Annotated in this window: 53 protein-coding genes (1 of these 53 running past the window's edge); 31 read left to right on the forward strand and 22 right to left on the reverse strand. The window is 57.9% G+C overall.

Features of this window, described 5'->3' with window-relative positions; translation table 11 throughout:
* The first annotated feature begins 428 nt into the window (after positions 1–428).
* Positions 429–1,112 carry a gamma-glutamylcyclotransferase gene (locus tag VSX58_RS02325; RefSeq protein ID WP_327616632.1) on the forward strand — a complete coding sequence of 228 codons (684 nt, stop codon included), beginning with the start codon at positions 429–431 and terminating at the stop codon, positions 1,110–1,112.
* A gap of 87 nt (positions 1,113–1,199) precedes the next feature.
* Here VSX58_RS02325 and VSX58_RS02330 read toward each other — a convergent pair whose 3' ends face one another.
* The gene (locus tag VSX58_RS02330; RefSeq protein ID WP_327616633.1) at positions 1,200–2,249 is read right to left on the reverse strand and encodes a DUF481 domain-containing protein; all 1,050 of its coding nucleotides are present in this window, start codon (positions 2,247–2,249) and stop codon (positions 1,200–1,202) included.
* Positions 2,250–2,498: 249 nt separating this feature from the next.
* Positions 2,499–3,785: an acyltransferase family protein gene (locus VSX58_RS02335; protein ID WP_327616635.1), complete on the reverse strand. Its 1,287-nt coding sequence runs from the start codon at positions 3,783–3,785 to the stop codon at positions 2,499–2,501.
* Positions 3,786–4,178: 393 nt separating this feature from the next.
* Here VSX58_RS02335 and VSX58_RS02340 point away from each other — a divergent pair, with 393 nt between their 5' ends.
* The gene (locus VSX58_RS02340; protein ID WP_327615000.1) at positions 4,179–4,427 is read left to right on the forward strand and encodes a GlsB/YeaQ/YmgE family stress response membrane protein; all 249 of its coding nucleotides are present in this window, start codon (positions 4,179–4,181) and stop codon (positions 4,425–4,427) included.
* A gap of 138 nt (positions 4,428–4,565) precedes the next feature.
* On the opposite strand, the gene VSX58_RS02345 is transcribed toward VSX58_RS02340, so the two are convergent.
* Both VSX58_RS02345 and pdxR read right to left on the reverse strand, forming a co-directional pair.
* Entirely contained in the window at positions 4,566–5,660 is a 1,095-nt protein-coding gene (locus tag VSX58_RS02345) for an ABC transporter ATP-binding protein (RefSeq protein ID WP_327616636.1), read from the reverse strand.
* A 211-nt stretch (positions 5,661–5,871) separates the two neighbouring features.
* Entirely contained in the window at positions 5,872–7,347 is a 1,476-nt protein-coding gene (gene pdxR, locus VSX58_RS02350; RefSeq protein WP_327616637.1) for a MocR-like pyridoxine biosynthesis transcription factor PdxR, read from the reverse strand.
* 150 nt (positions 7,348–7,497) lie between these two features.
* Between pdxR and VSX58_RS02355 the strand changes: the two genes are divergently transcribed.
* From VSX58_RS02355 to VSX58_RS02375, 5 genes are all read left to right on the forward strand, one after another.
* A complete protein-coding gene (locus VSX58_RS02355) occupies positions 7,498–8,763 on the forward strand; it encodes a 4-aminobutyrate--2-oxoglutarate transaminase (protein WP_327616638.1) in 1,266 nt (421 codons plus the stop codon).
* A gap of 10 nt (positions 8,764–8,773) precedes the next feature.
* Positions 8,774–10,228 carry an NAD-dependent succinate-semialdehyde dehydrogenase gene (locus VSX58_RS02360; RefSeq protein ID WP_327616639.1) on the forward strand — a complete coding sequence of 485 codons (1,455 nt, stop codon included), beginning with the start codon at positions 8,774–8,776 and terminating at the stop codon, positions 10,226–10,228.
* A 322-nt stretch (positions 10,229–10,550) separates the two neighbouring features.
* Entirely contained in the window at positions 10,551–11,579 is a 1,029-nt protein-coding gene (locus tag VSX58_RS02365) for an ABC transporter substrate-binding protein (protein WP_327616640.1), read from the forward strand.
* 172 nt (positions 11,580–11,751) lie between these two features.
* A complete protein-coding gene (locus VSX58_RS02370) occupies positions 11,752–13,029 on the forward strand; it encodes an ABC transporter permease (protein WP_327616641.1) in 1,278 nt (425 codons plus the stop codon).
* 92 nt (positions 13,030–13,121) lie between these two features.
* The gene (locus tag VSX58_RS02375) at positions 13,122–13,940 is read left to right on the forward strand and encodes an ABC transporter permease (protein ID WP_327614993.1); all 819 of its coding nucleotides are present in this window, start codon (positions 13,122–13,124) and stop codon (positions 13,938–13,940) included.
* Between the two features lie 47 nt (positions 13,941–13,987).
* Here VSX58_RS02375 and VSX58_RS02380 read toward each other — a convergent pair whose 3' ends face one another.
* Positions 13,988–15,265 (reverse strand): acid phosphatase, encoded by a 1,278-nt coding sequence (locus tag VSX58_RS02380; RefSeq protein ID WP_407654828.1) that lies wholly within the window; start codon positions 15,263–15,265, stop codon positions 13,988–13,990.
* A gap of 222 nt (positions 15,266–15,487) precedes the next feature.
* Complete coding sequence (locus VSX58_RS02385) at positions 15,488–16,666, reverse strand: serine hydrolase domain-containing protein (protein ID WP_327616642.1); 1,179 nt, start codon at positions 16,664–16,666, stop codon at positions 15,488–15,490.
* A 323-nt stretch (positions 16,667–16,989) separates the two neighbouring features.
* Here VSX58_RS02385 and menC point away from each other — a divergent pair, with 323 nt between their 5' ends.
* Together menC and VSX58_RS02395 are read left to right on the forward strand one after the other, a co-directional pair.
* Entirely contained in the window at positions 16,990–18,102 is a 1,113-nt protein-coding gene (gene menC, locus VSX58_RS02390; protein ID WP_327616644.1) for an o-succinylbenzoate synthase, read from the forward strand.
* A gap of 126 nt (positions 18,103–18,228) precedes the next feature.
* On the forward strand, positions 18,229–19,050 hold the full coding sequence (locus tag VSX58_RS02395; protein ID WP_327616645.1) for a MetQ/NlpA family ABC transporter substrate-binding protein: 822 nt from the start codon (positions 18,229–18,231) through the stop codon (positions 19,048–19,050).
* Between the two features lie 45 nt (positions 19,051–19,095).
* Here VSX58_RS02395 and VSX58_RS02400 read toward each other — a convergent pair whose 3' ends face one another.
* Complete coding sequence (locus tag VSX58_RS02400; protein WP_327616646.1) at positions 19,096–20,475, reverse strand: M20 family metallopeptidase; 1,380 nt, start codon at positions 20,473–20,475, stop codon at positions 19,096–19,098.
* 140 nt (positions 20,476–20,615) lie between these two features.
* On the opposite strand from VSX58_RS02400, the gene VSX58_RS02405 reads away from it, so the two are divergent.
* Positions 20,616–21,536 carry a LysR family transcriptional regulator gene (locus VSX58_RS02405; RefSeq protein ID WP_327617045.1) on the forward strand — a complete coding sequence of 307 codons (921 nt, stop codon included), beginning with the start codon at positions 20,616–20,618 and terminating at the stop codon, positions 21,534–21,536.
* On the opposite strand, the gene VSX58_RS02410 is transcribed toward VSX58_RS02405, so the two are convergent.
* Positions 21,533–21,712: a hypothetical protein gene (locus tag VSX58_RS02410; protein ID WP_327615029.1), complete on the reverse strand. Its 180-nt coding sequence runs from the start codon at positions 21,710–21,712 to the stop codon at positions 21,533–21,535. The genes VSX58_RS02405 and VSX58_RS02410 overlap by 4 nt on opposite strands.
* 314 nt (positions 21,713–22,026) lie before the next feature.
* Here VSX58_RS02410 and nifH point away from each other — a divergent pair, with 314 nt between their 5' ends.
* The 5 genes from nifH to VSX58_RS02435 are packed head-to-tail and all read left to right on the forward strand — an operon-like array spanning position 22,027 to position 26,973.
* Positions 22,027–22,911 (forward strand): nitrogenase iron protein, encoded by an 885-nt coding sequence (gene nifH / locus VSX58_RS02415; RefSeq protein ID WP_327616647.1) that lies wholly within the window; start codon positions 22,027–22,029, stop codon positions 22,909–22,911.
* A 10-nt stretch (positions 22,912–22,921) separates the two neighbouring features.
* Positions 22,922–24,370: a nitrogenase molybdenum-iron protein alpha chain gene (gene nifD / locus VSX58_RS02420; protein ID WP_327616648.1), complete on the forward strand. Its 1,449-nt coding sequence runs from the start codon at positions 22,922–22,924 to the stop codon at positions 24,368–24,370.
* A 60-nt stretch (positions 24,371–24,430) separates the two neighbouring features.
* Positions 24,431–25,996, forward strand: coding sequence for a nitrogenase molybdenum-iron protein subunit beta (gene nifK / locus VSX58_RS02425; protein WP_327616649.1), 1,566 nt, complete (start codon positions 24,431–24,433; stop codon positions 25,994–25,996).
* Positions 25,997–26,054: 58 nt separating this feature from the next.
* Positions 26,055–26,270: a putative nitrogen fixation protein NifT gene (nifT, locus tag VSX58_RS02430; RefSeq protein ID WP_327616650.1), complete on the forward strand. Its 216-nt coding sequence runs from the start codon at positions 26,055–26,057 to the stop codon at positions 26,268–26,270.
* Between the two features lie 37 nt (positions 26,271–26,307).
* Entirely contained in the window at positions 26,308–26,973 is a 666-nt protein-coding gene (locus VSX58_RS02435; protein ID WP_327617046.1) for a NifB/NifX family molybdenum-iron cluster-binding protein, read from the forward strand.
* 82 nt (positions 26,974–27,055) lie between these two features.
* Here VSX58_RS02435 and VSX58_RS02440 read toward each other — a convergent pair whose 3' ends face one another.
* The 5 genes from VSX58_RS02440 to dld form a co-directional block, all read right to left on the reverse strand.
* A complete protein-coding gene (locus tag VSX58_RS02440; RefSeq protein ID WP_327616651.1) occupies positions 27,056–27,607 on the reverse strand; it encodes a CD3072 family TudS-related putative desulfidase in 552 nt (183 codons plus the stop codon).
* A gap of 63 nt (positions 27,608–27,670) precedes the next feature.
* Positions 27,671–28,342: an amino acid ABC transporter permease gene (locus tag VSX58_RS02445; RefSeq protein WP_327616652.1), complete on the reverse strand. Its 672-nt coding sequence runs from the start codon at positions 28,340–28,342 to the stop codon at positions 27,671–27,673.
* On the reverse strand, positions 28,323–29,114 hold the full coding sequence (locus VSX58_RS02450) for an ABC transporter substrate-binding protein (RefSeq protein ID WP_327616654.1): 792 nt from the start codon (positions 29,112–29,114) through the stop codon (positions 28,323–28,325). Before VSX58_RS02450 ends, VSX58_RS02445 begins: the two co-directional genes overlap by 20 nt.
* Before the next feature lie 14 nt (positions 29,115–29,128).
* Entirely contained in the window at positions 29,129–29,875 is a 747-nt protein-coding gene (locus VSX58_RS02455) for an amino acid ABC transporter ATP-binding protein (RefSeq protein WP_327616656.1), read from the reverse strand.
* 498 nt (positions 29,876–30,373) lie between these two features.
* Positions 30,374–32,134 carry a D-lactate dehydrogenase gene (dld, locus tag VSX58_RS02460; RefSeq protein WP_327616657.1) on the reverse strand — a complete coding sequence of 587 codons (1,761 nt, stop codon included), beginning with the start codon at positions 32,132–32,134 and terminating at the stop codon, positions 30,374–30,376.
* Positions 32,135–32,399: 265 nt separating this feature from the next.
* On the opposite strand from dld, the gene nifE reads away from it, so the two are divergent.
* From nifE to nifM, 10 genes are all read left to right on the forward strand, one after another.
* On the forward strand, positions 32,400–33,776 hold the full coding sequence (gene nifE / locus VSX58_RS02465; RefSeq protein WP_327616658.1) for a nitrogenase iron-molybdenum cofactor biosynthesis protein NifE: 1,377 nt from the start codon (positions 32,400–32,402) through the stop codon (positions 33,774–33,776).
* 15 nt (positions 33,777–33,791) lie between these two features.
* A complete protein-coding gene (gene nifN / locus VSX58_RS02470; protein WP_327614977.1) occupies positions 33,792–35,192 on the forward strand; it encodes a nitrogenase iron-molybdenum cofactor biosynthesis protein NifN in 1,401 nt (466 codons plus the stop codon).
* Positions 35,180–35,638, forward strand: a complete 459-nt coding sequence (locus VSX58_RS02475) for a NifB/NifX family molybdenum-iron cluster-binding protein (RefSeq protein WP_327616659.1) — start codon at positions 35,180–35,182, stop codon at positions 35,636–35,638. Before nifN ends, VSX58_RS02475 begins: the two co-directional genes overlap by 13 nt.
* A 150-nt stretch (positions 35,639–35,788) precedes the next feature.
* Positions 35,789–36,094, forward strand: a complete 306-nt coding sequence (locus VSX58_RS02480) for a hypothetical protein (protein WP_327616660.1) — start codon at positions 35,789–35,791, stop codon at positions 36,092–36,094.
* Positions 36,095–36,120: 26 nt separating this feature from the next.
* Positions 36,121–36,990 carry a Fe-S cluster assembly protein NifU gene (gene nifU / locus VSX58_RS02485; RefSeq protein WP_327616661.1) on the forward strand — a complete coding sequence of 290 codons (870 nt, stop codon included), beginning with the start codon at positions 36,121–36,123 and terminating at the stop codon, positions 36,988–36,990.
* 11 nt (positions 36,991–37,001) lie between these two features.
* Positions 37,002–38,192 (forward strand): cysteine desulfurase NifS, encoded by a 1,191-nt coding sequence (nifS, locus tag VSX58_RS02490; protein ID WP_327616662.1) that lies wholly within the window; start codon positions 37,002–37,004, stop codon positions 38,190–38,192.
* A 17-nt stretch (positions 38,193–38,209) separates the two neighbouring features.
* Positions 38,210–39,355 carry a homocitrate synthase gene (nifV, locus tag VSX58_RS02495; RefSeq protein ID WP_327616663.1) on the forward strand — a complete coding sequence of 382 codons (1,146 nt, stop codon included), beginning with the start codon at positions 38,210–38,212 and terminating at the stop codon, positions 39,353–39,355.
* Between the two features lie 11 nt (positions 39,356–39,366).
* On the forward strand, positions 39,367–39,714 hold the full coding sequence (locus VSX58_RS02500; protein WP_327616664.1) for a nitrogenase-stabilizing/protective protein NifW: 348 nt from the start codon (positions 39,367–39,369) through the stop codon (positions 39,712–39,714).
* On the forward strand, positions 39,711–40,160 hold the full coding sequence (locus VSX58_RS02505) for a nitrogen fixation protein NifZ (protein WP_327616665.1): 450 nt from the start codon (positions 39,711–39,713) through the stop codon (positions 40,158–40,160). Before VSX58_RS02500 ends, VSX58_RS02505 begins: the two co-directional genes overlap by 4 nt.
* The gene (nifM, locus tag VSX58_RS02510) at positions 40,144–41,001 is read left to right on the forward strand and encodes a nitrogen fixation protein NifM (protein WP_327616666.1); all 858 of its coding nucleotides are present in this window, start codon (positions 40,144–40,146) and stop codon (positions 40,999–41,001) included. The genes VSX58_RS02505 and nifM overlap by 17 nt, the downstream gene beginning before the upstream one ends.
* Positions 41,002–41,316: 315 nt before the next feature.
* On the opposite strand, the gene VSX58_RS02515 is transcribed toward nifM, so the two are convergent.
* From VSX58_RS02515 to rsxA, 8 genes are all read right to left on the reverse strand, one after another.
* Positions 41,317–41,844, reverse strand: coding sequence for a flavodoxin (locus VSX58_RS02515; RefSeq protein ID WP_327616667.1), 528 nt, complete (start codon positions 41,842–41,844; stop codon positions 41,317–41,319).
* 154 nt (positions 41,845–41,998) lie between these two features.
* Entirely contained in the window at positions 41,999–42,259 is a 261-nt protein-coding gene (locus tag VSX58_RS02520) for an RnfH family protein (RefSeq protein ID WP_327616668.1), read from the reverse strand.
* Positions 42,256–42,996: an electron transport complex subunit E gene (locus VSX58_RS02525; RefSeq protein WP_327616669.1), complete on the reverse strand. Its 741-nt coding sequence runs from the start codon at positions 42,994–42,996 to the stop codon at positions 42,256–42,258. Before VSX58_RS02525 ends, VSX58_RS02520 begins: the two co-directional genes overlap by 4 nt.
* Entirely contained in the window at positions 42,989–43,639 is a 651-nt protein-coding gene (gene rsxG / locus VSX58_RS02530) for an electron transport complex subunit RsxG (protein ID WP_327616671.1), read from the reverse strand. The genes VSX58_RS02525 and rsxG overlap by 8 nt, the downstream gene beginning before the upstream one ends.
* Before the next feature lies 1 nt (position 43,640).
* Positions 43,641–44,612 carry an RnfABCDGE type electron transport complex subunit D gene (locus tag VSX58_RS02535; protein WP_327616672.1) on the reverse strand — a complete coding sequence of 324 codons (972 nt, stop codon included), beginning with the start codon at positions 44,610–44,612 and terminating at the stop codon, positions 43,641–43,643.
* Entirely contained in the window at positions 44,606–46,054 is a 1,449-nt protein-coding gene (gene rsxC, locus VSX58_RS02540) for an electron transport complex subunit RsxC (protein WP_327616673.1), read from the reverse strand. Before rsxC ends, VSX58_RS02535 begins: the two co-directional genes overlap by 7 nt.
* A complete protein-coding gene (locus tag VSX58_RS02545; protein WP_327616674.1) occupies positions 46,047–46,589 on the reverse strand; it encodes an RnfABCDGE type electron transport complex subunit B in 543 nt (180 codons plus the stop codon). The genes rsxC and VSX58_RS02545 overlap by 8 nt, the downstream gene beginning before the upstream one ends.
* A gap of 9 nt (positions 46,590–46,598) precedes the next feature.
* The gene (rsxA, locus tag VSX58_RS02550) at positions 46,599–47,177 is read right to left on the reverse strand and encodes an electron transport complex subunit RsxA (RefSeq protein WP_327614961.1); all 579 of its coding nucleotides are present in this window, start codon (positions 47,175–47,177) and stop codon (positions 46,599–46,601) included.
* Positions 47,178–47,510: 333 nt separating this feature from the next.
* Between rsxA and nifL the strand changes: the two genes are divergently transcribed.
* The 6 genes from nifL (at position 47,511) to VSX58_RS02580 (ending at position 55,919) form a co-directional block, all read left to right on the forward strand.
* A complete protein-coding gene (nifL, locus tag VSX58_RS02555; RefSeq protein WP_327616675.1) occupies positions 47,511–48,995 on the forward strand; it encodes a nitrogen fixation negative regulator NifL in 1,485 nt (494 codons plus the stop codon).
* A gap of 4 nt (positions 48,996–48,999) precedes the next feature.
* Positions 49,000–50,586, forward strand: coding sequence for a nif-specific transcriptional activator NifA (nifA, locus tag VSX58_RS02560; RefSeq protein ID WP_327616676.1), 1,587 nt, complete (start codon positions 49,000–49,002; stop codon positions 50,584–50,586).
* Between the two features lie 262 nt (positions 50,587–50,848).
* Entirely contained in the window at positions 50,849–52,246 is a 1,398-nt protein-coding gene (gene nifB, locus VSX58_RS02565) for a nitrogenase cofactor biosynthesis protein NifB (protein ID WP_327616677.1), read from the forward strand.
* A gap of 8 nt (positions 52,247–52,254) precedes the next feature.
* Complete coding sequence (locus tag VSX58_RS02570; RefSeq protein WP_407654849.1) at positions 52,255–52,767, forward strand: nitrogen fixation protein NifQ; 513 nt, start codon at positions 52,255–52,257, stop codon at positions 52,765–52,767.
* Positions 52,768–53,320: 553 nt separating this feature from the next.
* Positions 53,321–54,229, forward strand: coding sequence for a nickel/cobalt transporter (locus VSX58_RS02575; RefSeq protein ID WP_327616679.1), 909 nt, complete (start codon positions 53,321–53,323; stop codon positions 54,227–54,229).
* A 328-nt stretch (positions 54,230–54,557) separates the two neighbouring features.
* Positions 54,558–55,919, forward strand: coding sequence for an MATE family efflux transporter (locus tag VSX58_RS02580; RefSeq protein WP_327616680.1), 1,362 nt, complete (start codon positions 54,558–54,560; stop codon positions 55,917–55,919).
* Between the two features lie 41 nt (positions 55,920–55,960).
* On the opposite strand, the gene VSX58_RS02585 is transcribed toward VSX58_RS02580, so the two are convergent.
* On the reverse strand, positions 55,961–57,671 hold the 3' portion of the coding sequence (locus VSX58_RS02585) for a LuxR C-terminal-related transcriptional regulator (protein WP_327616681.1). 1,037 nt of this gene lie beyond the right edge of the window; 1,711 of the gene's 2,748 nt are visible here — the last part of the coding sequence; its start codon lies beyond the right edge, outside the window; its stop codon occupies positions 55,961–55,963.

Below are 57,671 nucleotides of genomic sequence, written 5' to 3' on the forward strand. Positions count from 1 at the left end.
TTTATTGCGGCCGCGCGATAGCGAAGCCGGGCGACGCGGCGGTTGTGTGCGAAATACGCCGATACTGCGCTCGGGATGAGCGGCGGAGAGAGGCAAATTAACGCTCCCGCCGTTACCAGTGTAGATTAATTCGCAAAACCCTGGTTGAAACCAACGCCTTCCCGGTGTTTTTTTCGCTTTACGCCGCTATTTGCGGTTTGTTGGCGGCGTTTTGATCTCCGTTGGGTAGCGGACGCCGGAGATCAATTACCATCACGTCCCTCTTAGCGCGGCCGTCCATTTTTTGTGAACGATATCAAATTTGATTGCGGAGCGGAAAATGAATAATCTCATCATTAATGACTGGCGGGCGGCAGCGTTGGGTTTTAAGGATGGAACGGTAACATGCCTGATGGGCGGTAAATAGAATGGTCCGGGAGTGGTAAGTCGTGTTGACACGTGATTTTTTGCAAAAAGCAGACTGTAGAACATCGTTTGGCTGTATTGAAGAAACGTTACTGCTCACGCCGCAGCAGCGCGCGGAATCGTTGGAAAAGACCTTGGCCAGCCGTCCCGATCACAGCCCTGTTTGGGTATTCGGCTACGGTTCTCTTATGTGGAATCCGGTTTTTGATGCGGAAGAGGCTTGTTTGGCCACGTTGCACGACTGGCATCGGGCCTTTTGCCTGCGCCTGACGGCCGGGCGAGGGACGGCGAATCGCCCCGGCCGTATGCTGGCGTTGATACCGGGAGGGAAAACCACCGGGCTGGCTTTTCGTTTATCTGAATCTTCGCTGCGCGAAGATTTGGAGCTGTTGTGGAAGCGGGAAATGCTGACGGGATGCTATCGCCCCGGTTGGTTTACGCTGCAGCAGCATAATGGTGACAGCGTCACTGCATTGGCGTTTGTTTCCGCCCGCAGTCATCCGCTTGTTGAACAAGATACCTGCATTCAGCAGGTGGCTCCGCTTATCGCCCAGGCCAGCGGCCCGCTGGGAACCAACGCGCAGTATCTGTTCGCGCTCGAACGCGAATTGAAAAATTACGGCATGGAGGATGATGAGCTGAGCGAACTGGCTCGACAGGTTCGTGTGCTACAACAGGCGGCGGACGGGAAGGAAGATCCGCGTTAAAAAACGCCGCATGCAAATAAAAAAGTCAGCGAACGCCATACGTATGCATGAGGTCCGCTGACCGTAGCCCAAACTGCGCGCGGCGAATTACCAGCCGACGCCCACGCCCATGGTGTAGAGCGTATCGTTGACATTACCCTGATCGCTTTCGATGCGGGTGCGCGATACTTTCATGCTCAGGGACGACCAGTCGGTCAGCTTAAAGCGCAGCCCGGCGTCCGCTTTCAGATAAAACGGCGCCGTGGCGTCGAAAGAGCGCCCCAGTTCGCCGCCGGTGAAGGCCTGCACGTTTTTACCGAACAGGTAGCGGTTGTAATCCCATTTGACGCCGCCGGAGTAGAAGTTATCTTCCCCTTCCGCCTGATCCTGATAAACGTAAGTCTGGGAGCTGACCAGCGAGGTCAGCGAGAACGCGCCGAGATCGTTATCCCAGAACTGATAACCGGGGCCGAGACCCACTGAGCGGTTGATTTTAATGCTTTCGATCCAGTCGCGTTTGTACTGATAACGCCCCTGCCAGAACCAATGCTCATCCAGGAACTTATCCAGCGCGTATTCGCCGGCGACGTTCTTGGTGCTCTCCACGTTGTCTTCTTTGGCCAGGTGGTAGCTGCCGTCAACGTTATGCCGCCAGGTTCCGTGCCGGGCCTGCGTGCTGAGGGTGGCGTCGTAGTTATCCGTGGTCGTCGAACTCTTCTTATGCGACATTCCCGCATCGATGTTGCCTTTCCAGGATAAATCCGTGACCAACGGTTTCTGCGCGACGATGGAGGTGATTTCCGAGAGCTGAAGCGTTTTCGGCCCGTTAGCATCGCTGGAGATCGACGGCGTGGCGAGAATCGCGCGATTTTCCCCGGCTTTAATCACCGGGTAGAGCTCGCCTTCTTTATAACGTTCGCCCTGAATAACCAGACCGTGGTCGGTTTCAAAGGTTTTAACCTTGTCCCACGAAACGGATATTGAGCCGGCATAATCGGTGGTAATAAACAACTTACCGCTGTCGAGCAGGGTGATTTTGCCACTGATCTGGTCGCCGTTGGTGAGCCAAATCGTGTCGGCCCGGCTTTGGGTAATGCCTGCGCCAGCAAGGGCGATAACCAGACTCAGGGAGGATATTGCGTGTTTGGATAGTGTCATTTTGCCAGATAAACAGTAGTGACAAGTGTTGAAAGACGCCGTGTAAGGCGTACGGCCGATAAATCATGAACCGGTTCAGCCCGGAGGGAAGACATTAACAGGAATCGAAAAGATGCTCTAGCCTAAAACGCCGATTGATTAGAATGTAAATAGTTATAAAAGATGCGATTGATTATTAACGGCTATAACGCGAAGTCCGTCACACTTCACATTATAGCCGTTAGCCGCGCTAGGCCGCGCTAGGCCGCGCTAGGCCGCGCTCTGTGAGCGGGACGACAAATCGCGATTCAGATAGCGATTCGTCAGGAACTGGCGAACGCGGAATACGATTTGCTCTTGGAATAGTACGCACAGCGCCACGGAAGAGAACAGGTAAATAATATAGCCCGTTATCGATAGCTGTACCTGCCCGGCGGCGGCGATGCAGCTATCCCAATCGCTGAAGCACGCCAACGGATTGCCGCGCACCAGTTGCTCAATCGTGCGGAATAAATTAAACAGCGGCACGTGCAGCGCGAAGATGGATAACGACGCGGCGCCCAGGCGCGGCGACCAGTGCCGCAGCCATTCGCTGTCGGGCGTTTTGGCCAGCGCGCAAAGACAGACTAACGCCACCTGCGCCGGCAGCAGCAATCCGTTATGCAGCAGGTAGTACCAGAACGCAGCGCCTTTGGTAAACAGCCAGGTCGCGACAATAAAACTGACGATGATAAACAAAGTCACGCCATAGCGCTGTCCCGCGGTCAACGGGCCGGATCGCCGTTGGCGATAGCGCCGGAATAGGGCGTAACCGAGAATACCGGCCAAAAACTCAGGCAGGCGGAAGAGCGGCCCGCGCTGCAGCAGTCCGGTATAGGGCATGCCATACTGTTGTTGCCAGATCACCCAGGCCGGCGGCAGCAGATACAGCGCGAAAATCACGCCCATCCATAGCCAGGGATGGCGGCTATTCAGCAAGCGCGGCGCCAGCAGCGGAAAGGTCAGGTAGAAAAAGAACAGGGTGGAGAGCGACCACAGCGGGGCGTTGAACGTCAGGAAGTAGGGGTTCCACGCCTGTAACATCAACAGCTGCAGCAGACCGTTAAACGCCAACTGGGCGTTGGTCATATAGTGGCGCAACGTTTGCGGATCGACATTCGGCTCGTTGGTGTCGTAAATCACAAAGCGGGCGCTGGCGACCTGCCCCTCCGGCGGTACGGCGAGCCACTGCATCAAGGAAACAACGGCGATGGACGCCGCTAGCGCGATAATATGGATCGGGTAGAGATTGAAGAAGCGCTTGGCCCAGAAGCGGCGCGCGGGTTCGCGCAAGCGTCCGTCTTTGATATAGACGTGCGCCAGTAAGAAACCAGACAGAATAAAAAACGTACTGGTGGCAAAAAATCCCATACTGGTGAGCTCATCCAAAAACGGCACGCGCGCGCGCTGCGGATAAGTGTGCACCGTATGGTAAATCATCACATAGCAGCCAAGCAAAAACCGCAGCCATTCCAGCCCGATAAAGCGTTCTTTGCTGACTTTACTGACTTCCTTCATGGGGTTCCTCAGTCATCAATCCTGTTGAAACAGCGGGAAAGCGCTGTAATAAACAGTTTAGCCGAGGGGCATATGCCGTCAGTTAGGATTACTTCTATAATCAATTATAAATCATCACTTCGTTTAGGAAACGTTTACAATTGCATGACGGTTTATTGATGGACCGGCCATAGTCGATAATGTAATCAAACAGTTAGCTAAACGCCTTTCGTTTCCCCTCGCGCGATAATTCTTGTCTATACTTACTACCGCGTTTCATCTGCAGCAATATTTGTAGATATGCCCGGCTCGAAAGATGAAGGGTATAAACGCATCATGGAACGACAAAAAACACGGTTTGCCGTGAGCCGACGGGGGACGAGTATCCGTCCTTCTCAAAAAAGCGAGGTTAGTATGGGAATTATCTCCTGGGTTGTTTTTGGATTGATTGCAGGTATTTTGGCTAAATGGATCATGCCGGGTAAAGACGGAGGGGGTTTTATCCTGACGGTGGTGCTGGGGATCGTGGGCGCCGTGGTCGGGGGATATATCAGTACGTTCTTTGGTTTCGGCCGGGTCGACGGTTTCAACTTCGGCAGCTTTATCGTTGCGGTGATCGGCGCCATCGTGGTGCTGTGGATCTACCGTAAAATCCGCAGCTAAGCCCACGTCTTCCCAAGCCGATAAGCGGCTTGTCAGCAAACTCCCGCACGCCGTATCGGCGTGCGTTCATCAGAGCGTTGAAAATCTGCCATCCCTATCGCCGCGCGATAAGCTCGCGTTTTTCTTCCGCCACTATTCCTAATGCGTTTTTACCACATCCAGCGCGCGCAGATGTTCCGGGCGCCAGGATAGCGTCACTTCGGCGCCGGCTTGCCAATGAGGCTGAATTTCGCTGGCGGGCAGCTTCACCATAAATTGCGGCTGACCGGCGACTTCGGTCATCATGCGCACGTGATCGCCCAGATAAATGAACTGTTGGATGCGCGCCTTGACCTGTTGAACGCCGGCGCCGGGGTTTTCTTCATTAATACGGATGCGTTCCGGCCGAATGCATAGCGTAATCTTTTTCCCCGGCGAACTCGGGCGTACCTTAAGCGCCTGGAGCTGGGTGCCGTCATCCAGCGTCGCGCGGTAGAAGTTGCCTTCCGCGCCGGACTGGGTGGCGATCAGCGTATTGTTTTCCCCGATAAACTGCGCCACAAAGGCGTTTTCCGGTTTTTCATAAATATCGCTCGGGCTATCCATCTGCTGAATGACGCCGTCGTTGAATACCGCCACCCGGTTGGACATGGTCATCGCTTCGCTCTGATCGTGGGTGACATAAACCACGGTTAACTCCAGCGATTCATGCAGTTCTTTGATCTCCAACTGCATATGTTCGCGCAGCTGTTTGTCCAATGCGCCCAGCGGCTCATCCATCAGCACTAATTTGGGTTCGAACACCAGCGCGCGCGCCAGCGCGACGCGCTGCTGCTGCCCGCCGGACATTTGCGCCGGATAGCGATCGGCCAGATTGGTCAGCTTGACGCGATCCAATACGCGGTCGACTTTCTCTTTAATGTCAGCCTTGTTCAAGCGCCGGATCGACAGCGGAAACGCCAGGTTTTCGGCCACGGTCATATGGGGAAACAGCGCATAGTTCTGAAAGACCATGCCGATGCCGCGCTGGTGCGGCGGCAGGTGGTGCAGTGGCGTATCATGCAGAAAGATTTCGCCCTGCGTCGGGGTTTCGAACCCGGCAAGCATCATCAGACTGGTTGTTTTGCCGGAGCCGGAAGGGCCGAGCAGGGTGAGAAATTCGCCTTCCTTAATATCCAGGTTCAGGTTTTTTACCACCAGGCGATCGCCGTCGTAGGTCTTCTGAATATTTTTGAAACTGACATAGGTTCTCATTATTCCATTTCTCGCTGTAACGTATCTGAATCTAACGCATGCACAAATCGTGCCTGTTTAGTTAATTCGAGAACGGCGAATGAGTTAAAACCGCGAAGGCCAAAAAACGCTTAGCGGCATTGCGCCATTATGGTGATGCGCCTTAGTGGATAAGCACCGTTATGGTGCGCGAGGCGGGGGCGGTCAAGCGCCTCTATTGACGGATATTTGCTCATGTTTGCTCATGGATACAGTCGGCGATGACGGCGAATGACTGCGCCATTTTGCTCTCTTCCACGCAGGCGTATCCCAACAGCAGCCCCCGTTCTCTGCTTTGGCGCAAATAGTAGCTGGAAAGCGGCCTTACCATTACGCCGCGCCGCAAAATCCGCGCGCTCAGCAGCACGTCATCGATATCGGCGGGGAGCCTGAGCAGCATATGCAATCCGGCGTTGCTGTTATCGCCGATATAGTCCGCGCCTAAATGCTGTTCGATAAGCGCGGTCAGCATGGCCCGGCGCCTGGCGTAGAGTAGCCGCATACGCCGGATATGGGCGGCATAGTGCCCCTCGCGGATAAACTGAGCGAGCGTCGCCTGCGTCAGCCAGTGGCCGCCGCGGTAGAGCTCTGAATGGGCTACTTTCAGATCCCTGGCCAGCTGCGGCGGCAGCACCACATAGCTGACGCGTAGCCCCGGATAGAGCGTTTTGCTGAAGGTGCCGATGTAGATCACCGGAGACTGGTTTTGCAGCCCCTGCAGCGCGGGAATCGGGTTGCCGGAGAAACGAAACTCGCTGTCGTAGTCATCCTCAACGACCCAGCAGCCGTGCTCCTGCGCCAGCGTCAGCAGGCGCTGGCGCCGCGCCAGGCTCATGACCGATCCCAACGGGTACTGGTGCGATGGCGTTACGCAGATCAGCCGCGGCGTCGACGCGGGGGAGACGGTATCCGGCGGCGCCATTCCCAGCTCATCCACCTGAATCGGCGCAATGCGCAGCCCGTTAATCGTTAGCAAGTTGCGCGTGCCCCAGTAGCAAGGGTCTTCAATCCAGGCCAGATCGCCGGGGTTGCAAAGCATCTTCGCCAGCAGATCCATCGCCTGGTGCGTCCCTTCGGTAATCAGAATCTGTTCCGGAGTGCATTCAACGGAGCGGGCGACGCGCAGGTAATCCACCAGAGCCAATTGGAGTTCGGGGCAGCCTCCGACGGGGGAGTACGACAGCTGTTCGGGCAACGCTCGCCGGGTCAGCCGGGTCTGTATCCGGCGCCATAAGTCATGGGGAAAGCTGGCGATATCGGGAATGCCCGGCATAAAGGCGCCCCACTGGCGGGCGGAAGCGCCGGCGTAGCCCAACAGATGCGTGCCGCGGCGCGACAGCTCCTGTACGGGCCGGCGGGGAAATACGTCGCTTTCATCGCGCACCGGCGCCATATTGCCGTCGGGCAATTGCTCGGTGACAAAAGTACCGCTTCCGGTTCGCGCCTCCACGTACCCTTCGGCCAGCAGCTGCTCATAGGCCGCCAGTACGGTGTTGCGGGAGAGCGACAGCTCATGGGCCAGATCGCGCGAGGAAGGCAGGCGGCTGCCGGCGGTAATGGCGCCATCGAGAATCGCCAGACGGATACTGTCGTAGAGGCGTTTATTCAGCGTGCCTTCCTGCTGATTGCTCAAACGCTGAAGCAATAAATCGGTCAAGAGCGAGCGCAAAAGTGGATCCCTTAAATATTAAAAACTGGCTCTGGATTATAGAACCATCCGGCGTGTAAATAGCAACAGAAAGATGTGACACAGCCTATCGCATCACGTCCATAACGCGGTCATCATAGGCCGGGCGTGTTCTTTAAATCGGAGCAGAAAATGAGTAACAGCGAATTAAATCAACGACGTTTAGCCGCCACCCCGCGTGGCGTGGGAGTGATGTGCGATTTCTACGCCGCCCGTGCGGAGAACGCCACGCTGTGGGATGTCGAAGGGCGTGAGTTCATCGATTTCGCCGCCGGCATCGCCGTGCTGAATACCGGCCATCGCCACCCGAAAATCATGGCGGCGGTGCGTGAACAGTTAGAGCGCTTCACGCATACGGCCTATCAGATCGTGCCTTACGGCGGCTATGTCGAGCTGGCCGAACGCATCAACGCGCTAGCGCCGATCGCCGGCGCGGCGAAAACCGCCTTTTTCACCACCGGTGCGGAAGCGGTTGAAAATGCGGTGAAAATAGCCCGCGCTTATACCAAGCGTCCCGGCGTCATCGCGTTCGGCGCCGCGTTCCACGGCCGTACGCTGCTGACTTTGACGTTGACCGGGAAAGTCGCGCCGTACTCCACCGGCTTCGGCCCATTCCCCGGATCCATCTTCCACGCGCTCTATCCGAATGCGCAGACGGGCGTTACCGTTGAACAGTCGCTGGAAAGCATCGACCGTCTGCTGCACACCGATATCGCCGCCGATCAGGTGGCCGCGATTCTGCTGGAGCCGGTTCAGGGCGAGGGCGGATTTAACGTCGCGCCGCCGGAATTTATTAGCGCGTTACGCAAACTGTGCGACGAGCACGGCATTTTGCTGATCGCCGATGAAGTGCAGACCGGTTTCGCCCGTACCGGCAAGCTGTTTGCGATGGAGCATTACGCCGAACGGGCCGACCTGATCACCATGGCGAAGAGCCTGGGCGGCGGTTTCCCCATTTCCGGCGTGGTAGGGCGTGCAGAAGTGATGGACGCGCCGGGCCCCGGCGGACTGGGAGGAACCTATGCCGGCAACCCGCTGGCGGTGGCTTCCGCGCTGACGGTGCTGGATGTGATCGAAGAAGAGAAACTCTGTTCGCGTTCGCAACGGCTGGGCGCGGCGCTGGTGGAAACGCTGGAACAGGTGAAGCAGCGTTGCCCGGCGCTGGCGGCGATTCGCGCTCAGGGCTCAATGGTGGCGGCGGAGTTCTGCGACCCGCAGACCGGTAAGCCTTCCGCTGAAATCACGCGTAAATTCCAGAAGGAAGCGCTGGAGCAGGGGCTGCTGCTGCTGACCTGCGGCGTGCATGGCAACGTGATTCGCTTCCTGCATCCGCTGACCATTCCTGACGAGCAGTTCAGCAAAGCCATGACCATTCTGAGTCGCGTGCTTACCAAGTAAGAGGAATGCTATGCAACTGAATCAGAAAGCATTATTTCGCCAGCGCTGTTTGATTGACGGTGAGTGGCACGATAGCCAGAGCGGCGAACATCTTGCCGTGACCAATCCGGCCAACGGCGAGACGCTGGGTACGATACCATTAGTGACAGCGTCACAAACGCAGCAGGCGATCGCCGCCGCGGAACGCGCGCAGGCCGAATGGCGCAGGCGCACCGGAAAAGAGCGGGCGGCCGTGTTGCAGGCCTGGTCGCGCCTGATTATGGAAAATCAGGCGGATTTGGCGGAAGTGTTGACCGCGGAACAGGGCAAGCCGCTGGCGGAAGCCCGCGGCGAAATCGGTTACGCCACGTCGTTTATCGACTGGTTCGCCGAAGAGGCCAAACGTATTGAAGGCAGCGTGCTGCAATCCCCTCAGGGTCAGCAGCGGCTGCTGGTGATTAAGCAGCCGATCGGCGTTTGCGCGGCCATTACGCCGTGGAATTTCCCGGCGGCGATGATCACCCGCAAAGTGGCCCCCGCGCTGGCGGCCGGCTGCGCCATGATCGTTAAACCGGCCGAACAAACGCCGTTTACCGCGCTGGCGCTGGCGGAGCTGGCGCTGCAGGCGGGGATCCCGCGCGGCGTGCTACAGGTCATCACCGGGGACGCGCAGTCGGTGGGCAAAACGCTGTGCGACAGCCCGGTGGTGCGCAAACTGAGCTTTACCGGTTCAACCGAAGTCGGCCGTATTTTGATGGCGCAAAGCGCGCCGACGGTGAAAAAACTGTCGCTGGAATTGGGCGGCAACGCGCCGTTCATCGTGTTTGACGATGCCGATCCGGACCTGGCGGTAAAAGGCATAATGGCGTCGAAATTCCGCAACAGCGGGCAAACCTGCGTCTGCGCCAATCGGATTTACGTGCAAAAGGGCATTTATCCGACGCTGGTGAAAAAGCTGGTGGAAGAGGTCAAAAAACTCAAGGTGGGCGACGGCACCCAGCCCGGCGTGACGCAGGGTCCGCTGATCGATGGCGATGCCGTCGACAAAGTGCGGCAGCACATCGCCGACGCCTTGGGGAAAGGCGCCACGCTGCTGCACGGCGGCCAGCCGCATGCGCTGGGGGGAACCTTCTTTACGCCGACAATCGTCGGTGACGTTACGCGCGATATGCGTTTCGCCCGTGAAGAAACCTTCGGCCCGGTGGCGCCGCTGTTCCAGTTCGCGGATGAAGCCGAAGCGGTGGCCATGGCGAACGATACCGAATTCGGGCTGGCGGCTTACGTCTATACGCGCGACGCGGTGCGCCAATGGACCGTGCCCGAAGCGCTGGATTACGGCATGGTCGGCATTAACACCGGGCTGATCTCCAATGAGGTCGCGCCGTTCGGCGGGGTGAAGCAGTCGGGGCTGGGGCGCGAGGGATCGCGTTTCGGGATCGAAGATTATCTGGAAATGAAATATCTCTGCGTCGATCTTTCCAGATAGTTTGCAGGAACGCATGAGGGAAAAGAGAGCGGCGATAAGGATTTGCCGCCTTGGTTTAGCAAACCCCTTATGCACTTTAATGGTGCGCGACGGCCCTTGCCGCGCACCGTTAAAAGGAGAGACGTCGGCGAAGGAAAAGTTGTGTAAACGGCGGAATCTTGACTTCCGCGCGTGCTTCAACCCTCTTCGCCGGCCGCCGTGCCGAATTGCAATAAATTTATTATATGGCACGGTTTATGCTTAAAAATAATGTATGACGTATCAAGGACTTGATGCTTGACTTCCTGCTTTACGTTGACTAACACACTTCAGGAGCCAACCTATGTTGAAGAAAATTGCCGTATCCGCATTTCTCGTCGCAGCGGCCTGTCAGGCGCAGGCGGAATCCATCACCGTGATCTCCTTTGGCGGCACCAATAAGGACGCGCAGGATAAAGCTTTTTACAAACCGTTCGCCGCTGCCGGTAAAGGCACCGTGCAGTCCGGGGAATATAACGGCGAAATGGCGCGCATTCGCGCCATGGTGGAAACCGGTCAAATCGGTTGGGACGTCGTGGAAGTAGAAGGCCCGGAATTGCTGCGCGGCTGCAACGAAGGCCTGTTCGAGCCGTTGGACTGGAAGAAACTGGGCGATGAGTCGCAGTTTGTCAAAGGTTCGGTATCAGAGTGCGGCGCCGGGATTTTCCTCTGGTCAACCGCATTAACCTACAATGCGCAAAAACTGCAACAGGCGCCGAAAAGCTGGGCGGATTTCTGGGACGTGAAAAATTATCCGGGAAAACGCGCGCTGCGTAAAAGCGCCAAGTTCACGCTGGAAATCGCGCTGCTGGCCGATGGCGTAAAACGCGCAGATATCTATAAAGAGCTGGCGACGCCGGCCGGCGTCGATCGGGCGTTCAAAAAACTGGATCAGATTAAATCCAATATCCAGTGGTGGGAGTCCGGCGCGCAACCGCTGCAATGGCTGGTTTCCGGCGACGTGGTGATGACATCGGCGTACAACGGCCGGGTCGCCGCCGCGCAAAAGGAAGGGCATGACTTCCGCATCGTCTGGGCCGACAGTATTTACGATCTGGATAGCTGGGCGATTGTGAAGGGCACCAAAAACAAAGCGTTGGCTGAACAGTTCATCGCCTTCGCCAACCAGCCTGAAAACCAGAAGGTTTTTGCTGAAAACATTCCCTATGGCCCCACCAATATTAAAGCCACGACCCTGATCGCGCCGGAAATCGCCAAAAACCTGCCGACGGCGCCGGAGAACTTGGCTCAGTCGGTGCAGGTCGATACCGAGTTTTGGATCGACCACGGCGAAGAGCTGGAACAGCGCTTTAACTCATGGGCGGCTCAATAACCAGTCGCTACGGCGAATGCTGGCCGCTTAAGCCGATTTTTAGGGGAAACAGCGGGGGAGGTTCCCGTGGGGACGCCTCGCCCCGCTGGTCGTCCCCTGTATCTCGATGCTTGAACAGCCGGCGCTAGCCGCTACACCCCGTATTAAGTAAGCATAAATGGAGACAACGCCTATGACCCAGAGCGAAATGGCGGCGACCGCAGCCATGCCGCCGTCCGGCGAAAAAGAAGGGAACGCCAGGCTGAAACAGCAATTGCAGCGGGCGCAGGCGGCGTATAAAAAACGCTCCCTGTTGCTGATTGCGCCGCTGTTTCTGTTTATTGTGGTGAGCTTTCTCTTCCCGATCACTTCGATTCTGGGGAAAAGCGTCGCTAATCCGGAACTGAGAGAAAATATGCCGCTGACCATAGACGCGATGCGGCTATGGTCCGGCAAGGAGCTGCCGGATGAGCGCGTGTTTCAGGCGGTGGTCGACGATTTACGCGCCGCCCGCAGCGGCGGCAAACTCTCGGCGATTACCAAACGGCTGGGGTATGAGGGGGCGGAATACCGCACGCTGATTACCCGCACGCTGCGCAGCCTGCCCGCCGAAGGCAGCGGCGATGCGCGCGGCAAGCTGATCGCCGCCCAGCCGCTGTGGGGGGAGCTATCCACCTGGCAAACGCTGGATCGCGCATCCCGGCCGTTTACCAGTTATTACCTGCTGGCGGTGTTCGACCATAAGGTGGACGCCAAAACCCAGGAGATCGTGCCGCAGTCGCCCGACCAGGCGCTGTATATTGATGTGCTGATGCGCACGTTGCTGATGGCCGGCGTCGTCACGCTGCTGTGCGTCGGCCTGGGCTATCCGCTGGCGTACTGGCTGGCGAAACAGCCGGCCAATCGGGCCAATCTGCTGATGATCCTAGTGCTATTGCCGTTCTGGACGTCGCTGATCGTGCGGACCGCCAGTTGGATCGTACTACTGCAGTCCGGCGGGCTGATCAACAGCGCGCTGCTCGATATCGGCGTTATCGACCAGCCGCTGGTGCTGGTATTCAACCGCATCGGGGTTTACATTTCGATGACGCATATCCTATTGCCGTTTTTTATTCTGCCGCTGTATGCCGTGATGAAGGGCATTTCGCCGAACTACGTTCGCGCCGCCGTTTCGCTGGGCGCGCATCCGTTTATCGCCTTCTGGCGCGTCTATGTGCCGCAAACCTACGCCGGCGTAACGGCAGGGGCGCTGCTGGTCTTTATGATGGCCATCGGCTACTACATCACGCCGGCTTTACTGGGTGGGCCGAGCGATCAAATGCTCAGTTACTTCGTCGCCTTCTTCACCAATACCACCATGAACTGGGGGATGGCCGCCGCGTTGGGAACGCAGCTGCTGATTATCGTCACGCTGCTGTATGTGGTGTATATCCGCGTGACGAGAACCGACGCCGAAGCCGCCGCGCGTTAATCACGGGCGATCCGCCCGCAGCGCTCAAGAGGCGGCGAACCTTGCGCCGCCGCGGCTTGATTGATACCGGATAGATAAAGGGAAAAACGAATATGAGACAGCAGGGCGAAACGGTTATCCGCTTGTGGAATACGTTGTTTAATTTTTACGGTGCGGCCATGTTGCTGTTTCTGATCGTACCGGTGCTGGTTATTGTGCCGCTTTCATTTAACGCCGGATCGTTTCTGAGCTATCCGCTGAACGGCTTTTCGCTGCGCTGGTACCATGAGTTCTTCAACTCAAGCGAATGGCTGGGCGCATTGGGCAACAGCCTGCTGATCGCCCCGCTGGCGACGCTGCTGGCGACGGTTCTGGGGGTGCTGGCCTCGGTCGGACTGGTGCGCGGCGAGTTTAGAGGCAAATCATTGGTGATGGCGGTGCTGATATCGCCGATGATTGCGCCGGTGGTGATTGTCGCCGTCGGCATGTTTTTCTTTTTCGCCAAGCTCTCTTTGCTAAACAGCTATATCGGTTTGGTATTGGCGCACGCCATGCTCGGGGTGCCGTTCGTCGTCATCACCGTGACCGCGGTACTTAAAAATTATGATCAAAATCTGACGCGGGCGGCGGCCAGCCTGGGCGCGCCGCCGTTGCTGACCTTCCGTAAGGTGACGTTTCCGCTGATTGCGCCCGGGGTTTTTTCCGGCGCGCTATTTGCCTTCGCCACCTCGTTTGACGAAGTGATCGTCACGCTGTTCCTGGCGAGTCCGCGTCAGCGCACGCTGCCGCTGCAGATGTTCGCCGGCATTCGGGAAAACCTGGATCCGACGATCGCCGCCGCGGCCTCGATGATGGTCGGCGCGGCACTGATCCTGCTGATCGTGATGGAAGTTCTGCGTCGGAGAGCGGACCGCCTGCGCGGCGCGCGCTGATCCGTTGCGCCGCCGTCGTAATCCAACGGCGGCGGGGCGCGGGGTATCTATCGGCGGGCGCCCTGATAAACGGCGTCGTGCAGATTCATACGCTGCCAGAAACTCTGCTCATCGGAGCCTGACAGCGGATAGCCGCCGGGATAGGCCGTGTTTACCATCAGCCGCTTACGCTGCGCCGCCGACAAATTGGGCAGCGGCGCTTCAAGCAACACTTCAGCGCCATCCGGCACCTTGACCGGCGCGGCGTCTTTATGCCGCGCCGGCAAACCGTACGTCATCGTGAAGCGGTAGAAAGCGGCCATGGCCGGGTCGGTATAGGGATCGGCGCGCCCCTCGCTCTGCGCGCAGACCGACAGCGTCGTGGCGCACTCTTTTTCCAGCGCGGCGCGCAGCTGCGCTTTCGCCTGTTCAAACATCTGACGATACTGCGGATCGTTAAGATAGTTCGCCACGTTGCGTTCGACAATCATGCGCGACCCGATGACGTCGAGCGGATAGTGAACGCCTAATACCACGCGGGAAAAGCCGTAGCGGGCGCCCCGGTCGATCAGCGGAACAAAACGCTCCGGCAGCATTTCGGCCAATAGCAGCGCGTCGGTATAGCCGGTGTTGGTGTGTCCGCTGGGGAAGGCGCCGCCCGTTGCGCTATAGGGTTTATTGTCTTTCACCACGACGCTGTCCGGCACCAGATGGATGGTATTGCCCGGCTGCAAGAAAGGGCGCGGATAGTTGAAGTGGGCCTTGGCGGCGGATGTGCTAACCTCCGACGCTTTAATCAGCGCCGCGGCTTTACCTATCTCGCCTTTATCGTAGGCGGAGATAAACGCGCCGCCAAGCCGCGGGCCTAAGGCGTCGGCCAGGAAATAGAGATAGTTGATGCCTTCCGCGTCGGCCAGCGCCTGCTCGCGCTGGCCTTGCGTGGCGTCACGGTTAATTTGCGTCACGGTCGCCAGGTTTTGTTGCAAAACGTCGGGCGGCAGCTGTGAAAACGCGCTAAGGATTGCAATATCGGCCTGCTGGTTTCTCTTCTCGGCAAAATCATAGCGGCTGTCGCGCAGCCATTGCGTATCGGCGATCCGGGCGCTCTGCCTGGCGGTCTCCAACTGCGGGCGCGTCAGGGCAGAGGCGTCGCCCTGTAACGCCCGGCGCAGCGCGGCCTGAATAGTTAACTCCAGCTCGCTGAACCGGCGGTCGCCGTTCGCCGGGGTCGTCGTGTCCACGATCGCGCCAATCGCCATGCTCTGCGCGGTCTGCGGCATCGACCAGGCCGAATTCGCCAGCAGAAAGCCGCCGAGCATAGTTACCGTGAGTTTGCTGTAGCGCATGAGGCGCTCCTTTTTTTGGTTAAAAACAGGGGGAAATGCGTTTTTTTTCAAGCTAGCCCTTGTTTATGATTAATTTATGACAGGATACATTTCGAGATAGTGCTTAACTAAATGACACGCTTTGGAAGGGGAAAAGCGACGGCGGCGCTAGGGGTTACGGTTTCGATCCCCGGCGATACGGCGCCGCGATGACGCCGTATCGCCGCATCTGGCGCGGGAATATTATTGCGGCTGGCGATAAATGGCGTCCTGAATATCGGCTACGAAGCGGCCGGACATCCCTTCATATAACGTATTGGTGAACGCCACAACGCTGAGGCCCTGACGTCTGTCGACAAACCAGGAGTGCCCGTAAACGCCGCCCCAGCGCCAGGTTCCCGCCGATTGCGGGGATCCGGCGGCCGCCGGATCGCGCAATACGGAGAACCCCAGCCCGAAGCCCATGCCCGGGGAGCCGGGTATCGCGAATCCCCCGGTTTGATCGCGGCCCATTTCGTCAACCAGATCGCCGGAGAGCAGCGGCGCGCCGCCTTGACGCAGCGTTTCCAGCAGCGTCATCACATCGTCGGCCGTGCCGACCATCCCGGCGCCGCCCGAAGGATACGCCCGCGGATTGCCGGCCCGGGCGAGAGAATAGCTTACGCCGCCGGCCTCTTCCGGGGAGAACGGAACGGTTTCGCCCTCCTGTAGACGATGAGGAACCGGCGCGTCATTTACATAAGGGACGGCCAGAAGCGCCGCGTCCCGGGTATAAAAAGCGGTATCGTCCATATGCAGCGGGGCGGTAACCAGCGTACGGACCGCTTCGCCGAGCGGCCGATTGCAAACCTGCTCGATAACCGCGCCCAGCACGTCGATCGCCAGCGAATATTCCCAGGCTTCGCCCGGCTGATACAGCAGCGGCACGCTCGCCAGCCGGCGAAGATTCTCCGCCAGCGAGATTTCCGCGGCATCCAGGCCGTCGGAAACGCCGGCTCGGGCATAAGGCCCGCTGGCGTCGGATTCATTAAAACGGTAGCTCAAGCCGGCGGTGTGGCTGAGCAATTGACGCGGGGTGATGGTCGGAATCCGGCCGTTGCGCAGGCGCGGCTGAAAATCCGGCAGCCAGCGGCGGATATCGTCATCAAGCCCGAGCTTTCCCTGCGCAACCAGCGCCATCGCCGCCGTCGCGACAATGGGTTTACTGACGGAAGCCAGGCGAAACAGCGTATTTTCCGTCATCGGGCGCGCGTTTTCCCGATCGGCAAGACCGGCCGCGCCGCGGTATGCGGTTTGGCCATGCCGCCGGACGATAACCACGGCGCCGACGATGCGCTGCTCGGTAATGGCCCGCTCTATGGCCGTATTCAGGCGGGCGGACAGGTGCGCCGGCTCAATAGCCGACGGCGATAATTCTGGCATGCTTGGCTCCTCTGGGGGGGATAGTCAGATAAATAGCGATATTTATTGATGCGGCGCGGATTTTCAGATGGTAGTCCAATCGTCGGGAAAGCTACAGCGCAAAAAAGTTTTAAGATAATGACAGGCATATCTTTCTAAAAAAAAGAAAGGTAATTTACATTTTTTATCATTGACGCAAAGCTTGTTTCTCTCTAATTTAAACAACGTATCTATTTTGTTATTTATTGATTTATAAGAATATTTACATACACCTAATAGATTTCGGGTTATCAGTGCTGCGGATGAGGCGATTGCCGCATCCAGACTACCGGCGGGGCCATGTCATGAGAATCGATAAAATCATTTTACGAAAAATGAAAATGACGTTGAAAACGCCATTTACCACCAGTTTCGCCACGCAGACGGAAAAATATTTTTCCATTGCCGAAGTCTATGCCGGAGGCCATGTCGGTTATGGCGACTGCTCCGCCATCTCGCTGCCTTTTTATAATGAAGAGACCAATATCACCGCCTGGCATATCATGCGCGATTTTCTTATTCCGATGATTAAACAGGCCGGCGATATCGAACACCCTTCGCAGGTAAGAGATATTTTTTCAGCGGTGAAGCGTAATAATTGCGCCAAAGCGGCGATTGAAGGCGGGATATGGGACGTCTACGCCAAGATCAAGGGCATTCCGCTGCATCAGGCCATTGGCGGCAAGAGAAATAAAATTGAAGCGGGCGTCAGTATCGGTATTCAGGAGTCGCCGGATAAACTGGTCGATGTGGTCGATGAATTTCTGCGTGAAGGCTATAAACGGATAAAAATAAAAATTAAACCCGGCCGGGATTATGACTATATTCTGGCGCTGCGCCAGGCGTTCGGCGATATTACGCTAATGGCGGACGCCAATTCAGCCTATACGCTGGATGATATCGATCTCTTTAAGCGTCTCGATAAATTCAATCTTATTATGATCGAACAGCCGCTGGCGCACGACGATATCGTCGATCACCGTAAACTTCAGGCCGCCATCGCCACCCCGATCTGCCTGGACGAAAGCATCGCCTCGGTTGAGGATGCGCGCAAGGCGATTGAGCTCGGCAGCGCGAAAATTATCAATATCAAGGTCGCTCGCGTCGGAGGTATTACCGAAACCATACTTATTCATGACTATTGCCAGGCAAATAATATTCCCGTGTGGTGCGGCGGCATGTTGGATACCGCGGTGGGGAAAGCGCACAATATCGCGGTATCCACTTTGCCCAATTTTGTCTACGCGCATGATATTCCGCCGTCTTCCCGCTATTGGCATGAGGACTTTATGCTGCCGTTGGTGGAAATAGATAAAGATAGCTGCGTGGCGGTCCCGGATAAACCGGGAATCGGATTCGAAATTAATCCACGGCTATATGAAAAATATTGTTACGAGCAGGAATCATTTTTATTTTAAGCAGGGCGAATTATCCCGACACCAGGGGAAATGCCTATTGAGCGGATATATGCGGAAACGCTTTTCACGCCGTTTAATTCCGCAGCGGGCCGCCGAATCATTCAGACTGCATAACAGGAACGCATAATGATATTAAACAAAGTTATTCCATTATTACTGGCGCTGGGAATATCTCAGGCCATGGCGGCGCAACCGGCGAAGGAGATCACCATCGGCGTTTCGCCGGGCCCTTACGGCGATATGGTCACCAAAGCCATTAAACCGGAGCTGGCGAAAAAAGGCTATGAAGTCAAGGTACGCGAGTTCAGCGACTATATTCAGCCGAATCTGGCGCTGGCGAATAAAAGCATCGAGGCCAATTTGTTCCAAAACCGCCGCTATCTGGACAGGTTCAGCGCGGATAAAGGGTTAAAATTCGCCGAGGTGATTACCGTGCCGACCGCCAGCATGGGCTTTTACTCCAACAAGGTGCGTTCGCTGAATGAGCTGAAGGCAGGGGATGTGGTTACGCTGCCCAACGATCCGTCCAATCTGGCCCGTTCGCTGGATTTCCTGCAAAAATACGGTCTGATCAAGATTAATCCGCAGATTACGCCGACCAAAGCCTCGCTGCGGGATATCGTCGAAAATCCCAAAGGGCTGGTGTTCAAACCGCTGGAAGCGGCGCAGTTGCCGCGGGCGTTAGGGGGCGTCACCGGCTCGCTGATCAACGCCAACTTCGCCATTTCCGCCGGGCTGAAGCTGGCGGATGCCATCCAGTTGGATATCTTGCCTGAAGATTTGAAAAACATGATCGTGGTGCGCGCGGAGGATGCCGATAAACCTTTCGCCCACGATCTGAAGGCCGCGGTGCAATCGCCGCAGTTTGCCGCGTTCTTTGATGATGAAGCCTCTATGTTCCACGCCTTTCAGAAGCCTGAATGGATGAAGGCCGCGAAGGCGAAATAAACCGATACGCCCAGGCGAGGCCGGCCGGCCTCGCCGCCATCAGCTTCAGTCGCTCCCTTCGCCCAGTTCCCAGAACAGCCCGGTCATCATCGCCAATCCTTCGCGCGCCGCCGATTTCAGCAGATGTTCGTTAACCCCGTGCTGCCCGCATGCCGGGTAGGAGTGGGGGATCCACAGGGTAGGCAGGCCAAGAATATCGGCAAACACATGGTTGGGAAGCGAACCGCCCAGATTGGGCAATAGCGCCGGCTGTTTGCCGCTGATATCCCGCATCAGCGCCAGCGTCTTGTTCACCAACGGATCCTCCGGATCGAAGCGGGTGGCCGGCGACGCGCCGAGCGTTTCGATTTTCACGTTATCGAAACCATGCTTATCCAGATGCCGGCGCAGATGCTCGGCCAGCCGCTGCCAGTCGGTTCCCACCACAAACCGCAGCTGGCAAAGGGCCGTTGCGTCGGCCGGGATCGCATTGACCGGCTTATCGGGGTCGCCGGTAACAAAGGAGAGCACCTCCAGCGTATTCCAGCCGAATAGACGTTCGGCGGGCGTCAGTCCTTCCGCTCCCCAGTGAAGATCGATATCAGGATCGCCGGCGTTGCCTCCGGGGGCGATGCCGCTGAGAATGCGCCGCATCGACGGCGCCAGCGGCGGCGGCAACAGCGTGTCGATGCGCATCCGCCCTTGGCCGTCCACCAGGCTGGCGACGGCGTTCGCCAGCTGCGTGCCGGGGTTGCTCAACAGACCGCCCCAGTTTCCCGAGTGATAGGCCTGTTTACGCGCATGAATACTCAGTCTGAAATTGACGCAGCCGCGGGAGCCGAGAAACAAGGTCGGCCGCTCGGCATGAAGACGCGGGCCGTCGGAGGCGATGAACATATCGGCGGCCAACTGCTGCTTGTAACGTTGGCAGATGTCGGCCAATCCCGGCGAACCGATCTCTTCGCCCATTTCAAACAGCAGCTTACAGTTGAAACCCAGACGATTGCCGCGCGCGCGGTAAACCTGCTCAAGCGCCGTCAGGTTAATGGTGTGCTGGCCCTTATTGTCGGCGCTGCCGCGGCCGTACCAGCGATCGTCCTCTTCGACCAGCTCCCAGGGATGCAGATCTTCCCGCCAGTTATCTTTATCGCCAAACACCACGTCGCCATGACCGTATGACAACAGCGTCGGTAAATCGGGGCGTTCGATACGTTCGGCAATCAAAAAGGGAACGTGCGGATAAAGCGGATGCTCAACCAGAGTGACGGTAAACCCCATGGCGTGAAGCGACGGGCGGATCTCCTCTTCCAGGTAGGCGCGCAGTATGGCGCGCCCGTGCGGATTCTGACTTTCACTGGCATAGGCGATGCGGCGGGCCAGAATATGTTTAACATCGCCGCGATCGAAGCGGTCGCACGCCTGTTGAATAACCTCTGCGCGGGTCATGGTTTTCCTTAACGGATAAAGCTGAACGGGCGGATAGTTAAAGGAAAAACGATCTTTACAACAATAATGAAATTTGCAACCAAGCTTTGCTTTTAATATAAACCTTATACCTTTTTCCCAGAGGGCAAGTCATTATCATGCTGCATAGTTCCGAGATCCGTTATTTCCTGGTTGTGGCGACAACCGGTTCACTCAGCGCCGCCAGCGAGCATCTTTTTGTGGCGGTTTCAGCCATCAGCCGTCAGATTCAACGATTGGAAGAGCGCATCGGCGTACCGCTGTTCGAGCGCCACGCCCGCGGTATGGTGCTGAACGACGCCGGACGCATTCTGGAAAACCACGTGCGTAAAAGCATGATGGATATGGATTTGGCGGTGGCGGAAATTCAGGGGCTAAAAGCCAGCCGTCACACCCTGGTGAGAATTGGCTGCACCGAAGGCAGCGCGTTTGATTTGCTGCCGACGCTATTTTCCCGTTTTCGGCAGCATAACGCCGACGTTACGTTTTATCTTAACGTCGGCTCGGCCATGCAGGTATCCCAGATGATCCGCAACGGCGAGGTGGATATCGCCCTGCAATTCGCCCTGGCGCCGGAGCCGGGGGTTAACGTCGAGATGTCGCTGCCCGCTCCGCTGATGCTGCTGATGTCCGCCCGGCATCCTTTGGTCGAAAAGCCGGTTCAGCTGGCTGATTTACAAGATTTTCCGCTGGCGTTGCCGGAGTCGTCCACCACGCTGCGGCAGCTGTTCGATCTCTCGTGCCGCATGAGCGGCATATTTCTGGAACCTACGCTGTGCTGCAGCAATTTCGCCACGCTCTATTACTATGCGTTGAATACGCCGCGGGCGGTGACCGCCTGCAGCTTCTACTCGGTGATGTATCGAGCTTTACAGGATCCTATCTGTCTTAAGCTGCTGAATATTAAACAGCTCGACCAGCGGTCGCTGCAGATACAAACCTTGGCGGGCAAACAGCATGGAGAACCGCTGCGCGGCTTTCTTGATTTTATGATAAGTGAAATGCAGCAGGGTCAGGCGCGACTCAATATGGCGCGCGCCTAAATTTCAAAACCCGGCGCGACGACCTTCGCCGGCTTTTTGCATGCCTCCGGCTTCGGCGTTCCGGCGGGAATATTCTTGCAATCCGGCGCGAAAGGATTCAACGCTTCACGGTTGAGGTAGAGAATAAACAGCAGCAGGATAATCAGCGGGATCAAAATACGTTTTCTTTTCATCATTGCGCTTCACGCCGGATGCAACAGGAACGCGAAAGACCGTGTTGCATAATTGTTAGGTTTATCGGCGAATCCTACCGTTTCACGCCGCTTTTGTCTTTAATTCATTACTTTCAATAGGCGCCGACTTCCCCCGCGCCCCTGCGTCGCTTTTGTCTCTTTTACAACAATTAGTCACGTTATTGTACCTAACCCCGCGCGGCCCCTTACGTCATGATGGGGTATTTTATTTATTTATCAAATGGTTATGTTTATTCTGATAGTGGTATGCCCCCTGCAATATAGACGGGGACATTCACCGTAAAGAGGAATACACCATGGCAATACGTCAGTGTGCGATTTATGGCAAAGGGGGGATCGGTAAATCCACCACCACGCAAAATCTGGTGGCGGCCCTCGCCGAGCTGGGCAAGAAAGTGATGATTATCGGTTGCGACCCCAAAGCCGACTCCACGCGTTTGATCCTGCATGCCAAAGCGCAGAATACCATTATGGAAATGGCCGCCGAGGTGGGATCCGTGGAAGACCTGGAGCTGGAAGATGTGCTGCAGATCGGCTACGGCGGCGTGCGCTGCGCCGAATCCGGCGGGCCGGAGCCGGGCGTCGGCTGCGCGGGGCGCGGGGTTATCACCGCCATCAACTTCCTTGAAGAGGAGGGCGCCTATGAGGACGATCTGGACTTCGTGTTCTACGACGTGCTGGGCGACGTGGTGTGCGGCGGGTTCGCCATGCCGATTCGCGAAAACAAGGCGCAGGAAATTTATATCGTGTGCTCCGGCGAAATGATGGCGATGTATGCGGCCAACAATATCTCCAAAGGGATCGTGAAATACGCCAAGTCCGGCAAGGTTCGGCTGGGCGGGCTGATCTGTAACTCCAGGCAGACCGACCGTGAAGATGAACTGATCATCGCGCTGGCCGAAAAGCTGGGCACCCAGATGATTCACTTCGTGCCGCGCGACAACATTGTCCAGCGCGCTGAAATCCGCCGTATGACGGTGATTGAGTACGACCCGACCTGCAAACAGGCCGACGAGTACCGCGCGCTGGCCGGCAAGATCGTCAACAACACCATGATGGTGGTACCGACGCCGGTCACCATGGATGAACTGGAGGCCTTGCTGATGGAGTTCGGCATCCTCAACGAAGAGGATGAATCCATCGTCGGTAAAACCGCGGCAGAAGAGGCGCAGTCCGCCTGAGGAATATCCTATGACAGACACCATCATACAGCAGAACCAGGCGCTGATTCAGGAAGTGCTTGAAGTCTTTCCCGACAGAACGCGGAAAGAGCGCGCCAAACATATTATGACCGTCGAGCCGGGAATGGAGTCGGTCGGCAAATGCATCATTTCCAACCGCAAATCCCAACCGGGCGTCATGACGGTGCGCGGCTGCGCCTATGCCGGCTCGAAAGGCGTGGTATTCGGGCCGATCAAGGATATGGCGCATATCTCTCACGGCCCGATCGGCTGCGGCCAGTATTCCCGCGCCGGACGGCGTAACTACTACACCGGGATGAGCGGCATAAACAGTTTCGGCACGCTGAACTTCACCTCGGATTTTCAGGAAAAGGATATCGTTTTCGGCGGCGATAAAAAGCTGCGCAAGCTGATCGATGAGCTGGAGATGCTGTTCCCGCTCACCCGGGGCATCAGTATTCAGTCGGAATGCCCGGTCGGGCTGATCGGCGATGATATCGAAGCGGTGGCGCGCGAAGCGAAAGGGGCGATCGGCAAGCCGGTGATCCCGGTTCGTTGCGAAGGCTTCCGCGGCGTTTCTCAGTCGCTGGGGCACCATATCGCCAACGATGTGATCCGCGACTGGATTTTACCCGCCCGCGACGATAGCCCCTTCGCCGCCACGCCGTACGACGTCGCCATCATCGGCGATTACAACATCGGCGGCGACGCCTGGTCTTCGCGCATTCTACTCGAAGAGATGGGGCTGCGGGTGGTCGCCCAGTGGTCCGGCGACGGCACGCTGATGGAAATGGAAAAGACGCCCAAGGTGAAGCTCAATCTGGTGCACTGCTACCGCTCGATGAACTACATCTCGCGCCATATGGAAGAGAAGTACGGCATTCCCTGGATGGAGTACAACTTTTTCGGCCCCACGCAGATCGCGGCGTCGTTGCGTAAAATCGCCGGCCAGTTCGACAGCGTCATTCAGGCGAACGCCGAAGCGGTCATCGCCCGCTATCAGGCGCAAACCGATGCGACGATCGCCAAATATCGCCCGCGGCTGGAAGGCAAAAAGGTGCTGCTGTACGTCGGCGGGCTGCGTCCGCGTCACGTTATCGGCGCGTATGAAGATCTGGGGATGGAGATTATGGCCGCCGGGTATGAGTTCGCCCATAACGACGACTACGACCGCACGCTGCCCGATCTTAAAGAGGGCACGCTGCTGTTCGACGATCTCAGCACCTATGAACTGGAAGAGTTCGTAAAAAGGTTGAAACCGGACCTGGTGGGGTCGGGCATCAAGGAAAAATATGTTTTCCAGAAGCTGGGTATGCCGTTCCGGCAGATGCACTCCTGGGACTACTCCGGCCCTTATCACGGCTATGACGGCTTTGCGATTTTCGCCCGCGATATGGATATGACGTTAAATAACCCCTGCTGGCAACAGCTGACCGCGCCTTGGCTGAAATCCGCCTGAGGCCCGACGATCCCTTGATCCCGTTCGTTCACCGATTTGTGGCGCGGGAGGAGAAATACCATGAGCCAGAATACCGAAAAAGTGAAACCCTGTTATCCGCTGTTCGAGCAGCCGGAATATCAGGCGTTATTCGCCAGCAAAAGCGAGCTGGAAGAAGCGCACGGCAAGGATCGCGTGCAGGAGGTGTTTGCCTGGACCACCACCCCGGAATATGAGGCGCTGAATTTTCAGCGCGAAGCGCTGACGGTCGACCCGGCGAAAGCCTGCCAGCCGCTGGGCGCCGTGCTCTGTTCACTGGGATTTGAGAAAACCTTGCCTTATGTGCACGGCTCCCAGGGATGCGTCGCCTATTTCCGCACCTATTTCAACCGCCATTTTAAAGAGCCGGTGGCCTGCGTTTCCGACTCAATGACCGAGGACGCCGCGGTGTTCGGCGGCAGCAACAACCTGAATCAGGGGCTGCAGAACGCAAGCGCTCTGTATAAACCGGAAGTGATCGCGGTCTCCACCACCTGCATGGCGGAGGTGATCGGCGATGATCTGCAGGCCTTTATCAGCAACGCCAAAAAAGACGGCTTTATCGATGAAGCCATTGCCGTGCCTTATGCGCATACCCCCAGCTTTATCGGCAGCCACGTCACCGGCTGGGACAACATGTTCGAAGGCTTTGCCCGCACCTTTACGCAGGGCGTGACGGGATACCAGGCCGGCAGCAACGGCAAAATCAATCTGGTCGCCGGTTTCGAAACCTACCTCGGCAATTATCGCGTGCTGAAACGTATGATGAAGCAGATGGATGTGCCGTGTTCGCTGCTTTCCGACCCGTCGGAAGTGCTGGATACCCCGGCGGACGGCCACTACCGCCTCTATGCCGGCGGCACCACGCAGGCGGAGATGCGCGATGCGCCCAACGCCATCGATACGCTGCTGCTGCAGCCCTGGCAACTGGTCAAAACCAAGAAAGTGGTGAAGGACGATTGGCAACAGCCCGGCAGCGAGGTCGCCATCCCCATGGGGTTGGCCGGCACCGACGACTTTTTGATGACCGTCAGCCGGTTAACCGGGAAACCCATTGCGCAAGCGCTAACCCTGGAGCGCGGCAGGCTGGTCGACATGATGCTGGATTCTCACACCTGGCTGCATGGCAAACGCTTCGGCATCTATGGCGATCCCGATTTTCTGATGGGGTTGACGCGCTTTTTGCTGGAGCTGGGCTGCGAACCGGCGGTGATCCTTTGCCACAACGGCTCCAAACGCTGGCAGAAAGCGATGAATAAGCTGCTCGAAACCTCGCCGTACGGCAAGGAGAGCGAGGTGTTCATCAATTGCGATCTGTGGCATTTCCGCTCGCTGATGTTCACCCGCCGACCGGATTTCATGATCGGCAACTCGTATGGCAAGTTTATTCAGCGCGACACCCGAGCCAAAGGCGAACAGTTCGAAGTGCCGCTGATTCGCATCGGTTTTCCCATCTTCGACCGCCACCATTTGCACCGGGCGACCACCTGGGGCTATGAAGGGGCGATGACGATGCTGACCACGCTGGTGAACGCCATTCTGGAAAAACTTGACGATGACACCATGGCGCTGGGCAAAACCGACTACGGTTATGACCTGGTTCGTTGACGGCAATACCGCGCCGCAGCTAATCCGGCGCGGTTTTCCCCGCTTTACAGGAGGTCGCATGGCCAGCATCACCCTTCGTCAGCGCGCCGACGGCATGCACTGTTATATCGCCAAAAAAGATCTGGAAGCCAGAGTCACTTTTCTGGAGTTCGACCGGCCGGACCGCTGGGGCGGCCGCATCGAACTGGAAGGCGGGCAAGCGTGGTTTGTGACGCCGCTGAGCGAAAAGCCGGCGCTGCCCGTCACCTTACGCGCCCAAAAATATGAAAACTAACCGTCGATGACGACCACTACCGGAGACGCTCATGAGCCTGACTCGGGATGATTTACTGTTCTGGCGGCTATTCGCCCTGGCGCAACTGCTGCCTGAAATCGCGCCCGCGACGTTAATCAACTGGCTGGAAACCGCCTGCGACGACGCCCTGACGCTGGAGCGCTTGTCCACGCTACCGCTTGAGGCGCTGTCCCGCCATTTACCCGTTGATAACAGCCTACTCACCGTTGCCCGCTGGCAGCAAATCATGGATTGCCTGCACGGCAATCTGCCGCCGCATTTAACCACGCAGTCCGAACGCAAACAGGGGCAACAGCTCCAGGCGGCCTTTGCCTCGAGCAACGGCCTGACGATCAACGGCCACTTCGGCCAGTGCCGGCTGTTCTTTATCTACGCTTGGGATCGGCAGGGGCCTTTCCTCAGCGGCCTGCGGCGCTATCCGCCGCAGGAGGGCGAGGAGGGCAACGAAGGACGGCTGAAGCTGCTGGCCGACTGCCACCTGCTGTTTTGCGAATCGATTGGCGGGCCGGCCGCGGCGAAAGCGATTCGGCACAATATCCACCCGATCAAGGTTCCCCCGGCCACCATGATCGACGAGCAGATCCAGGCGCTGCATGGGATGATCACCGAACATATGCCGCCCTGGCTGGCGAAGCGGTTGGGAAAAGATAACCCGCTGCAGCGGCGGCAGTTCGGCTTTTGACCTGAGAACGGGCGGGCGTATCTGTCGCCCGCTATATCGTTTGAGGCGCTATTTTTAATTTCAGTGAGGGATGTTTATTTTCTTATCGAGGGGCGTTATAGAGCGCGTTTTTCACGTTTTGCCATGAGAGCTTTTGCGGGTCGAACTCGTCTAACCCCACCATCGGCAAGGGCAGATTTTCTTCCATTAACATCGCGCGCAGTCTATCCATATAAACACCACTTCCGCTAATAATCGAATAGCTTTGCGATACGGCGCCGCAGCGAAAAGATCCGCCGGTGTAACCGATACTGGTGGTGTCTACGCCACATGAGGGACTGCCATCCATCCCGATTATACCCATCATATGGTAACCGCAAGCGGTATAGTCAATAACCTGATCGACGATCGGCCTCAGAATCTCGCTACAGTGCCTGATGAAAATCGGCGTATCGTATTGCTCCCTGGTCATCCCCCAGCGTTTACAGCCGGAAAATAACATTTCCGGACAGGGGAGCTGAATGATGCCAATTCCGTCATCAAGCATATCCTTTACGATAGTTAACGATCCCGGCATTTTGGCAATACCGAACACTTTCGCATTAACATTGAGTATGCAGTGGCTGACAATGACGATCTCTTTTTTTCTTTGCATGTTATACTCTCGAATATATTTCATCTATCAGCGGGTTCTGCATTTTAAAATGCCGGTTTTTAGTCAAAAGTTCATTTTGTTTTCCAAGCGTTTTGAAAGAAAAACGACAGACATAACAAGGAGGTAATAAATCAAAGCGACCATAACATAAACCTCTAATGGCTTATATGTTCTGGTATAGATAAGTTGACCTACGCGCGTAAGCTCCATAATCGATAGTACGGAGATGAGCGATGAATCTTTTAGAATTAAGGTGAATGTATTAACCAATGCGGGTAGGGAAACACGCAAAGCTTGCGGCACAACAATAAAAAGAGTGGTTTCAAGACGGTTCAAACCAAGCATCCATGCCGCATCTATCTGTCCTTTCCCCACGGACTTTAACCCACCTCGAATAATTTCAGAGATATATGCTGCCGAATTAAGTCCCAGAGCAATAATGGCTGCCGAATAACGTTCCATGTTCACACCAATGGAAGGTAATCCATAATAGATAATAAAAATCTGAATTAATAATGGTGTGCCGCGGAAAAATGAAACGTATATGCTCAACATCGATTCAATAACCCCCTTATTGCTGCGCAATACCCCCACCAGGACGCCAAGCGTTAACGCGAAAATAAAGGCAAGAAGGGTAACCAGTAACGTAATGCCAATACCTTCGCTAATAGCGGCATAGTTATCATAAATCAGTGAAAAGTCGAAATTCATTATTTTATTTACCTGTTCTGCCAACCGTTAGCCATCTTTTTTCCAGTGCAGACAACTCGCCATTTTGTTTCAAATTTAGCAGTATATTATTCAACTGGTTCCTCAATTCCGGCGTATTTTTACGCGTCACAATGGCAATATCTGAGACCTCATCATCAATCGGGGCGGCGACACGAAGTGCCGGCGCGGTTTTTAGCGCATTGACGGCATAAGGGTACCCCACAATGATGGCGTCAATACGTTTATGCTCAAGGTCGAGAAAAGCTTCGGGATTGTAATTATAGCGCCGGACTTCTCCGAATTCGTATTTTTCCGCTGCTTTATCCGTCCGTTGCTCAGATGCCGACCCCAGTTGCACGCCGACAATTTTCCCTGCCAAATCCGCCGCGGAACGAATTGTGCCGTTATCCTTATGTATCACCACGATATCGCGGAGCTGATAATAGGGGGTTGTAAAATCGACATTCCGTTCCCGTTCTTCGGTCCGGGTCATTCCGGTGATAAGAATATCGAAATCGCCTTTGTTCAATGAAAGAATTAGCCCTTGCCATTCCGCATCCCGTAACACAGCAGCGACTCCCAGTTCACGCGCGATAGCCTTGCCAAGATCGATATCAAACCCTTCAAATTGGCCTGTTTTTTCATTTCTGGATTCAAACGGCGGATAAGCCGCGGTAAATCCAATGATTATTTCTCCTTTTCTCTGAATATCGATCAAAGAGGTGTCGGCCGCGAATAACGAGTGAGAAAGAAACAGCAAAAAAAAGCCGAGTGGCGCTAATATGTAAACTTTCATCTTTATTTCCTGGTTTAATTGGTAAGCATTCGTTTTAAAAAAGACTGGGCTCTGACAGACGTTGGATTGGAAAATAGTTGTCCAGGATGCCCCTGTTCGGCAATAACGCCCTCATCCATGAAAACGATATGATCGGAAACGTCTCTGGCGAAAGACATTTCATGCGTAATCACCAACATGCTCATGCCTTCACGCGACAAATTTTTCATGACATCAAGCACTTCACCAATCAATTCGGGATCTAGTGCACTTGTCGGTTCATCAAAAACAAGAAGAGAGGGATTAAGCGCCAGTGCTCTGGCGATAGCGGCACGCTGTTGTTCGCCGCCGGAAAGCGCATTAGGTTTATAGGAGAATCGGTGTTGCAGATGCACTTTTTCCAGCATTGTCATCGCTAAGTCGTAAGCCTCATTTTTTTTCAGCGTTCTACGGCGGCATAGCGCAAAAGCCACATTATCAAGGACCGTCATATGAGGCCAAAGGTTAAACTGCTGAAAGATCATGCCAACGTAATAGCTTCTTTTTTTGGGGGAATGGATCAGTTGAGCGATCTCGACATCATTAATTTGTATTTTGCCGGAAGAAAACGGCTCAAGTCCGCAAACACAGCGAGCCAGCGTGCTTTTCCCCGCGCCGCTTGGGCCAATAATCGAAACCGTTTTCCCCTTGATGACATTAAACGAAATATTACTCAGTGTAATATACGGCCCATATGATTTACTTAAGTTATTTACGTGTAATGCAGTATTATCTTTATGCAAAATGGCTCCTTATTACGACAAGGCGTAAAACATTCAAATAAAGACAGGAATAAGATTATTAATTTACATATTCGCGCAATGGTATGTCGACAATAACCAGTTGATTATCTGATATGGGTTAAGACAATATTTACCCGCATTGCAAATGTCAAACATGAAATATAAATATGGTTATTTATATATTGTAATAACAAAAATAATCGATGGATGTTGTATATTCCAGTAACCTATATAAGTTATGTTTTCTTTTAAGTCGGAATGGTCGACATGGCAGGGCGCTGTATTTTTAACGCATGGCGTAAATGCGTTGAATAGTTATTGATGGAATAATAGATCGCGTTAGAGAAATCATGAAGAAAATAATGCGTTATATCGCCCTCTGTACTTTTCAACCACGTCGCCGGTTTTTCCCTATAAAGAATAATCAATGATTGAACAGGCGACAAATTCAACGCACCATCTGCGCCTGCTCAAGGAAGTTATGCGACCAATTAGCCCTCAATGCGCCGAGTGATGCCCGTCATCGCCGCAGCCGCAGCCCCAGTTTTTCAGTTTGGAGGTTTTGCCGATCCCCGGATTCAGGCTATTGGTGGGATCGTTATGCTGATAAAACGCCTTCAGCTGGGGTTTGGCCTTATACAGATGGCCGACGTTATGCTCGGCCGGATATTCGGCGCCGCGCTGGTCCAGCAGGACCAGCATTTTCTCTTTCAGCTTATGGACGTCCACGCCTTTCTTCACGATGTAGTCCTGGTGGAAGACATGGCACATAAAGTGGCCGTAATACAGCTTATGCACCAGCATGGCGTCGATTTCCGGCGGCAGGCGCTCAAACCATTCATGGTCGTTGCGCCGCAGGGCGATATCCAGCGGCAGGATGTTTTCCACTTCTTTGCTGTGCACCGCATGATAGCGAATCGCCGCGCCCGCCGCCGCAAAGCGGTGTAAAAAGGCTTTGGCGCCTTCCTCCTGCGAACAGACGAAGAATTCGCCGTCGGCCTCGCGGAAATAGCTTTCCAGCCAGCGGCGCGCTTCGTCGATGCCGTCGCCGGCCATTTTCAGCATCAGATGGTGCTCATAACGATCGCGATAGGCCGTCATTCGTTTCGGTAGGTGGGAGGGCAGCAGGCGGCTGAGCAGCTGCATGGTGCGATCCACCAGATGCGACGGCAGAAAAGGCACTTTGTCGAAAATGGCGTCCATTCGGCCCTTCAGGTTGAAGAACATCGGCATCTTGTCGGTGCCCAGCTTGTCGATCATGATAAAGGTGTCTTTGCCATAGACTTCGGCGATGTTGAACATATCGCGGTGCAGGTACTCGCCGGCCACCGGCAGGTTTTTAAACTCGGCGAGGATATGGCGGCGCAGCTCGGTCAACACCTGCGGCTGATTGGTGCCGATATAGAAAACCTGCTGGGATTTTTCCGCCGGGAAGGTATCCAGACGCACGGCAAAAACCGCCAGCTTGCCGGCGCAGCCCGCGGCTTCGAACAAACGGCGCTCATCGGCGTTGAAACGCGAGGGGGTGTCGGCGTCCACGTCGCGGATACGCTCGACGTATTCATGATCGGAGGCCTGGCGCCCATCGTGAATAACGTCTTTGTCTTCATATTGCTGTAGTTCCAGACGGGTCAGAATCTCTTCCGGCGTGTCGCCCAGGTTGATTCCCAGGTGGTTGATCAATTCCACCTCTCCCTGTTCATTGACCCGGCCGTAAAGCGCCATTTCGGTATAGGCCGGCCCGCGGTGAACCAGCGAACCGCCGGAGTTATTGCAGATGCCGCCGACCACCGACGCGCCGATGCAGGAAGATCCGATCACCGAATGCGGCTCGCGCCCCAGCGGTTTCAATACCCGCTCCAGGTGCCACAGCGTGCTGCCCGGCAGCGCCACCACCTGTCGCCCGTCATCCAGCAGTTGGACTTTATCCAGGCGCAGGGTATTGATAATGACAATTTCCCGGTCGTAATCATCGCCGCTCGGCGTAGAGCCTTCGGTCAGCCCGGTATTGGCCGCCTGCATCAGCACGATGCGTCCGGCTTCGATGCTGGCTTTGAATACTCGCCACTGTTCAAGCAGCGAGGCGGGGAACACCACCGCCAGCGCATCGCCCTGGCCGGAACGGAAACCTTTGCGATAGCGCTCGGTTTTATGTTTGTCGGTAAGGATATGGGATTTTCCGACAATTCCGGTCAGGGTGTGAATGAGAGATTGGGCGTCAACGGAAGGGGAACTTACGGGGGTTGCGTGGTCCTGCATGACAGTCTGTCCTGTTAATTAATCCAATTAATCCAGTGAATACGATAAAAGCATAGTATTTACTTCAAATCTTGCTCACGGATATTCCGTTTACCGCACAAAAGCGGCGGCCTGTTCCGGCGGCGGCGGATGCGCCATCTGACAATCATTGTTGCTTTTGTCGTACAAGCGACAATATTAATTCGTTTTAAATCAATAAATTAAAGTTTGGCGCGCCAATTGCAGCGGAAGTGATGAAGTCACAGCAAGCGTGCCGAGGTGAGTCATGAGAAGTAGTGAGATTGCGGCGTTAATGGATCAGCCGGCCTGCGACCATAATGGCGGCCGTAAATCCGGCTGCAGCGCCCCCAAACCCGGTTCGGCGGCGGGCGGCTGCGCGTTCGACGGCGCCCAGATCGCCCTGTTGCCGATTGCCGACGTCGCGCATCTGGTGCACGGCCCGATCGGGTGCGCGGGCAGTTCCTGGGACAACCGCGGCAGCCATAGCTCCGGACCGCAAATCAACCGGCTGGGTTTTACCACCGATATGAGCGAGCAGGATGTGATTATGGGACACGGCGAACGGCGTCTGTTTCATGCGGTGCGCCATATCGTCGACCGTTACCGCCCGGCCGCGGTGTTTATTTACAACACCTGCGTCCCCGCGATGGAGGGTGATGATATCGAAGCGGTGTGCCGGGCCGCGGAACAGGTCAACCATATCCCGGTAATCGCCATTGACGCCGCCGGATTTTACGGCAGCAAGAATCTGGGCAACCGCATTGCGGGCGACATGATGGTCAAGAAGGTGATCGGCCGGCGCGAACCCGCGCCCTGGCCGGAAGATTTCGCCATCCCGGCTTCGCGCGGACACAGCATCGGCCTGATCGGCGAATACAATATCGCCGGCGAGTTCTGGCATGTGCTGCCGCTATTGGATCGGCTGGGGATCCGCGTGCTGGGCTCTCTTTCGGGCGACGCCCGCTTCGCCGAAATTCAGACGCTGCACCGCACAGAGGCCAATATGCTGGTGTGTTCGCGCGCGCTGATTAACGTGGCGCGCCACCTCGAGATGCACTACGGCACGCCCTGGTTCGAGGGCAGCTTCTATGGCGTGCGCGAAATGTCGTCTTCGCTGCGCACGCTGGCCGGCTTGCTGAATGATGCCGATCTGCAGGCCAGAACCGAGCGGCTGATCGCTCAGGAAGAGCAGGCGGTCAATACGGCGCTGGAACCTTACCGCCAGCGGCTGCGAGGCAAACGCGCTCTGCTGTATACCGGCGGCGTGAAATCCTGGTCGGTGGTGTCGGCGCTGCAGGATCTGGGGCTGGAAGTGGTGGCGACCGGCACCAAAAAATCCACCGAGGAGGATAAAGCCCGCATCCGCGAACTGATGGGCGACGACGCCGTGATGCTTGAGGACGGCAATGCCCGTCTGCTGCTGGATACCGCCTATCGTCATCACGCCGACATCATGATCGCCGGCGGACGCAATATGTATACCGCCTATAAAGCGCGTCTGCCGTTTCTGGATATCAATCAGGAACGGGAGCACGCCTTTGCCGGATATCAAGGCATCGTCGCCCTGGCTCGCCAGCTCTGCGCCACGCTGGAAAGTCCCATCTGGCCGCAGGTCAATCGCCGGCCGCCTTGGCATAGCTGAAGAAGGAGAGGTGCGATGGCTCAGGTTTTGAAATCGGCCAAACCGCTGGCGACCAGCCCGATTAAAAGCGGCCAGCCGCTGGGGGCGATTCTGGCCAGCATGGGGCTGGAGGGGTGTATTCCGCTGGTGCATGGGGCGCAGGGGTGCAGCGCTTTCGCCAAGGTGTTTTTTATTCAGCATTTTCACGACCCCATTCCCTTGCAAACCACCGCGATGGACCCGGTCACCACCATTATGGGGTCGAACGATAACGTGCTGGCGGCGCTGTCTCTGCTGTGCGAACGCCACAATCCCAAAATGGTGGTGGTGCTGAGCACCGGTTTGTCGGAAGCGCAGGGCGCCGATCTGGCGTTCGCCGTGCGTCAGTTCAGGGAAACATACGCCAAATATCAGTCGGTCATCGTGGTGACGGCCAGTTCGCCCGATTTTTACGGCTCGCTGGAAAACGGCTACGCCACGGTGCTGGAAAGCGTTATCGAACAGTGCGTGCCGGCCGCGCCGCCGACCGGCATGCTACGCAAAAAACGGGTGAATCTGTTGCTGGGGCATATGCTGACGCCCGGCGACCACGAGCAGATTCGCAGTTATGTGGAGGCGTTCGGCCTGCAGCCGATTTTTCTGCCCGACCTCGCCGGGTCGCTGGACGGCCATCTGGCGGAGGGCGATTTCTCGGCATTGACCCAGGGCGGCACGCCGGCGCGCATGCTGGAACAGATGGGGCAGAGCGCCTCGACCGTCGCCATCGGGGTATCGCTGCAGCGCGCGGCGAAACTGTTGGAGAGCCGCAGCCACGCGCCGTCGCTCTGGCTGCCGCATCTGATGACCCAGGATTGGTGCGACGTCTTTATCCATCATTTGCACAATCTGTCCGGCCGCGAGGTTCCCGCCTGGATCGCGCGCCAGCGCGGCCAGCTGCAGGACGCCATGATCGATACCCATGTCTGGCTACAGGGTAAGCGGCTGGCGATCGCGGCGGAGGGCGATCTGCTGGCCGCCTGGCTGGATTTCGCCGTCAGCCAGGGGCTTCGGCCCGAATGCGTGGTCGCCCCGACGAACCAGCCGGGCCTGTCGTCGCTGCCGGTGGCCGAAGTGCAGATCGGCGATCTGGAGGATGTCGAAGATAAGTTACAGCGTCATGATATCGATATCCTGTGCGCCAATTCGCACGCGGCGTCGCTGGCGCAGAAATACCGTCTGCCGCTGGTGCGCATCGGTTTCCCGCTTTTTGACCGTATCGGCGAGTTTCGCCGCCTGCGGCAGGGCTATGCCGGTATGCGCGATACGCTGTTTGAACTGGCCAACGCGCTGCGTCAGGCGCATCGCGAACTCCCGGCGTATCACTCGCCCCTGAAACAGAAATTCCCGTCTGCGGCCGCGCAAGATCCCGTCGCGGAGGTCAAGCCATGCGACATTTAACCCGCCAGTTGGCGATCCCATCGGCCGATAGCTGGATTATCCGTATCGCGTTCGCCAGCGTTGATTTGCGCGTCGTCGATCAGCATTTCGGCTCTTCGCCGCGCCTGGCGATTTACGGCGTGCGCCGCGATGAGGTGCAACTGCTGGAGGTGGCCGACTTTAGCGTCTGTCCGGGCCACAGCGAAGACAAACTCATCAGCCGCATCTGCGCGGTGGAGGGCTGCTTCACCCTGTACTGCACCGCCATCGGCGATACGGCCTTCCGCCAACTGCTGGGGATCGGCGTGCGGGCGGTCAACGTAGCCAGCAACACCCCGATAGCCATGCTGCTGGCCGACGCCCAGGCGTTGTGCGACGACGGACGGGTCAAAAAATCGTTGCGTAAAAGAGACGCCGGCCGTTTCGACGCCATGATGCAGGAGAGCCGCTGGTCCGAGGAGGAGTAAGGCGTGTCGCCTGTGCGACAAAACCGACAATTGCCGGCGTTTACGCTACGCCCCGACAATCACATCCTCATCTATCATGCTGATAAAAAACGATTTTATGGCTGGCATCACATTTGCTCGGTGATAAGCGTCAGCGACGGGAGACCCATCATGATCCATATCGACGCAGTGACCCTACGCCAACTCAGACAACTCCAGGCGCAGCGCGGACGGGCCGGGGCCGGTCTGGCGCTGATCGTCCAGGGAGACGCCTGCCGGGGCTGGTCGCTGCGGATGATATGGCGCGATAGGGCGCTGCCCGACGACGAATGCCGTGAAATAGACGGATTGCGGCTATTCGCCTCGGCGTTGCATTGGCGACAGTTGGCGCAGGCGCGCATCAGTTCGGATACGCAGGGGATCTGGGTGGAGTTTCACCCGCAGGGATGCCGGTGCGAAAGCGGGTCGTGCGCATAGCAAAGTCAACAAACGGGAGTAAGAGCATGTGGAATTATTCTGAGAAAGTAAAAGAGCATTTCTTTCATCCGCGTAATGCCCGCGTGATCGAACAGGCAAACGCGGTCGGCGATGTCGGCTCTCTTAGCTGCGGCGACGCCCTGCGGCTGATGCTGCGGGTTGAGCCCGGTAGCGAAGTGATTCAGGAGGCGGGATTTCAGACCTTCGGCTGCGGCAGCGCCATCGCCTCCTCATCGGCGTTGACCGAGTTGATTATCGGCAAAACGCTGGACGAGGCCTCGCGCGTCACCAACCGGCAGATCGCCGATTACCTGGACGGCTTACCGCCGGAGAAAATGCACTGTTCGGTGATGGGGCAGGAAGCGTTGCGCGCGGCGATCGCCAACTATCGCGGGGAGACGCTGGAAGACGATCACGAAGAGGGCGCGTTAATCTGCAAATGTTTCGCCGTCGATGAGGGACAGATCAAGCGCGCGGTGCTCACCAACGGGCTGACCACGCTGGAGGAGGTAATCCATTACACCAAGGCCGGCGGCGGCTGTACCGCGTGCCATGAAAAAATCGAGCAGACGCTGAGCGCGATCCTGTCGGCGACGGAAGAGACCCCGGCGGCGGAGGTCAGCGAGCAGGCAAGCGAACGCCGGCCGATCGTCGAGGAGGTGATCAACAGCCTGCGGCCGCATATCCAAATGGACGGCGGCGATATCAGGCTGGTCGGCGTAACGGATAAAGAGGTGCGGGTGACGCTCTCCGGCAGCTGCAATGGCTGCATGATGACGGATATGACGCTGAGCTGGCTGCAACAGAAACTGCTGGAGCGGCTGGGTTACTTCATGCGCGTCGTTATAGATACGCCCGCTTCCGCCGACGTGATTTTCCAAACTTCCGACCGCTAAGGAGCGCGCATATGAGACCCATCTATCTGGATAACAACGCCACCACCCGTCTGGATCCGATGGTGCTGGAAGCCATGCTGCCGTTTTTACAGGAGCAGTACGGCAACCCGTCGTCGATTCACGACTTCGGCGAGCCTTCGCGGCGCGCCCTGGCCAGAGCGCGCGAACAGGTGGCCAGTTTCCTCGGCGCCCGCCACGACAGCGAAGTGATCTTTACCTCCTGCGCGACGGAAGCCACCTCCACCGCCATTCTTTCCGCGGCGGAAGCCTTCCCCGCGCGGCGGGAAATCATCACCACGCAAGTTGAACACCCGGCGACGCTGGCGGTATGCGAACATCTGGAGCGGCAAGGCTACACCATCCATCGCCTGGGCGTCGACGAGCAGGGCGCGCTCGACCTGGATCTCTACCGGAGGTTGCTGCACGACGGCGTCGCGCTGGTAAGCGTCATGTGGGCGAACAATGAAACCGGGGTGCTGTTTCCCATCGAACAGATGGCGCGGCTGGCCCATGAACACGGCGTTCTGTTTCACTGCGATGCCGTGCAGGCGCTGGGAAAAGTGCCGGTGGCGGTAGCCGACTCGGACATCGACATGCTCTCTTGCTCGGCGCACAAAATCCACGGTCCCAAAGGCATCGGCTGTCTGTGGCTGCGGCGCGGCACGCGCTTTCGCCCGCTGCTGCGCGGCGGGCATCAGGAGCGCGGCCGCCGGGCCGGAACGGAAAACATCGCCGGGATCGTGGGCATGGGCGCGGCAAGCGAGCTGGCCGCCGTCCATTTGCCGATGATGACGGCCAGCGTCGCGCCGCTGCGCGACCGGCTGGAAGCCGGATTGCGCGGCATCCCCGGCACCCGCGTCATGGGCGCCGGACAGTCGCGGACGCCGAATACCCTCAATATCGCATTTGAATTTATTGAAGGGGAAGCCATTCTGCTGATGATGAATCAGGTCGGAATCGCGGCGTCCAGCGGCAGCGCCTGCACCTCCGGTTCGCTGGAGCCTTCCCATGTGATGCGCGCGATGAACATTCCCTATACCGCCGCACACGGCAGCATCCGCTTCTCGCTGTCGCGCTACACGCGTGAAAAAGAGATCGGCTACGTGCTCGAACAGCTTCCGCCGATAGTCGATCGTCTGCGCGCGCTGTCGCCGTACTGGCAGCAGGGGAAACCGGGCGCATTCGCCCCGGCCTGGGGTTAACCGGGGAGAGGCCGCCGATGAGAACCATCGTCGTTAATGACACCACGCTGCGCGACGGCGAACAGAGTCCCGGCGTGGCCTTCAGCGCCGAAGAGAAGCTGTCGATCGCCGTTGCGCTGGCGCAGGCGGGCGTTCCCGAGCTGGAAGTGGGAACGCCCGCCATGGGCGCGGAAGAGTGCGCGCGCATTTATCAGATTCGGCAAACGCTGCCGGATATCACGCTGATGGCCTGGTGCCGGCTCAACGAGAAGGACATTCGCCAGGCGGCGCGGCTGGGCGTGGACTGGGTGGATATTTCGCTGCCGGTTTCCGCCTGTTTGCGCCAGTTCAAAATCGGCCTGACGTGGTCTGAAATGCTGCAGCGGCTTAGCGATCTGACCCAGCTGGCGCTGGCGCAGGGGCTTCAGGTCTGTGTCGGCGGCGAAGACGCTTCGCGCGCCAGCGAGGAAGATCTGGCGGCGGTTGCCGGGACCGCGGCGGCGGCCGGCGCCGGCCGCATGCGCTTTGCCGATACGCTGGGCCTGCTCGATCCGTTTTCCGCCATGCGGCAGATCCGGCGCTTGCGTCGTTATTGGCCGAGGGAGTTGGAAATTCACGCCCACAACGACCTCGGCATGGCGACCGCCAATACGCTGGCGGCGGTGCGCGCCGGCGCCACCCACGTCAGCACCACCGTTCTCGGGCTGGGCGAGCGGGCGGGCAACGCCGCGCTGGAGCAGGTGGTGCTGGGGTTAACGCATACCCAACTGGGGGAAACCCATATCGATACCCGGCAGCTGACGGGGTTGTGCAAACAGCTTGCCGCCGCCGCCGGCGAGCGCCTCCCTTACCGGCAGCCGCTGGTCGGCGAACGGGTGTTTACCCATGAGTCGGGCGTCCACGTCGCCGGTCTGCTGCAAGGCGTGGAAAGCTACCAGAGCATTCCGCCCCAATTGCTAGGGCGCGAACACCGGTTGGTGCTGGGAAAGCATTCGGGAAAACGCGCGCTGCACGCGGTTTTCTCGCAGCTTGGCCTGCCGATAAGCGACGCGCAGATAGCGCCGATTCAACAGGCGCTGCGGCTGTTTGCCGAAACGGACAAACGCCCGCCCACCCCGGATGAGCTTCGCCGTCTCTATCAGGGGATAAGCGAGATTCCGCTCAGGGCGCTTAATATTGTGTGACGGAGAAAAATATGGACTGGTTCAATGAGCTGCCCGGCGTAAGCCGGTTGGAAAGCGCCGAAGACTTCCTGCGTTTCTTTGCCATTCCGTTTGATGAACGGGACGTGCGGGTTAAACATCTGCATATTTTGCATGCCTTCAGCCGACGCTTACGCCAATACCGGCCGGACGACGAGCCGGAGATCGCGCCGCAGCAGCGCCGGCGGCTGCGGTTGGATCAGGTGCGGTTGATGCTGATGGAGAGCTATGCGTACGTCATCGGCGGCGAACTGCGGGAGCGTTCGCCGCTGCGCGTCTATCAACGCACCGTCCGCTGTTTTATTCCCTGGCTGCTGCTGGATGAAGGAAAGGGCGTATGAAGCCGCGTTTTGAATTCGGCGAAGCGGTACGCACGATCCGCACGATCCGCAACGACGGCACCTTCCCGCACAGGGCGCGCGGCGAGCAACTGGCGCGGCGCGGCGCGGTGGGCTATGTGCGGGAATGGGGCACCTTTTTGCAGGATAACATTATCTATCAGGTCCATTTTCTTGAGGACGACCGCATCGTGGGCTGCCGGGAGACCGAGCTGATCCCCGCTTCGGCGCCGTGGTTCGAGGACGCGTTCCAGTTCGGCGACTGGGTCCGCGCCGTCATGATCCTGACCACCGGCAGGCAGGTTCGCGTTCAGGCCGGGGATCTCGGCCAGGTGATGGGGGTTGAGCGCGCAAAGGAGTCCGTGCAGTTTATCGTGCTGTTCGGCGCTACCTTGCTGCAGGTGCCGGAACATGCGCTGGAGGCGGTCGACGATGACGACAATCTGTAATCCGGAGGTTCTGACGATGTGGCAACGCTATTGCCGGTTGAAATTATCGCTGTCGCTGTATCACTGTCCGCCCTGGCAGTTGGGGACGGCGCAGCAGGCGGCGTTCGCCGGGCAGCTGGAGCGACAATGGCGGCTGGAGGCGGCGATTCGCGAACAGGCGCGGCGGCAGGGGATTCAGGCCGATCGGGAGGGCATCGTCGCGGCGCAGTATGCGCTGCGTACCTTTTTCGATAATGAACATGCGTGGAAGGAGGCATTGCGCCGCGCCGGGGTTGACGAGGCCGGGCGGCGACAGGCGATGGCCCATGAGGCGATCCTGTCCGCTGCGCTGGAACAGGCGGCGAATCGCGCGCCCGGCGTCGACGAACGGGAAATCGAGACGTGGTATCAGCATAATACGCACCGTTTTCAGCAGCCGGAACAGCGCCTGGCGCACCATCTGCTGCTGGTGATTGATGACGCCCAGGCTAATTGTGACAGTGTAATGGTCACCCGGCGCATCGCCGCGCTGCAACGGCGTTTACAGATCGATCCGCGGCGTTTCCCGCGGCTGGCCGGCCGCTTTTCCGAATGCCCGACGGCGTTGGAGGGGGGAAAGATCGGCTGGGTGGGGCGCGGCGTGCTCTATCCGGCGCTGGATGCGCAGCTCTTTTCCCTTGATGCCAACGATATCAGCCCGGTGGTGGAAAGCCCGATGGGCCTGCACGTTTTATGGTGCGAAGCGATTCGCCCCGCCGGCGAGCTGCCGAAAGCCGACGCGCTGGCGCAAATTCGACGACAGTGGCAGGAAAAACGCCGCCGGCAGTATCAGCGCCGCTGGCTGGCGGAGATTTCGCGCTAATCGCGATACGCAAGTAGACGCCGTTATTTGCATCGGGCGGACGATGGTTCGGCAGAGAAATACCTGGATCAATCCGCCCGAAATTTTTCCCCTGCCCGACATAAAATAGCGAAAAATTATATCATCCGATTGTTTATCAAAATGCAGTTCTCCGCGATCGGCCGGTGCAATGGATTCAGTCAGAATGGCTCGACTCGAATAGCCATTTTCGCTAAAAGTTGATACTTCACCCGCGGCCGAAGACCTTCTCTATCGCGATACGGCGAATAGCCCCGCGGCAAACCGCTGCGGGGCTGTATCGATCGGGCGATAAAATCAAAGCGCCGCCTGAAGCGCGCCGACCCAGCGGGTGACTCGCTCCTCCGTCAGATCCTGCTGGTTGTCCTGATCCAACACCAGCCCGACGAAGCGCTCGCCCTCCAGCGCGGCGGATTCCGTGAACGAATAGCCGTCCGTCGGCCAGAAGCCAATCACCGCTGCGCCGGCTTCGCAGACGATGTCGTACAGCTCGCCCAGGGCGTTGACAAAGGCGTCGGGGTAGCTCTCCTGATCGCCCAGGCCGAACAGCGCGACCGTCTTGCCGCTCAGGTCGGCGTTCGCCAGCTCATCGGCGAACTCGGCCCACGACTCGCTCATGCACTCCGCCTCCAGCCCGGGAAGCTGCCCGTCCCCCAACGTCGGCGTGCCGAGAATCAGCGTGTCATAGGCCAGCAGATCCGCTAATGACGCGCGGTTGATATTCACCGGTTCGTCCGCCAGTTCACCCAACTTTTCCTTGATCAGCTTCGCGACCTTGCGGGTTTTACCGGTGTCGGTGCCGAAAAAAATGCCGATAGCGCTCATGGTTTACACTCTCCTTAAAAGGATGCCTGAAAAGGGCGAGACCGATCGTTTAAGCATCAAGATACACGGGCGACCACCGGGAATCTCCCCCTGTGTTTCCCCTAAAAATAGGCTTAAGTGACCCGCATTCGCCCGAAATGGCGGTTAAATGAAATTACTCATCGTCGTCGTCCGCCCCTTGGGCGGGGCGTTCAATCGGCAGATAGATCTCCACCCGGTCGCCTTCGCGCACTTCGCTGTCGGCGGAGCAAAGGCGGCCGTAAATTCCCATGCGATGCCTGTCCGGATCCAGCCAGGGATAGAGCGTGGGCAGGGGCGAAGCCAGAAACGCCTCTCTGAGCGTGACGGGCGCCGCCATCTCCATCTCAATGCAGCGGCTTTCGCCGCCGCTGGCGTGAGCTATGGTGAACTTCATCCCCGGCATCCTCCGCATCCCGCTCCGCAGCCTAATCCCGCCGCGGACTCTTTGTTCAGCGCCTCACGGCCATGGCGCCATACCTTGACCGCGCGGATCCCGGCCAGCATAAAGCCCATAACCAGAAAGCCGCCCGGCGGCAGCAGCATCAGCAGGAAACCGCCATAGCCCGGCAGCAGGTGGATTTCCAGAAAACGAAAATGCGGCCCCAGCAGTTGTTCCGCGCCGCTGAACAGCGTGCCGCCGCCGATGATCTCCCGAATCGCGCCCATGGAGGTCAGCCCCAGCGTAAAGCCCAAACCCGTCGCCATGCCGTCCAGCGCGGCGGCGAACGGCGGATTGTGCGCGGCAAAGGATTCGGCGCGCCCCAGCAGGGCGCAGTTCGCCACAATCAGCGGAATAAACAGGCCAAGGATCTTATGCAGGTCGTGCATCCAGGCGTTCATCGACAGATCGAGCAGCGTCACCAGGCTGGAGATGATCAGGATATAGACCGGGATGCGAATCTGATGCGGGGTGATGCGACGCAGCAGCGACACCAGCAGATTGGCTCCGGCCAGCACCGCCATGGTCATGACGCCCATGCCGAAACCATTGGTGGCGGTGGTGGTCACCGCCATCAACGGGCACAATCCCAGAATCTGTACGAACGTGACGTTATTGGTCCAGACTCCGCTGACCAGAATGTCCCGATAGTCGGGGCGCGCCGGCGGCGCGGTCGCGATAATTTCACTCATTGGCTTTCTCCTGCGTCAGACCGAGCAATTGCGCGCGATGGCGCTGAAACAACAGCAGCGTTTGGTGAACGCTCTTCACCACCGCGCGCGGGGTAATGGTGGCGCCGGTGAACGCGTCGAACTCTCCGCCGTCCTTTTTAACCCGCCACTGATTGTCCGTGGTGTTTTGCAGCGATTTGCCGTTAAAACCCAGAATCCAGTCGCCGTGGCTCAGTTCGATTTTGTCGCCCAGTCCTGGCGTTTCCGTATGGGAAACGACGCGTACGCCGGTCAGATCGCCGTTGGCGCTAATGCCGATCAGCAGGCTGATAACGCCGCTGTAGCCCTTTTCGGCGCCGAACATCACCACGCCGCTCGGCCGACCTTGCAGCGTGGCGCGGTAAAACCGTACGTCGCGCCCCTCCAGCTGTAGGGTGACTTCGTCGTCGCTCAGGGCGTTATCATGCAAGGCGCCGGGGAAGACGGCCGCGAGCTGCCGCTGGGTATCTTCCTGATGGCGCAGTTCAATTTCGTTATAGGTCGCCCACCAGACGCCGCCGATCAGCAGGCTGATCAGCAGCGTAAAGGCGCCGAGCAGTAAACTCAGATTGACCGGATGAGCGCGCGGCGGCCAGCGCAGACCGCCGTCAAAGAGCGAGGTCATATCATTTCTCCTTTTGCGTTTGATAGCCGTAGGCGCGCGGACGGGTCCAGCTATCGATCAACGGGGTCAGCGCGTTAACCAGCAACACCGCAAACGCCACCCCTTCGGGATAGTTGCCAAAACTGCGGATAGCCCAAACCAGCAGCCCGGCCAGCGCGCCGTAATAGAGCCTGCCGCGCGGGCTGCCGGGGCCGGTGACCGGATCGGTGATGATGAACGCCGCCCCCAGCATCAGGCCGCCGGTAGTGAGCTGCGCCATCGGCGGCAAAATCGATTGCGGGGCGATAAGCCATTGCAGCATGCCGGGCAGCAGACAGCCGGCCAGCATGGCCAGCGGCGCGTGCCAGCTAAACACCCGTTGCTGCAATAGCCACAGCCCACCCAGCGCCAGCAGCAGCGTGGAGGTTTCGCCGAAGCTGCCGTTATGGGTGCCGAGCAGCGCATTCTCCAGGGAGAGCGGCGCCTGGGCATGCTCCCGGAACGCGCCGAGCGGCGTGGCGCCGGTGGCGCCGTCGGCGCCCAGTGAATAGACCATGCCGTGCCAGAACGCCGTCGGATCCACCCAGTGGGTCATCTGTACCGGAAAGGCGATCAGCAGCACCACGCGCGCCAGCATCGCGGGGTTGAACAGGTTTTGCCCAAGCCCGCCGTAAATATGTTTCCCCAGCACGATAGCGATCGCCGAACCCAGCGCCCCCAGCCACAGCGGAGCGTGCGGCGGCAGACTGAGGGTAAACAGCAACGCGGTCAGCAGCGCGCTGCCGTCGAAGACATGGCCGAGCGACGCCGGATTGACGCGCAGGCAGACGGCTTCGCACAGCAGCGCGGTAGCCACGCTGACGGTCATCAGCATCAGCGCCGGCGCGCCGAACTGAATAATGCCCAGCAGCACCGCCGGCATCAGCGCCAGATTAACTTTGGCCATCAGATGCCGCGTACTGAGGCCCTGATGAACGTGGGGTGAGGTCAGCATGTGGGTTCCTCCATTGGGGCATCGGGGGCGGCGCGCCGGCGTCGGGCGGGCCGCGCCGCTTTCGCGGCGGCTTTTTCCGCCGCCTCGCGCGCCAGTCGCTCCTGCCGGCGCAGGCTGTTGGCGCTGGCGCGCCGCATTTTCTGTTCCTGACGGATTTCCAGCCGGAGCTGCTGCTGTCCCCAGTCAAAAAACTGCGTCAGCGGCAGCACGGCCGGGCAAACCCATGAACAGGAACCGCACAGCAAACAGCTGTTCAGGCCGAGATCGCGGGCGCTATGCAACGCGTCGATTTTCAGCTCGGCCAGCATGGCCAAGGGCGCCAATCCCATCGGACAGGCGTCGACGCAGCGGCCGCAGCGCAAACAGGCGCTGGCGTGCGGCTGGGGAATCTCCTCTTCGGTCAGTAGCAGCAGGCCGCTGGTGCCTTTGGTGATGGGGGCATTAAGATCGGTCGTCGCGCGTCCCATCATCGGGCCGCCGAGGATTATCCGCGCCGGCGCGCTCTTCATGCCGCCGCAGGCGGAGATGATGGCGCTGATGGGCGTGCCGATCGGCACCAGCAGGTTGCCGGGCCGTTCAATCGCCCGGCCGCTGACGGTGATGACCCGGTGGGTTAGCGGCTGACGAAAGCGAATGGCGTGAAAAATCGCGATGCAGGTGCCGACATTCTGCACCAGCACGCCCATTTCCGGGGAACGTCGGTTGTGCGGAATTTGCCGACCGGTCACCGCTTCAATAAGCTGTTTGGCCGATCCCATCGGATAGAGCGAAGGCAGGGCGACGACATCGATATCCGCCTCGTCCTGGCACAAGCGGTCAAGGCGGCGGATCGCCTCGCGCTTGTTGTCTTCGATGCCGATATAGACATGCCGGGCTTTGGTCAACTGCCGCAGATAACGAATACCGCCGAGCAGAAACTCGGCCTGCTCCTGCATCATGCGCTCATCGGCGGTGATATAGGGCTCGCACTCGCCGCCGTTGATGATGAGGTAGTTGATTTCATGGCGCATCGCCAGCCGGATTTTATCCGCCGCCGGAAACATCGCGCCGCCCATGCCCACAATACCGGCCTGTTCGATTAACGACAGCATCTGCGCTTCCGGGGTGTCCTCGGCGCTTTCCAGCGGCAAGGCTTTCGGGGCGGACGGCGACACCTGCAGCTGAATATAGCCGCCTTCGCCGACGGCGATATCGCTGACGACGCCGTTCGCCGGGCTATGCAGCGGCGCGGACAGGCGGCCGAACGGCTGCGCCAGTCGCTGGCCATATGTGACATTGTCACCCACGCTCACTTCAGGAATGGCGGGCGCGCCGCTATGCTGGCGCAATGGCAGCGTCAGTTTGTCCGGCAGAGGCAGCGCGCGGATCGCCAGATCCCGCGTTAGCGATTTGTGGCTGTAAGGACGAATGCCGCCGTGCGGCGTCGTGAGGGCTTTAAGCATAATGAGGCTCCTGCCGTAGCGGTAGGCCCGGCTTGGCGATGGCGGGGGTAAGATGGGGATCGGCGTAAAGCTGAATGCAGCCGTTCGGACAGGCGGACACGCACGAACCGCATCCGGTGCACTCTTCGCTGAGTACGCCATGCAGCTGACGGGTCGCCCCGACGATCGCGTCAAAGGCGCACTGTTTTAGGCAACGCCCGCAGCCGTCGCAGTCGGACGCGGCAATCAGCGCCACCATCGGCCCCTGAACGCTGTTTTCATCCAGGCTGACGCCCATCAACGCGGCGATGCGCTGCGCGACCGCCTGTCCGCCCGGCGAACAGATGGTGACTGCCGCCTCGCCGCTCGCCATGGCCGCCGCCGCCTGACGGCAGCCGGGATAGCCGCATTGGCCGCACTGGCCGTTCGGCAATAGCGCGGCAATATCATCAACCAGCGGATCGCTGTCTATTTTCAGGTAGATCGCGGCATAACCCAGCAGCGCGCCAATGACCGCGGAGACCAAGGGAACGGCGAGTAAGGTCAGTATCAGCATCTCCGCCCCCTATGACGACAAACCGGCAAAGCCGGTGAAGGCCAGCGCCAGAATGCCGGCGGTGATAAAGTTGAGCGGAGCGCCCTTAAACAGCAGCGGGGGCAGCGCGGCGGCCTGTCGCTCGCGCAAACCGGCGAAAACGATCATCACCAGCGAATAGCCCAGAGAGGCGCTGAAGCCGAACAGCACGCTATGGGTGAAGCTAAGATGATCCTGCAGAACCAGCAGCGCCACGCCGAGCACGGCGCAGTTGGTGGTAATCAGCGGCAGAAAGATGCCCAGCGTGCGATAGAGCGTCGGGCTGTATTTCGCTATCACCATTTCGATCAGCTGCACCAGCGAGGCAATCACCAGAATGACCGACAGCAGGCGCAGGTAGCCGAGGTCGAGCGGCATCAGGATCCAGGTTTCAATCACCCAACCCAGCGCGGCCGACAGGGTAATCACCACGGTGGTCGCCATCGACATACCGATGGCGGCTTTGACCTGATTGGTGACGCCCATAAAGGAACATAGCCCCAGAAAGCGCGCCAGTACGACATTGTTGACCAGAATATTGGTCAGCATGATTAACAGTATCTCTTTCATTTATCCCCCCGAGATCGCGATTGCCGGAGGGATATTGCGAAAGCCGTGCCAGTTTATCCGGCTCAATAAATGTTCAATTAGAGTGCAGAGATCTGCGCCAAAAATGCGCAAACCGATAAGTATTCATAATGTGATTAGGCTCACGGCGAAGGCGAAAAGCGCTAAACAGAGCCAAAACCCCCACTGAGATCAAGGTTTAGGAGGTTTTCCATCCATAAGGAACGATTCTTGCAATTTTTCTGCGGTTATTTCGCGTCGTACGCCGGCTGTCTTGCAATCTGACAATTTGTCACGAAGCCGACAGCGTTCGTAATGCAAACCGGAGGGGCCCGGATGAGTTCATCATTAATTTTGGACGATGTGCAGCTGATTACATCGTCTCTCGGGGGAAAAGGGTTGCATGCCGCCGTCTTTCATACCGTCGTCGAGCAATCCTCCGTCGCTATTTCCATTACCGATCCGCAGGCGAATATTGTTTACGTCAACCCGGCCTTCGCGCAGCTGAGCGGCTATACGCGGCAGACCCTGATTGGCGCCAACCACAACCTGCTTGCCAGCCATCAAACGCCGGAATCGGTATACCGCGCCATGTGGGACGCCATCACGGCGGGCGATTCGTGGAACGGCCAGTTGATTAACCGCCGCCGGGATGCGTCGCTTTATCTGGCCGAGGTGACGATCTCGCCCATCGTCAACGGCCAGGGAGAGATCGAACACTATCTCGGTATGCATAAAGATATCAGCGAACGCTACGCGCTGGCGCAGCGGGTGCGTAATCAGATGACGCTGGTTTCCGCGGTGCTGAACAATATACCGGCGGCGGTGGTGGTGGTGGACGGCCAGCAAAAAATCGTTATGGATAACCTGGCCTATAAAACGCTGAGCGCCGACTGCGCCGGCGAAGAGCCGCTGGCGCTGCTGGATTGCCTAAACCAGCCGGAGCCTTCGGCCATGCTGCCGCTGACCATTCGCGGCGCCCAGCGCTGGTTTTCGGTCAGCCGCTGGCCGCTGCATGCGGTTAATGAAGAGGCCAGCCTCTATTTTACCGACAGCGCGCCCCCCAGGCAGCTGGTGGTGATTGTCGATTGCACCGAACAGCAGCGGCGGATAACGCAGGAGCGGCGCGCCCAGCTCGAACGGCACATTAATCTCAATAAGATGATGGCGGCGATCCGGGAAACGCTGGACGCGGCCCTCATCCAGCTCAGTTGCCCGCTGAATATGCTGTCCGCCGCGCTGCGTCTGAACCCGGACGCCGACAGTATCGCGCTGCGTTCGGCCTGGAGCGAGGGTAAAGAGGCGATAGCGCGCCTGACGGCCTGTCGGCCTTCGATGGATCATGAGCCGCCGGACCGCTGGTCGGTAGGCGGCATGATGACGGATCTGTCCGAACTCTATCAGTCCCGTTTAAGCAATATAGGCACGCCGATCTGGTCTTGCGCCGATCCCGATTTAACGCTGCGCGCCCGGCGGATGCTGGTTCTTACCGCGCTCAGCCTGTGGCTCGACCGCTGTCTGGCGCTGCCCGCCAGAGAGGACAGCGCGGCGGTGATTGAAATCAGCGCCTGCCGGCAGTGCCATAGCCTGCTTTTTTCCGTCTGCGACAATCTGCCCACCGCCATGCGGGAGGCGCCGCATCCCATGGCGGAAATTCTGGCGACGGGCCAATGCATGGAGCTGCGGCTGATGCAAATAATCATGTCTCAGCTGCACGGCACGGTCAGCGTAGAGAATTTGTCATCGGGCGCCACGCGGATGGTGCTTGCTCTGCCGCTTGACGATTTATGCCTCACCGACACAGATACCCTGGGAGGATGAAAAAATGGCTCATTTTCCGACGACGGAACGGATAACCCGCCGATTAGATCTTCAGCAACAGGTGGTCGCGCTGCATAAAATCAGCGTGGCGCTTAGCCACTCGCTGGACCTACAGCAGACGCTGGAATCGATGATTCAGGCGCTGCACGACCATGCCTTTATGCAATACGGCATGGTGTGCCTGTTTGATAAGGATCGGTCGTCGCTGTTTATCGAGGCATTGCAAGGCGCGGATACCCAGGTTATCAAAGGAGGGCGCGGCGTCCGCTATCGGGTGGGAGAAGGGATTTTAGGCTCCGTTATGAGCCAGCGCTCATCGCTGGTCCTGCCGCGCGTATCGGACGATCCGCGCTTTCTGGATCGGCTTAACCTTTATGATTACGCTCTGCCGTTTATCTGCGTCCCCATTCAGGGGCCGGATGATGAGCCCTTGGGCGTTCTGGCGGCGCAGCCTATGGAGCTGCATGAGGATCGTCTGCCGTCCAGCACCCGTTTTCTGGAAATGGTGGCCAACCTGATCGCGCAAAACGTGCGCATGGTCGGCCGCGCCAAAGGGGAACACGAGGCGCTGCGCGCCGAGCGCGACGGCCCGCGCGGAAAAGTCCGCCAGCAATACGGCTTTGACAACATTGTCGGAAAAAGTCAGGCGATGCGGCACATTTTCGACATGATGCGCCAAGTATCCCGCTGGGACACTACGGTGTTGATCCGCGGCGAGAGCGGCACCGGTAAGGAGATGATCGCCAACGCCATTCACTACAACTCGCCGCGCGCCGGCACGCCGTTTGTGAAGTTCAACTGCGCGGCCTTGCCGGATTCCCTGCTGGAGAGCGAACTGTTCGGCCACGAGAAGGGGGCGTTTACCGGCGCGGTCAAGCAGCGCAAGGGGCGCTTTGAACTGGCGGACGGCGGTACGCTGTTTCTTGATGAAATAGGGGAAAGCAGCGCCTCCTTTCAGGCCAAGCTATTACGCATCCTGCAGGAGGGCGAAATGGAGCGGGTGGGCGGCGACGAAACCCTGCATGTCGACGTCCGTATCATCGCCGCGACCAATCGCAACCTGGAGGAGGAGGTTCGCGCCGGCAACTTTCGCGAAGATCTCTATTACCGCCTGAACGTTATGCCGATTTTCCTGCCGCCGCTGCGGGAACGGCTGGAGGACGTGCAGGATCTGGCTCAATTCCTGTTAGCCAAATTAAGTAAACGGCAAGGGCGCGAGCTGCATATCAGCGACGGCGCGCTGCGGCTGCTGGCGAACTACGACTGGCCGGGCAACGTGCGCGAGCTGGAGAACTGTCTGGAGCGCGCGGCGGTTATGGCCGAGGATGGGCTGATCGATCGCGATGTGATCCTGTTTAACTATAAGGAAAGCACCCTGACGCCGCATAGCCGCGTTAAAACGGGCGAGATGGCGCCGAACGCCGGCGGCGAGCCGGGCATTGAAAATATTCAGGATGAGCGGCAGCGGCTGATCGCCGCCCTGGAGCGCAGCGGCTGGGTTCAAGCCAAAGCGGCCCGTTTACTGGGAATGACGCCCCGTCAGGTGGCTTACCGCATCCAGATTATGAACATCAACATGCAACGGATGTGACGCCGTCCCGGCGCCGCATCATCTTTTACGCCGGGCGGCGGCAACCCCCGCCGACCTCCATGCGCGTGGTCTCGCAGCGAAACAGGCCGTGCAGGCCGGCGCGCCGCGCGTGTCGCATTCGGTACATTGTCCGACATTGTCGGTTATCAGGCAGCAAGGATAACCGCTAACTCTTTATTTTATCGCTATTTTAAATTCTCGCCGCCCGGCATGACGTTTGCACGAAATATGATGACGTTCGCTTATTACCGGGGTTAAACATATGGCAAACAACGCATCATTTTCAGGCAAACGATCGTGCGGAGCGATGAACACGGCGCACTTTACGCCTTTACAGGCGGATAAAGTTTCCCGTCATCCATGTTACTCGCCGCTAGCGCATCACCGCTATGCGCGCATGCATCTGGCGGTGGCGCCGGCCTGCAACCTTCAGTGCAATTACTGCAACCGAAAGTATGATTGCAGCAACGAATCCCGCCCCGGCGTGGTCTCTGAGCTCTTATCGCCGGAACAGGCGATAGCCAAAGCGCGCTATATCGCCGCCCAAATACCCCAGTTATCGGTTATCGGTATTGCCGGTCCCGGCGATCCGCTGGCCAATATCGCCCGAACCTTCAAAACCCTGGAGGGGCTGCGGGCGACAATGCCGGATATCAAGCTGTGCCTGTCGACGAACGGGCTGATGCTGCCTGATGTGGTCGATCGCCTGAGCGACATCGGCGTCGATCACGTTACCGTGACGGTTAATGCGATTGACGCCGCGGTCGCCGAAAAAATCTACCGCCATCTGTGGTACGAGGGAGACAAACTGCACGGGCGCATTGCCGCCGATTTACTGATAGAGCGGCAGGGCGAGGGGATCCGCAAGCTGGCCGAACGCGGCATCATGGTAAAGGTTAACTCGGTATTGATTCCGCAGATCAACGCCGCGCATCTGCATGACGTCAGTTTACAGGCCCGCCAGTGGGGCGCCGTACTGCATAACGTCATGCCGCTGATCGCCAGGCCGGAACACGGTACGCAATTCGGCCTGGAGGGCGTGCGCGAACCGGATGCGGATGAACTGGGCGCAGCGCGCGCCATCTGCGGCCGCCATATGCCGCAGATGGCGCACTGCCATCAGTGCCGCGCCGACGCCATCGGTATGCTGGGAGATGACCGCAGCCAGGAGTTTCCGCTCTCTTCGCTGCCGCAACAGGCCGAACCGATACTGCCGTCGCTGTTTCGCCGCGCCAGCATTCAGGCCAGTATCGCCTCGCAGGGCGAGTCCGACGAACCGGACGCCTGCCTGGTGGCGGTGGCGACCGGTAAAGGCGATGTCGTCGATCGGCATTTCGGCCATGCCGATCGTTTTCACATCTTCAGCATTTCCAGAGCCGGCATCATCCCGCTGGGCGAACGCTTTACCCAGCGCTATTGCCGCGGACCCGACGATTGCGCGGACGACGAGCCGGAAGATCGTCTCGATCAGGTTATCGCGCTGCTGGCTGACGTCAAAGCCGTCTTTTGCGCCCGCATCGGCCTGACGCCCTGGCAGCGCCTTGAGTCCGAAGGCATTGAGCCTTGCGTCAACGGCGCCTGGCGGCCGGTGCGTGAAGCGCTGGAGCAGTGGCGCGCCGAGCGCATTCGGCCGGAGGTCGGTAAGAAGGGGGTCGCATAGTGGAGCTTATCCAGACGCCGGATGCCTGGTTGCGCCATCTGGTCGACAATCATCTGCGCGGTCTGGCCCGTTTCCCGGCCAGAATGAATCTGGATGACGCCGACTGGCGCGCGCTGTTGCTGCGGATCGGGATGAACGACGCGGCGCGTCCGCCGCGCCTGCGCCAGCAGGATGCGCTACTGAGCACGCTGCTGGCGCCGCGCCGCCAGGAGTGCCGGCAGCTTGCCGACTGGCTCGCTCAATACATGGCGCCACAGGCCGCGCCGATGCACAGGTTAATCGCCGGCGCATCGATGGGGTTTAACCATTTATGGCAAGATCTCGGTCTGGCGTCGCGCGCGGAGCTGCGTGAGCTAATGACCGTCTGTTTCGCGCCGCTGGTCGGCATGAATGATAACAACATGCGCTGGAAAAAGTTTTTTTACCGCCAGGTCTGCCTGGCCCAAGAGGGCGAGCTGATGTGCCGCTCGCCCTCCTGCGAAAGCTGTAGCGAGATCGGCTTCTGTTTTGCGCCGGAGTAACCGACCGGCGCCCCCAGAGCCGCCGTCATCCGGGTCAGTAACAGAATATTGAAATCGGGGCCGCCAGCGCATGACTCTCGGAAGAGATAGCGCGGAGAGGCCGACGGAGCAGGGGGCGAGGGCGGCATTCCGGTATATATCGACGACACGGGGCAGGCCGGTGAGCCGCGGGCTGATAGCCTATCGGCGCAGAGGCGCGGCGTTATGCCCGGCAGGCCGCGCCGGTCGGGCAGAGCCGATACGCCTCGCTTGCCGTTTATGAACAGCGCTGAAACACTGCCGGCAGCGAAAACGTTTTATCCCGCCGCTTAATTTATTTAATATATCCCCTCAAATAATTCGCGTTGCCCTAAGGCGGCAAGAGAGAAGGGCGCAGCGTGGAAAAAAATTAAGCCCACGCGCCTGCAATTTGCAGTATGACGCACAGATATGCATCGCTAAAGTTAAGGTAAATAAAATGTTGGGTAATAGGTATGTTAAAGTAGGCCTGCTTATTTTAACACTGTTGATGCTGCTCCTTATATGCATCTATTTTTGGCCGAATCTGCTTGCCGTGACCTTAAGCATTCAAATCTACCTGCACCGTTATTTAATTATGTATCTGTTGCAGATACAAAATAATAATCTTACTTACAGCGTGTTACTTTTAGCCGCCAGTTTTACCTACGGCGTTTTACATGCCATCGGTCCCGGTCACGGAAAGTTTGTTATCTCATCCTACCTGAGCGTTTCCGATGAGAATGCGTCTTCGGCCAGGCTGATTTCTTTTCTTGGCGCCATGGCGCAGGGGGGCGCGGCCATTCTCTTCGTTTATGCGCTGGTGATATTATTTAATTTCGCCATTGGCGATCTCAGCCGAAGCCGCTGGTATGTTGAAAAAATCAGCGCGATTTATATCGGTATTTTCGGCATGGCGCTACTATTGCGAAGTTATAAATCAAGACCGCGAGTCGCGCCGTTAAAAATACGCAAAATCATCTCCGCGCCGGCAGCGGAATATCGTCCCGGCGCGCTGTTGATAAAGGGCGCGGAGAATAAAAAAGTCATAGATAACGGGTCGGCATGCTGCAGTCACCATCATGGGATAGCCGCCGGCATGGTTCCGCGCGATGTTAAATCCGCCCTGTGGGTTATCCTGGCGATCGGCAGCCGCCCTTGTACCGGCGCAATTCTATTGCTGGTTTTTTCCAACGCCGTGGGGATTATTAACTGGGGCATCGCCGCGGTAATGTCGATGGCGCTGGGTACGTCGCTCGCGGTAACCATATTGGCGACCCTGGTCATCAAGTCACGAGATAAAGCCATTTTATTATATGGCGATAAAAATCATACCGCGGTTGCGAAAATAAGATACCGGATGCTGGCGGTTTCCGGCGCGCTTCTGCTTATTATGGCCGTAGCGCTCTTTTCATCAACGGTGCCGGTAAGTATGAACGGTGATTTTATCGCCGCCGGGTGTTGAGTATTCCCGCGATAAAATCGAGTGGGCGGAATAACATCCGCCGTCAAGACGCTATGCACTGTATTCGCGTATAATCATAAAATCCGCGTAATCTGCGCGGATTTCTATTTTTCGAAGTTAGAAAAGCGCGTCAGCCTTATCAGAAATAAACTCATTAGCATGATAATAATAATTATTTGGTAACGCTATTTTAGGATGTGAAATATACTTGTTGATCCATGTCATTTTTTATTTGTTTTCAGGGCGTATTTTGATTATTCGACCAATTACTAAAAGACATTTTATAAAGAAATAGTATTTTCCTTTTATTTAATGCTTTGGAATATTTATGCGTAAAACAGCGGATAATACCCGGCGTCTCGCCGCCCTGGCGAATGACAATATTCTTCCACTTATCGCCAGACTTGCGCTTCCGACAATCGTTGGCGTTAGCGTAAGCGCGCTGTATCAAATTCTGAACGCGTTCTTTATCGGACGGTTAGGCACTCAAGCGATAGCGGCGATGGCGCTGACGTTTCCCTTTGCGATCGCCGTTTCCTGCATCGGCCTCTGTTTTGGCACCGGGGTAGCCTCCTTTATTTCGCGCTTTCTGGGATCTGAGGATCGAGATAAGGCCAGCCGGTATGCGTTTTCGGCGATAGCGTCGGGCGTTGTCTGCGCAATTTTGCTCAGCGTATTTATCGAGTTTTTTTCGCTCCAGATTTTTTCCGGCATGGGCGCGGCAAACGAGACGTTAATATTATCTCAACGCTATTTGCGCTGGCTACTGGTGGGCTATGTCTTGGTGGTTCTCAATATGACCGCCGGCTTTATCGTTCGCGCCGAAGGCAATACCCCGTTCAGCATGCATACCCAGCTTGTCGCGTTCATCTGCAACGCCATATTCGATCCGATATTTATTTTCTACTTCGACTTCGGCATTGAGGGAGCGGGCATCGCCACGTTAATCGGGCAGTGCGTATCGGTGGCGATGTATATCATGCACTTCTGTTCCGGCCGCAGCGTGATAAACCTGAAAGCGGGCTTCACCAACGGAAAAGAACTCGGCGCCATCGTCAGAGTGGGATTTCCCGCCGCGATAAATTCTCTGCTGCAAGTGATCTCCATTTCCTGCTTAAACCGTATCGCCATGAACTATGGCGATACCGTGGTCGCCGGGGTAGGGATCGCATCCCGCTTATTGATGGTAGCCTCGCTGCCGCTAAACGGACTCTGCATGGGGTCGCAGGCCATTATCGGTTATAACCTCGGGGCCAAGAAAATCCAGCGCGTCCACGAAGTGGTAAAAACGCTGGCCCTATTTGCCTGCGGCATGGCGGCAATCTACACCGGCGTCTGTTTTCTGTTCTCCCGATCGATGGCGGCGTTTTTTTCAACCGATCCTCAGGTTATCGACGTGGCTTCGCTGGCCATCGTGATCTTCCATATTTCCATGCCGTTTATCGCTTTACAACAGGTCTGCCTGATGTATTTCCAATCGATCGGCATCATTAAAACCGCGCTGTATATCTCGCTGCTGCGCTATATTCTGCTGACGGTGCCGCTGCTGCTTATCCTTTCTTGGCTCTGGGGCATTACCGGCATTTATTACTCCTTGCCGCTGGCCGATATTCTGACGGGAATCGTCTGCATTGCCGTTCTTCGCGCCCAGCTAAGCCAGTTGAGAATGCAGTGGCGGCAGGCCTATTAGACAGGCTAAAGCGTCGCCGTAAATCCGGGCAGCGAATGGGCTCAGTTCAACAGATCCCACTCTCTGGCCCGGTTGATCGCCTGAATCCGGCCTCTGACCCGCAGTTTTTCATACACCTGTTTCAGGTACCATTTTACCGTCTCAACCGATATTCCCAGCGAACGGGCGATGCCCTTATTGGAATATCCGTCGGCGATAAGCTGCAGTATTTGATGTTCCCGCTCGGTCAAACGATGCGCCAGCGATTGCGGGAGATCGCCGCTCTCCGCCGCCTGCCGAAATAACAGGGCGACCGCCTTGCCCCACTCGGCGTTAAGGGGCAGTTTTTTGCATAATGGGCCAAGCAGAGGCAGCAGAACCGGGCCGGCATCCAGCAGGCTGCGCTGAAGTTTTTGCTCTATCACCCGCTGCAATATCGGTTTGAAGATCTCGCCGGCGCGCGCCTCCTCGCCGGCCTGCAGCAAGGCGACCGTCTGCATGATTCTCAGGCGCACGGCCGCCAGCCACTCGGCGCGCCGCTCCTGTTTGTCGGCCAACTGGTTAAGTATCTCGGCGGCGGCCGACGGCTCGCCATCGGCAATCAGCAGACGGCTTTGGCCCACGCGAACATAGTAGGAGATCACGCTCAGGCCGGGATCGTTCGCTTCCGACTCCGCTTCCCGCACCAGCGCTTGCAGCTGGCCGAGCAAGTGCCTGGCGCCGTCGATATCCTGCTGCCGCAGGCGAACCGCCAGCCGTTCGGCCAGCAACGGCGCGCGCGCGCGCAGCCAACCCCGGTTAATCGCCAGCTGCTCGGCGTGCAGCAGCAGCCGGTCGGCCTCGCCAGGCTGGTTATTGAGCTGGGCCTGACGCGCCAGAACGATATAGCAGCGGCTGAGGCTATCGGGCGGGCAGAAATGGTCGATCATCTCCAGCCGCAACGTGAGTAAAGCGTCGATCCGTCCGACGTCTCCCTGCTCCCAGGCGACCTCCGCCAGAATAGGGGCGAGAGTGGCGCCGCTGCTGGAGTTCTCCCCGGTATGGCGTTCGGCATAGCGCAGCGCCTGGGACGCCTGACGCTCGGCTTCGGCCAGATTGCCCTGATGCAGATACCCCTGGGCCACCACGAACGCGCGGTAAACCTCAACGAACAGATTTCGGTTCGCTACCTTGGCGCCGGGCAGGCGGCGTTGCACATTCAGCGCCTGCTCCGGGCGCAAATCGACCAGATGGCAATAACTGAGGATATTGCATACCAGACCATCCACCCAAACATCGCCGCAGGGAACTTCGCGTAATAACGGTTCGGCCAGGGCGATACTTTGCGGAATATTTTCCGCAAACGCTTCGCAAATGGCCCTGACCACCCGCAGTTTTACCCAGGCGCTATGCGTCAGAACGCTGCGGTCGGCCGCCGCTAACGCGTCTATGGCGTCAAGCAGCTGGCGGGAGTCGTTAAAACGGAAATGGTGCGCCAGCGCCCAGGCCAGATTAAGCTGCAGATCGATGCGGGAGGGGTCCAGGTTGGCGGGCAGATAGTGCATCCAGCGCACCAGCGTATCGATATCGCCTTCCTCCGCCAGCGATTGCGCCCCGACCTCGGCATGCTTGCTGCCGCTCTTCCCGGCGGCCAGGGTGTGCCGTATCGCCTCGGACCATAAATTCTGGCCGGCGAACCAATTGCCGGCGCGCTCGTGCAGAGCGCGGATATCTTTATCCGCTGAATTTTGCAGCCGGTTGAGCAGCGTGTCGCGCATCAGCGGATGATAACGG

It is taken from the genome of Brenneria populi, assembly GCF_036016195.1.
Taxonomy (GTDB): Bacteria; Pseudomonadota; Gammaproteobacteria; order Enterobacterales; family Enterobacteriaceae; genus Brenneria; species Brenneria populi.

Excerpts from the sequence above, each read along its gene's own strand:
- nifH (WP_327616647.1), top strand. The coding sequence starts at position 22,027 with ATGGCAATACGTCAGTGTGCGATTTATGGCAAAGGGGGGATCGGTAAA.
- VSX58_RS02335 (WP_327616635.1), bottom strand. The coding sequence starts at position 3,785 with ATGAAGGAAGTCAGTAAAGTCAGCAAAGAACGCTTTATCGGGCTGGAA.
- nifE (WP_327616658.1), top strand. The coding sequence starts at position 32,400 with ATGAGAAGTAGTGAGATTGCGGCGTTAATGGATCAGCCGGCCTGCGAC.
- VSX58_RS02400 (WP_327616646.1), bottom strand. The coding sequence starts at position 20,475 with ATGACCCGCGCAGAGGTTATTCAACAGGCGTGCGACCGCTTCGATCGC.
- VSX58_RS02520 (WP_327616668.1), bottom strand. The coding sequence starts at position 42,259 with ATGAAGTTCACCATAGCTCACGCCAGCGGCGGCGAAAGCCGCTGCATT.
- nifN (WP_327614977.1), top strand. The coding sequence starts at position 33,792 with ATGGCTCAGGTTTTGAAATCGGCCAAACCGCTGGCGACCAGCCCGATT.
- VSX58_RS02475 (WP_327616659.1), top strand. The coding sequence starts at position 35,180 with ATGCGACATTTAACCCGCCAGTTGGCGATCCCATCGGCCGATAGCTGG.
- VSX58_RS02410 (WP_327615029.1), bottom strand. The coding sequence starts at position 21,712 with ATGATGAAAAGAAAACGTATTTTGATCCCGCTGATTATCCTGCTGCTG.
- nifV (WP_327616663.1), top strand. The coding sequence starts at position 38,210 with ATGAGAACCATCGTCGTTAATGACACCACGCTGCGCGACGGCGAACAG.
- VSX58_RS02525 (WP_327616669.1), bottom strand. The coding sequence starts at position 42,996 with ATGAGTGAAATTATCGCGACCGCGCCGCCGGCGCGCCCCGACTATCGG.
- VSX58_RS02580 (WP_327616680.1), top strand. The coding sequence starts at position 54,558 with ATGCGTAAAACAGCGGATAATACCCGGCGTCTCGCCGCCCTGGCGAAT.
- nifK (WP_327616649.1), top strand. The coding sequence starts at position 24,431 with ATGAGCCAGAATACCGAAAAAGTGAAACCCTGTTATCCGCTGTTCGAG.
- VSX58_RS02370 (WP_327616641.1), top strand. The coding sequence starts at position 11,752 with ATGACCCAGAGCGAAATGGCGGCGACCGCAGCCATGCCGCCGTCCGGC.
- VSX58_RS02450 (WP_327616654.1), bottom strand. The coding sequence starts at position 29,114 with ATGAAAGTTTACATATTAGCGCCACTCGGCTTTTTTTTGCTGTTTCTT.
- VSX58_RS02360 (WP_327616639.1), top strand. The coding sequence starts at position 8,774 with ATGCAACTGAATCAGAAAGCATTATTTCGCCAGCGCTGTTTGATTGAC.
- rsxG (WP_327616671.1), bottom strand. The coding sequence starts at position 43,639 with ATGACCTCGCTCTTTGACGGCGGTCTGCGCTGGCCGCCGCGCGCTCAT.
- VSX58_RS02375 (WP_327614993.1), top strand. The coding sequence starts at position 13,122 with ATGAGACAGCAGGGCGAAACGGTTATCCGCTTGTGGAATACGTTGTTT.
- VSX58_RS02500 (WP_327616664.1), top strand. The coding sequence starts at position 39,367 with ATGGACTGGTTCAATGAGCTGCCCGGCGTAAGCCGGTTGGAAAGCGCC.
- menC (WP_327616644.1), top strand. The coding sequence starts at position 16,990 with ATGAGAATCGATAAAATCATTTTACGAAAAATGAAAATGACGTTGAAA.
- VSX58_RS02395 (WP_327616645.1), top strand. The coding sequence starts at position 18,229 with ATGATATTAAACAAAGTTATTCCATTATTACTGGCGCTGGGAATATCT.
- VSX58_RS02480 (WP_327616660.1), top strand. The coding sequence starts at position 35,789 with ATGATCCATATCGACGCAGTGACCCTACGCCAACTCAGACAACTCCAG.
- nifL (WP_327616675.1), top strand. The coding sequence starts at position 47,511 with ATGAGTTCATCATTAATTTTGGACGATGTGCAGCTGATTACATCGTCT.
- dld (WP_327616657.1), bottom strand. The coding sequence starts at position 32,134 with ATGCAGGACCACGCAACCCCCGTAAGTTCCCCTTCCGTTGACGCCCAA.
- VSX58_RS02545 (WP_327616674.1), bottom strand. The coding sequence starts at position 46,589 with ATGCTGATACTGACCTTACTCGCCGTTCCCTTGGTCTCCGCGGTCATT.
- nifB (WP_327616677.1), top strand. The coding sequence starts at position 50,849 with ATGGCAAACAACGCATCATTTTCAGGCAAACGATCGTGCGGAGCGATG.
- VSX58_RS02340 (WP_327615000.1), top strand. The coding sequence starts at position 4,179 with ATGGGAATTATCTCCTGGGTTGTTTTTGGATTGATTGCAGGTATTTTG.
- nifU (WP_327616661.1), top strand. The coding sequence starts at position 36,121 with ATGTGGAATTATTCTGAGAAAGTAAAAGAGCATTTCTTTCATCCGCGT.
- nifD (WP_327616648.1), top strand. The coding sequence starts at position 22,922 with ATGACAGACACCATCATACAGCAGAACCAGGCGCTGATTCAGGAAGTG.
- VSX58_RS02345 (WP_327616636.1), bottom strand. The coding sequence starts at position 5,660 with ATGAGAACCTATGTCAGTTTCAAAAATATTCAGAAGACCTACGACGGC.
- VSX58_RS02365 (WP_327616640.1), top strand. The coding sequence starts at position 10,551 with ATGTTGAAGAAAATTGCCGTATCCGCATTTCTCGTCGCAGCGGCCTGT.
- VSX58_RS02385 (WP_327616642.1), bottom strand. The coding sequence starts at position 16,666 with ATGCCAGAATTATCGCCGTCGGCTATTGAGCCGGCGCACCTGTCCGCC.
- rsxC (WP_327616673.1), bottom strand. The coding sequence starts at position 46,054 with ATGCTTAAAGCCCTCACGACGCCGCACGGCGGCATTCGTCCTTACAGC.
- VSX58_RS02505 (WP_327616665.1), top strand. The coding sequence starts at position 39,711 with ATGAAGCCGCGTTTTGAATTCGGCGAAGCGGTACGCACGATCCGCACG.
- VSX58_RS02380 (WP_407654828.1), bottom strand. The coding sequence starts at position 15,265 with ATGCGCTACAGCAAACTCACGGTAACTATGCTCGGCGGCTTTCTGCTG.
- VSX58_RS02535 (WP_327616672.1), bottom strand. The coding sequence starts at position 44,612 with ATGCTGACCTCACCCCACGTTCATCAGGGCCTCAGTACGCGGCATCTG.
- nifT (WP_327616650.1), top strand. The coding sequence starts at position 26,055 with ATGGCCAGCATCACCCTTCGTCAGCGCGCCGACGGCATGCACTGTTAT.
- VSX58_RS02440 (WP_327616651.1), bottom strand. The coding sequence starts at position 27,607 with ATGCAAAGAAAAAAAGAGATCGTCATTGTCAGCCACTGCATACTCAAT.
- VSX58_RS02515 (WP_327616667.1), bottom strand. The coding sequence starts at position 41,844 with ATGAGCGCTATCGGCATTTTTTTCGGCACCGACACCGGTAAAACCCGC.
- VSX58_RS02330 (WP_327616633.1), bottom strand. The coding sequence starts at position 2,249 with ATGACACTATCCAAACACGCAATATCCTCCCTGAGTCTGGTTATCGCC.
- nifA (WP_327616676.1), top strand. The coding sequence starts at position 49,000 with ATGGCTCATTTTCCGACGACGGAACGGATAACCCGCCGATTAGATCTT.
- VSX58_RS02355 (WP_327616638.1), top strand. The coding sequence starts at position 7,498 with ATGAGTAACAGCGAATTAAATCAACGACGTTTAGCCGCCACCCCGCGT.
- nifM (WP_327616666.1), top strand. The coding sequence starts at position 40,144 with ATGACGACAATCTGTAATCCGGAGGTTCTGACGATGTGGCAACGCTAT.
- rsxA (WP_327614961.1), bottom strand. The coding sequence starts at position 47,177 with ATGAAAGAGATACTGTTAATCATGCTGACCAATATTCTGGTCAACAAT.
- nifS (WP_327616662.1), top strand. The coding sequence starts at position 37,002 with ATGAGACCCATCTATCTGGATAACAACGCCACCACCCGTCTGGATCCG.